This is a genomic window from Actibacterium sp. 188UL27-1 (genome assembly GCF_016901225.1).
Classification (GTDB): Bacteria; Pseudomonadota; Alphaproteobacteria; order Rhodobacterales; family Rhodobacteraceae; genus 188UL27-1.
Genome location: NZ_JAFEUL010000017.1, coordinates 55417 through 100916 on the forward strand (window position 1 = coordinate 55417; position 45500 = coordinate 100916).

Consider the following 45500-nt stretch of genomic DNA (forward strand, 5'->3'; position numbering starts at 1 on the left):
CCTGCGCTCCGCAAGTTCTCAACATATGGGTTGATAACGCGATCAAAGGTCTGACTGTCGTTCAGGAATTCAAGGCGAAGTGTCTTTCCATTCTTGCGGCGCAGCCCATCGGCACCAACGTCCCAACCAGCTTCGTCAAGCAACGCGCTGGCACGGCGCAGGTTGCGACGGTCCAGCTGTCGGTTTCCGGACGTCGGAGCGGACTCGACCTCCTCATCCAGAACGCCGTTTGGCAGCTTGTCAGCAAGTGGCTCCAGCAAGGCCAGTTCCTCAGGGGTCGGCAAACCGGTCGCAGCCAGATCCGAATTCTCCCAAAAGCTATTCACGCGCGCATATAGCCCATAGAACAGTTGCTCATTCGACCATTCAAAATTGAACAGCAGGCTCACCGCCTCCCGGACCCGCGGATCTTTTAAATTCGGACGGCGCATGTTCAACGCAAAACCCTGACCAGTGGCGATGGACCCGTCAGCCAGTTCCGCTTTTATAACATGCCCACGTTCGATGGCAGGAAAATTGTAAGACGTTGCCCAATCCTTGGACGATGCCTCGTTACGGAACAGGTAGTTGCCGCCTTTGAAACCCTCGAATGCAGCGTTGTAGTCGCCATAATATTCGATGCGGAGCGTATCGAAGTTATGACGTCCGATGCTTATCGGAAGATCCTTGCCCCAATAGTCAGGATTGCGCTGGTAAACCGAGGTTTTCTTGAAATCCACCCGCTTTGGGATGTAGGCCCCAGATCCCAGGAGCGGGGTGTTGAAGTTTTCCTCAAGGTTCAGATTGTTTTCTTCGTAATGCGCTTTGGAGAAGACGGGCAGCCCACCGACCATCTGGATGACATCTCGCTTGGGCACATCAGGGTTGAACACATACTTGATTTCATGCGGCCCAAGCACCTCTGCGCTTTCGACGCGCTCATTCAAAACCTTGCGAAACGACGGCAGACCTTTGGTGGCCATGGTCTCGTAGGAAAACAGAACATCCTCCGCCGTCAGGTCCGATCCATCCGAAAACTTGGCTTCGGGCCGCAGGTTGAACACAACGCTTGATCGATCTTCGGGGTAGGTCAGGCTCTCCGCGAGCAAGCCGTAAACTGCGCCGATCTCATCCGCAGTCCCCTCCAACAACGATTCCATCATGATAGAGGCCAGACGATCCGACCGCCCCTTCAACGAATAGGGATTCATGCTGTCATAGTCGCCAAAGGCCCAGACCGACATCTCGCCGCCTTTGGGTGCGTCAGGATTGACATAGCGTAAATGCGTAAAATCAGCAGGCAATTCCAAATCGCCAAAGGTCGAAATCCCGTGGGAAGTGATCATCTTGGGCTCGTCGGCCAGCACGGGCAAAGCGACCACAGCCAGCGACGCAACCAGAGATATGCCCAATCGTCGCCACAGCCCCGATCCCATACGCTGTGTGACAGAACGCTCGGCGCAGCAGGCGGCAACTGGGGTCACTGGGCTGTTCTCCTTCGACACTGGACGCGCGACGATACGCACGATTTTATTGAATATCTATCAATTTAAGCTAAATAGTAGAGTGTCGAGGGGGCAAGTTGAGAATACGTGATCAACTGTTGGGCACCAACATCCGCCACCGACCGCCAAAACACCGATCAGACATGAAAAAGGCGACCCGATGGTCGCCCTTTCAAGCCCGTGTAGACAAAGGTTAGCCGCCGATTGTGTCAAGGTAGGCGATCAAGTTGGCACGATCCTCAGGTTTGGCCAAACCCTTGAAATTCATGGCTGTGCCGGGCGCCCAACCCTTGGGGTCTTCAAGAAAGCCGTTCAGATTTTCCGGCGTCCAAGCCTCCGCCACAGGCTTTAGAGACCCCGAATACTTGAACCCATCGATCACGGCGATCTCACGCCCGACGACGCCGTAAAGATGCGGCCCGGTGCCTTTGCCGCCATCTTCAACTTTGTGACAGGACGCGCATTTGCGGAACACCTTCTCCCCTGCCCCGGCATCGGCAGATGCCATCAGAACCTCGAAATCCGGACCTTCCTCGGCCACTTCCTCGCCGCCATCATCATCCCCTTCGATCTCAATCGAATAGGCCTGGTGATGATCGTCGCCATGCCCCTTGCCGCCGATATGGTACAATTCCTCGGCAGCCCAGCCGCCCAACAGGAACACAAGCAGCGCTCCGCAAAAGGCACCGGAAATTTTGGTCAGGGTCATCGTGTCCATGGCGTCTTCCAAGTCTGATCCTAGGTCGACTGGCTTTTACGCGCTTCCCCTCAGGCGGAGCAAGGTGTAGCAGGCGCGACCAAACGCCCAATGCGGATAAAACGTCACATGACCAATCTCATCGCCTTCCAGGGAGAGCCCGGCGCCTATTCCCACCAGGCCTGTCGCGCGGCCCATCCGGATATGGAGGCATTGCCGTGTCATAGCTTTGCGGATGCCATCGACGCGGTGACCCAAGGCAAGGCGCGCTTGGCCATGCTACCAGTTGAAAATTCAACCTATGGCCGTGTGGCCGACATTCACCGCCTGCTGCCCGCCAGCGGCCTGCATATCATCGACGAAGCGTTTGTGCGGGTTCATATCAACCTGCTGGGTCTGCCAGGCACCAAGTTGGCGGATATCAAACGCGCACGATCCATGTCAGTATTGCTGGGTCAGTGCGGCACATTCCTGCGTGACCACAAGATCGAAACCATGGACTGGACCGACAATGCTGGCGCCGCCCGCGATGTTGCCGCTCTTGGTGACCGGTCCGAGGCGGCACTGGCCTCCGAACTCGCCGGGGAGATCTACGGGCTCGACCTGCTGGCCCGCAATATCGAGGATAACGACGACAACACCACACGCTTCCTGATCATGGCGCCTGACGCGGACCTGCGCCGTCGGGGGACAGCCGGCATGATGACCAGCTTTGTCTTTCGTGTCCGCAACATCCCTGCGGCCCTTTACAAGGCCATGGGGGGGTTCGCGACGAACGGCGTCAACATGACCAAGCTGGAAAGCTACATGGTGGGCGGCCATTTCACCGCCACTCAGTTCTATGCCGACATCGAAGGCCACCCGGAGGATGCCGCCGTCGCCCGCGCGCTGGAAGAGCTGGCCTATTTCACGACCGAGTTAAGCATTCTGGGCACCTATCCCGCCGATCCAAGACGACAGGAGCAGGTCAAGCCAGCCAACTGACAAACCGGCTTTAGCGCGCTAAGCGCAGGATCTACACTGCTCCGATATCCTGCTCCACCTCCCGAAGGAACGCACCGACCCGCCGGTCGAACCGCTCCTCAATGGAGGCCTGGCCCATTGAGATCGGCTTCAGCAGGACCCGGGCCGCCAGCGTCTTGGGGCTCAACTCCACCGAAACGGTCACCCTGCTTCGTCCCGATGCAAGTGTCGCACAGGTAACTTTGATCACGATCTGCACGCCGGAACTGAGACCGCGGGTAACATAACCTCGCGGTGGCTCCATCCGGTCAACCGTCCCCTCAAACCGCCAGACCCGTCCGCCAAAGGTCACGTCACCGGCCCAACGGCTGCCCGCCGCGGGTGCGCCAGCTGGATCGGTCCGCTCCACCGTGCCGCCGGCATTGCGGATCATCCCTTCGAACCGATCAAAGTCGCAAAGACGTGGAAAAACAGCCTCCGTATCCGCAGCCACTTGGTGTGATGACTGAACTTTCACCACACGCCCGCCAGCCAGTCGGATAGCAATGCATGGGCAATCGCCCCCTTGCGCGCTGGCTTCATTCTGTCGGACCGACCTAAGAAGACGTCGGCCATATCCTCACGGCTGACCCAGGACGCAGTTTCGATTTCCACCGGATCGATGGTCATGTCCTCGTCCAGCGCCACGCCGTGGCAGCCGATCATCAGAGATGCCGGGAACGGCCAGGGTTGCGATGCCAGATAACCGACGGCACCCACGGATATGCCGACTTCCTCGAACACTTCGCGCCGCACCGCAGCCTCGATCGTCTCACCCGGTTCAACAAAGCCCGCAAGCAGGGAATACATGCCATCAGGCCAGCCCGGCGACCGCCCGACCAGCACCTTGTTGCCGCGCGTGATCAGCATGATTACGACAGGATCGGTGCGCGGAAAATGTTTGCTGCCGCAATTGGGACAGTCGCGTTGCCATCCTGCCTGCCCCGGTTCGCTTAGATGCCCGCAACGGCTGCAAAACCGGTGCGTCGCATGCCATCCGGTCACCGCCTTCGCCGTGGCGGCCAATTCCGCCCCCCGCGCATCCAGCCGCGTCATGATCGCCCGCAATTCGGCAAACCGGTGATCGTTGGGCAAGGCCGGATGGCGCTGTTCGGACGGGTCCAGGAACTGGTTCAGCGCCGCTGTGTCGATATCCTCCGGCTCATACCCAGAGACATCGACGGCAAACCAAGGCACCGCACCGGACCTGCCCAAAAAGATCGGCGGCTCCGCCTGGTGCTCCAAAACCGGCGATCCCGGCGCAACCGTAGCCAATTGCATCTGGTCACCGTCCCCGGCGATCAACGGCTTGCCCCGCCACAGGGGCAGGATCCGCGTCTGCGGCTCGGTCAATAAACTGGCCAATGCCCGCGCATTGCCGCGCAATTCCGCGGCGCGGTCCAGGTTTGACCCACCAAAGGTGATTAGCGCTGCGCCATCCATATTCTGTCCCCGTTGTGTTGTTTTGATTCATCCCACAGCCGAAACCGGGTCGGAAGGGGCGTTTTTAGCGGATCATTCACGGAATCGACAGGTCAACCGATAGACCGGTCTAACGCGCTTTGCCATTGGTATGGGGTCGGTTGCCATGTTAGGCCTGCCGCAACGTCACACTCGGCAAGTGGTAGGTATTCATGACAACGACACGCAAAAATCTGAATCGCCGATCCTTTATGATGGGCACCGTTGCAGGAACTTCGTTGATCGCGCTACATCCCTTCACGGCACGCGCAGCGGCCAACCAGGCACATCTCCGCATTTTGGAGACGACGGATCTGCACGTCCACGTCTATCCCTATGATTACTACTCCGACCAGCCGCGGGACACGGTGGGGCTCGCCCGCACGGCCTCCATCATCGACGGCATCCGGTCAGAGGCCGCCAATAGCCTTGTGATCGACAATGGCGATTTCCTGCAGGGCAATCCCATGGGGGACTACATCGCCTATGAACGTGGCATGAAAGAAGGGGACATGCACCCGATCATCACCGCGATGAACGCTGTGGGTTTTGATGCCGCCACCTTGGGCAATCACGAATTCAACTATGGCCTCGATTTTCTGATGAAATCCCTGGCCGGGGCCGATTTCCCCGTTGTGTCCGCCAATGTTGTCAAGGAACAGGGTAGCACCCCCACCGACGATACGACCCTGATCAAGCCCTATGTGATCCTGGATAGAACGGTCACCGATGGCGCGGGCGAGGACCATCCGATCAAAGTGGGCCTCATCGGTTTTGTCCCGCCGCAGATCATGAACTGGGATCGCCGCCACCTCGACGGCAATGTCACCGCCCGCGACATCCTGGAAACGGCGCGGGCCTACATTCCCCAGATCCGCGAAGAAGGCGCCGATATCGTCATCGCCCTCAGCCATTCGGGCATCGGTGCGGCCAACGCCACCGATGGTATGGAAAATGCCAGCGTCCCCCTGGCAGAGATTGACGGGATCGATGCCCTGTTGACCGGTCACAGCCACCTCGTTTTCCCCAGCCCGGATTATGAAGGGGTCGCAGCCGTCGATACATCCGCTGGCACCATCCATGGCAAACCGGCTGTGATGGGGGGCTTTTGGGGGTCGCATCTGGGTCTGATCGATCTGATGCTCGAACGGTCCGGCAATGAATGGCGCGTCGTTACCGCTGAAACCTCCGCACGCCCCATCGCCCAGCGCAACGAGGACCGCACGGTAACCCCACTGGTCGAAAGTGACGACAGCGTGCTGGCCTCGGTCGCACAGGACCATGACGAAACGCTGGCCTATATCCGGCGCCCGGTGGGCCGAACCGACGCGCCCTTGCACAGCTATTTCGCCTTGGTCGCCGATGATCCCTCTGTCCAGATCGTGGCCATCGCCCAAAAATGGTATGTCAGGCAGTTGCTGGCCGATACCGAATATGCCGATATGCCACTTCTGTCCGCGGCTGCCCCGTTCAAGGCTGGCGGACGCGGCGGGCCCGACTACTTCACCGACGTGGCCATCGGCGATGTCGCGATCAAAAACGTGGCCGACCTCTACCTCTATCCCAACACGGTCCGCGCGGTGAAGGTCACCGGCGCCCAGGTCAAGGACTGGCTGGAACGATCCGCGGGCATGTTTAACCAGATCACCCCGGGTGATGCTGACCAGCCCCTCCTGAACCCGGAATTCCCCAGCTACAATTTCGATGTGATCGACGGGGTGACCTACCAGATCGATGTCAGCCAGCCCTCGAAATTCACACCTAAGGGTGAAGTGCTGAACGCAGATGCCAGCCGGATCATCAACCTGATGCATGACGGCCAGCCCGTCACGCCAGACATGGAATTCGTCATCGCCACCAACAACTACCGCGCCGGCGGCGGCGGCGATTTCCCAGGCGCGACGCCCGAGACCACCATCCTGGAAGCGCCCGATACCAACCGCGACGTTCTGGTCCGCTACATCGTCGAACAGGGCACGATCAACCCCGCCGCCGACGGCAACTGGACCTTCGCTCCCTTGGATGGCACCTCAGTGCTGTTTGAAACCGGTCCCAAGGCCCAAGCCTACATGGGCGATGTCAAAGGCGTCACCATCGAACCTGCTGGTGAAGCGGCGGACGGCTTTTTTAGCTATCGTATCTCACTCTAAACAGAGATAAATCCCACCGCAGATGGCCCGGAAATGTCCGGGCCGTTTTGCTGTGCAAGGGAAGTGAACATGTTCGACGCAGTCCTCTTCGATCTCGACGGTCTTCTGGTGGATACCGAACGTATGGGGATGGGCGTCGCAAAGCAGGTCCTGGCCCAATTCGGCTTTGACGCCACGGATGATCTGCTGATCGGCATGATCGGCCATAGTGAGGTGGAAAGCCTGCGGCGACTGCGCGCCGCCACGGGCCCCGATTTCGACATCACCGGTTATGAAGCCGCGCGCCAAAGCGCGTTTCGCGCCCGGGCCGAACAGGGCATTCCCCTCAAACCCGGGGCACGCGAACTGCTCCAGCACCTCTATGATATCGACATGCCCCGGGCCGTCGGCACCAACAGCCGCACCGATGCAGGCCTGCGCAAGCTCCGCCAAAGCGGGCTAGATGACCTGATCCACGTTGTCGTGGGTTTTGATGCGGTGCCCGCCGCCAAACCCGCGCCAGACGTATTTATCGAAGCAGCCCGGCAACTGGGCGTCGATCCCAAGACCTGCATCGCCTTTGAAGACAGCGAGGCTGGCGCGACCGCAGCCCGCGCCGCCGGTGCCCATGTGGTCCAGATCCCCGATATCCTGCCCACAGGTGGGGACCATGCCGATCTGGTGGCAGACACCCTTATCGACGGCGCGCGCCGGGCGGGTCTGATCTGAAGGGGCGCATAGGTTGGTGGGTGGGCCGCTGGGGCCGCAGGGCCCAGTCGGGGCGGCCATCAGCCCGCGCCCCAGAGATCACGTGACACCACGAATGAGATCAGCCTAAAATTTCAGCAGTCCGCCGCACTACCGGGCATTTGCGCAGGACTTGGACGAAACGCCGCCAAAAATAGCGGCAGCTGACTGCCATTCCCGACCCACTCGCGCACCCTGCGCGGCGACATGAGAAAACGAAAAAGGTAACGCTTGTGCTGAAACGTCTCCTGACCACTCTCGCCTTCACCGCCGCGGCCACGACCAGCCTGGCCGAAACCAAACTCCCCTTCGCATTGGATTGGAAATTCGAAGGCCCAGCCGCCGCCTATTTCGCCGCTATCGACAATGGTCACTTCACCGAAGCCGGTCTGGATGTGGAAATCAGCGCCGGCCAGGGCTCGCTGGACGCCATCCCAAAGGTCGCCACTGGTGCCTTCCCTGTGGGCTTTGCCGACATCAATTCCCTGATCAAATTCCTGGACCAGAACCCCGGCGCGCCCGTCACCGCCGTCATGATGGTCTATGACAAACCACCCTTCGCCGTCGTGGGCCGCAAATCCCAGGGCGTCGAAGCGCCCGCCGATCTGGAAGGCAAAATCCTCGGTGCCCCACCCCCCGATGGCGCCTGGGCGCAATTCCCGGCCTTCGCCAACGCCGCCGGGATCGACGCCAGCAAAATCACGGTAGAGCCCGTGGGCTTCCCCACCCGCGAACCGATGCTGGCCGAAGGTAAGGTCGACGCCGTCACCGGCTTTTCCTTTTCCAGCTATCTCAACCTCGTCCGTCTCGGCGTGCCAGAGGATGACATCTCGACCATCCTCATGGCCGATCATGGTCTGGCGCTCTACGGCAATGCGGTGATCGTGAATACCGAATTTGCCTCAGCCAATTCCGACCTGATCAAGGGCTTTCTGGCAGCCATCGCCAAAGGTTGGAGGGATGTGATTGCCGACCCCGCTATGGGAGCCAAGGCCGTCGCCGCTCGCAACCCCGCCGCAGATGTGGCCCTCGAACAGCGCCGCCTGGAACTGGCCATCGCGGCCAATGTCATTACCGATTACACCACCGCAAATGGTATGGGCGGCATTGACCCCGACCGCATGACCAAAGCGCTGGAACAAATCGCCGAGAATTACGAGTTCCAGACCACACCTGACGCAGCCCTCTATTTCGATGCCAGCTACCTGCCAGATGGCAATTTTCCACTGAACTGACCGTTGCAGGCGCGCGCATCGCTGCGCGCGCCATGCTGCACGGCGGTATGTATGGAATACATACGCTATGTGCATGCGTTCTGTATCCCCAAATTCAGGCCCCAATGACCGACACGCCCCTGATCGAGATCCGCGACGTCTCGCATACCTTCCACACCGAAAGCGGTCCGCTGCCAGTGCTCGACAACCTGTCGCTATCGGTCGCGGATGGCGGGTTCTGTGCCGTCGTCGGACCCTCGGGATGCGGTAAATCCACCCTCACCCGACTGGTCGCGGGGCTGATGAAACCGGATACAGGTTCGGTCTGGCTCCATGGCGAACAGGTCCGCTCGCCTCGCGCGACCGTGGGCATGGCCTTCCAGAACCCGGTGCTGCTCGAATGGCGTTCGATCCTGCGTAATGTTCTGCTTCCATTGGAAATTGTCCCAACGAAACTCACCCGCAAACAACAGGAAGACCGTGCGCGCCACCTGCTCACCCTCGTCGGCCTCGACGGTTTTGAGGATAAGAAACCATCCGAGTTATCAGGCGGCATGCGCCAGCGCGCCTCCCTCTGCCGCGCCTTGATCCACCAACCCGAGGTTTTGATCCTGGATGAACCCTTCGGCGCACTGGATGCCTTCACCCGCGAAGATCTGTGGCAGACGATGCACCAGGTGAAAGCCCAGGAACCCTTTACCAGCCTTTTGATCACCCATGACCTACGGGAGGCGATTTTCCTTGCAGATCAAGTTGTTGTTCTCTCCGGCCGCCCCGCCACATCGCAATACGTCATGAACGTCCCCAGCACCGGCCCCCGCGATCTTGAGGCGCTCTATACGCCCGATGCCGCCGACCGCCTCGCCATCCTCCGCCACCAGATCCAGGTCGCCCAAGGCCGCAAACCCGCCCGCCGGGAGGCCGCGCAATGAGCCTGCAAAAGATTGGTGTCCCGCTTGCGGCAATCGTTATCTTTCTGATTTTGTGGGAGCTTCTGGTCTGGGCCAATGGCTGGCCCAATTACAAGATGGCCTCTCCGTCCGATCTTGGCCCGGCCTTCACCCGCTATTGGGAACTGTTCTTCATCTATGGCTGGCAGACGCTCTGGCGCACCGTGGCGGGCCTGCTACTGGCCATCATATTTGGCACCGGCCTTGGCATGACTATGGGCTTCAGCCGCACCCTGCGCGATGGCCTCTACCCCCTTTTGGTCGGCTTCAACGCCATTCCCAAAGCCACCGTCGTCCCCATCATCGCGCTGATGTTCGTGGGCGCCCATGACTTCAATACCGTGTTGATTGCATTCATGATTTCGTTCTTTCCGATCGCGGTTTCGGTCTCCATCGGCCTTTCGACGCTGGAGCCTGAATACCGCGACATCCTCCGCTCGCTCGGTGCCTCGAACCTCACGATTTTCTGGAAAATCGCCCTGCCCAAAACCCTGCCCGAATTCTTTGGCGCCCTGAAGATCGCGGTCACACTTGCCTTCATCGGCACAAACTTGATGGAGATCGTCAGCCCCCATGGTCGTGGTTTGGGCGCGCTGTTTGACAGCGGCAAGACCAATTCCGACTATCCGCTGATGTTTGCAGTCCTCATCGCATTGGCCGTTCTGGGCATTATTCTGTACTATATTGTTGTCGTGCTTGAGAAAATCTTTGCCGGCTGGGCTGAACGCAGCCCAAGTTGACGCACCCACATGGCGTTCCCCGCCCCCTTGTGCGAGAGTTCATCCGCCGACGCAGTCCTGAGCTAACGAGTGCTGGAGTAAAGAATTTGCAAATCCGTCTTTGCGGCCTGTTCACTGCGATGTGTCTCTTTCCGCTGACTGTTGCCACTGTCGAGGCCCGGTTTGCGCCAAAGGCAATGCACGATCGCGCCGCTTATCATCCCGGTTTCACAATGCAACCCCCTGATTTTTTGCACAATATCAATGAAGGTGGTGAAGAGAAACCTGACGATAAGGGTGATGATTCAGCCCCTGACCCAGCCCCCAGCGCCAGCGCCGATAGCCAAGGTGACGACGGCGGAGCGTCTCGATCCCGCGGTGGTCAGCCTTTGTCCCAGACGCGTACGCGGCGGATCATCACCCTGTTGGACGACGCGTCCGAGACCTGCAAACGCGCCCCCGACACCTATCAACTGGATTGCATACGCGCAGAATATGAACGGATTGCCCGCAAGCTGCCGAAACGCGGCGACTACGCCCCGGTTCAAAGGGCGATCAACAGGGCCGCACAGGCGCTTGATCAGCTGTCACGGGCCAATCTTGACGACACAGAACCACCAGCAACGGTGCGATTGACAGCGCCGTCCCCCACCGGACGCACACGGTCTGCCAGCTTTCGGGCGATTAAACCCGCGGCCGTCGCCACCACCAACGCCGCAGCCGCGCGTATCATCGGCCAAGCACAAACCGTTTTACTGCGATCCACGTCCAACTCCAAACGACGGCAGGCGCATTTTCAGGATGTGGCCAACGCGTTGGAAAACGGAAAACTTTTGCTGCGGAGCTGACACGCAGTTCCGACATGCAGATCCTTGGCAATTCAGGAAATATGGGCCAGCAGCCATTCCCGTAAATCCTGATCCTCCAAAGCATATACACCCCGCGACGGGCGCCAGATCAGGCTTTTGTCGCGCAGGTCATCAAGCGCATTCTGGATTTGCGACTGCCCTACATCATGGTCAGTCATGCGTTTCACCGCCGCATAGGTGACCGGTGTGAACGGCGCAAAGTCGCTGCCCCGGTCGATCAGCACGCGAAGAACGGCACGCTGCACATCGGTCAGTCGTCCGAAATCGCTTTCATGCTGTTGCCAGACCAGCGCCCGCAAGGCATCGGCGCGGTCACGGATCGTCTGGCGCAAACCGGCACTTCCGGCGGTGCCCAATGCGTGATCCCGGATGACCTGGGTCAGCTTTTCGGGCCGGTATCCCAGCAACTTGAATGCGGCCTCCACATCGTCGCGGTCCAACTTGTTATCATCCGCCAGCTTTGGGTTGATATGGTCCACCAAGGCATCCACATAGCTCCGGTCGAGCCGTGGAAAATCTGCAACTTGCGCGCCAAAGAACGGCGCCTTGCTGGTCAGCGTCAGCCCGGCCAGCTTGTCCCGATGGGACCCCGTGAACACCAGATAAAGCCGTGTGCTGTCAGGCGTTTGGTTCATGGCGTCGCGGGCCGCTTTCAAGGCGAACATCGCATGCATCCCAGTGGGGGATGACAGGGCATGTTGCGCCTCATCGACGATGAAAACCACATCCGCGGCGGCCCGTTTTCCGATCTCTGCCAGAGCATCGGCCAAGGTGGCTGACCGCGCGCCATCCGCCTGTTTCAGGTCAATGCGGAACCCGGCAACGGTCAGCGTCTTGAACGGTAAGGCCCCGAGCAACCTGGTGCGGCGATCACCGAGGGCGTCAAGCTCCTGGGCTAAAACATTCGCGATCAACTCCCCAGGATCCGCTTGTGGATCTGCCCACAGATCCACATAAATGGGGTACAGGCCGCGGTCCCGCAGATGGGGCATCAGATCGCCGCGCAGGAAACTGCTTTTACCGGTGCGCCGGGGTGCAGCAAGAAACAGGCCAGCAGGCGTGCCCATGATGGGATCAGGGGACAGCCGGTCCGCCATGGTTTGCGCCAATGCATCGCGCGGGGCATAGAAAATATCCATTATCCCAAATTATTGCAGCTGCGATAAATTATTCAAGGCAAAATAATTGAAGGTAAATCCCATATCTGGGATCTTGCAAATCCGATATCGAGTCTTTAAATGAGGTCAGGAGAGGTTGGCGCGGGCGAGCACCTCGCCAACCCGGTCAGGTCCGGAAGGAAGCAGCCGTAACGAGCCCCGCTTGGGTCGTTGTCCAGCCTCTCACCTATTCTCTTTGCCATACGTAGTCCGGTAGTCGTCGTCGATTTGACAATCACCGCACGCGACCTTGCAAAAAACTGCAAATCTAACCCGCACAATACGGTTAGGATCAAAGCGGCCCACCCAAAACCTGTCTAACTGCTTCCCGAAAATAACCCGGGAGGTTCTCCATGTTTGATCCGGATCACACGCTGCGCGATACCAAACAGACCGAAACGAATACGATACCGGTCATTTCGGTACGACATCTCAACCTGTGGTATGGTGACAAACAGGCGCTGAAAGACGTGTCGTTCGACGTCCGACCCCGCGAAATCCTAGCCTTGATCGGGCCGTCGGGATGCGGCAAGACAACTGCACTGAAATGTCTGAACCGTATGCATGACGACACACGCGGTGCCCGGATCACCGGGCAGATCATGATGGATGGGGTCGATATCAACGGGCGCGGAATCGATCCACCGATCCATCGCCGCCGGTTTGGCTGGGTGGCGCAAAAGCCAAACCCCTTTGTCGGCAGCGTCTATGGAAACACAGCATACGGCGCGCGCATCCGCGGCATCGTCCAAGGCAAGACAGCGATGGATGCGCATGTGGAAAACTGCCTGCGCCGCGCGGAATTATGGAATGAGGTGAAAGACATATTACACACAAAAAGTGGGACAGATCTGTCCGGCGGGCAGCAGCAACGACTTTGCATTGCGCGCGCCTTATCGACCGAACCGGATGTCCTTTTGATGGATGAGCCGACGGGCTCGATCGATCCGATCGCCACCGCACATGTCGAAGACCTGATGCTAGACCTGGCGCGGGACCATACCGTGATCGTCATCACCCATTCGATGATGCAGGCCAGGCGCATCGCCGACCGGGTGGCCTACTTCCACCTGGGAGAGTTGCTGGAAGTTGGGCCTACGGAACAGATTTTTAAGGCCGCTAAAACAAGCCAGACGCAACAGTTCATCGCGGGGCGCACGGGGTAAAACCCCGCGCAGCAAACCGTCATTAACCGTCCATTAATCCTGCACTTACAAAGAGTTAAGTTAACCTTACATAAGGATATTTGAGCGGGAATTTGCCAGTTTCAGTAGTATACCCGACCTGACGCTGACGTCATTCAGACTTTGATAACCACGACCGGCGACCTTGTCCGTGCAACCAATTGAGGAGGCAGCCACCACTCACAGTGTTCTCTCTCAACGGGCGTCCTGTCCGACCGGCTCACACTGGACAGGACGCCCGGCTTTCACTGTACCCGTGAGCTACATCAGCCCTGCATTGGCAAAGAGCGCCTTGAGGTCGGCCTCGGGTCGCGGGCCGATATGGCCGATCACCTCTGCCGCAGCGACACATCCCATCCGACCGCATGACGCCATGTCGCGCCCATGGGAAAAGCCATAAAGGAACCCAGCCGCAAACTGATCACCGGCCCCGGTGGCATCAACGGGCGTCACCCGGTGCACCGGGACAGTCATGCGGTCCCCGTCCGACAGCAGGATGACATCGTCACCCGACCGCGTGCAGACCACCGTCTGGCAGACGGCAGAGGCCTGTTTTAGCGCATCATCCAGATCGTCGGTTTCATACATCGACAGCCATTCCGCCTCGTTCCCGATGACGTAATCCATGACATCCGTGACCAAGCGCCGGAAATCGGCTCGGTGCCTGTCGACGCAAAACGGGTCGCTCAACGTGATCCCAGCACGCCCGCCGGATTGCTTGCAAAGGTTCGATGCCGTCTCGAACGCAGCCTTCCCCTTGTCCTTGTCGAACAGATACCCTTCGAGGAAGACGATGTCGGTATCGCCTGCCACCTCACTCGGTACATCATCGGGGCTGACATCCGACGAGATCCCCAGATAGGTGTTCATCGACCGCTCCCCATCGGGGGAGACAAAGATCATGCTCCGCGATGTCGGCAGATCAGCGCCCGCAACCGGCGGGTTCACAAAGGCGGTGCCGTCCGCCTCCATGCTTTCGGCGTAGAACTTGCCCAACGCATCGTCGCGGACCCGACCAATGAAACCGGTGCGTAGGCCCAGATTGCCCAGGCCCGCCAGGGTATTGGCCACAGATCCGCCGGGAAGCTGGCTGCGGCTCTCCATGGCTGCATACAGCGTTTCGGCACGATCCCGTTCGACCAGTTGCATGATGCCCTTCTCGATCCCCATCAAATCCAGAAAGCTGTCATCGGAGGGGCTGATCACATCGACAACGGCATTGCCGATCCCAACGACCTGAAACTTTTTCATAGGGTCTTTTCCTCAAATGCGCACAGATCTCGGATCAGGCAGGTGGAACACATCGGTTTGCGGGCCTTGCAATGGTAGCGGCCATGCAGGATCAACCAGTGATGGGCGTGGTGTTGGAAATCAGCCGGAATGTGATCTTCAATGGCGCGCTCAACCGCGACCACATCCTTGCCGATGGCAATCCCGGTTCGGTTGCCAACGCGGAAGATATGCGTATCGACCGCCTGGGTCGGCATGCCCCACCACATATTTAGCACAACATTGGCCGTCTTGCGTCCGACTCCCGGCAGGCTTTCGAGCGCCGCACGGGAATTAGGGACCTCGCCACCGTAATTCTCAACCAGAATGCGGCTCAGCTTGATGACGTTCTTGGCCTTGTTGCGGTACAGGCCGATGGTTTTGATATGACCGATCAAGGCCTCTTCGCCCAGATCCAGCATCTTTTGCGGAGTATCGGCAATCGCAAACAGGGCGCGGGTGGCTTTATTGACGCCTTTGTCCGTCGCCTGCGCCGACAACGCCACAGCCACGACAAGCGTGTAGGCATTCACATGTTCCAGCTCGCCCTGGGGTTCGGCATCCGCGGTCTGGAACCGGGTAAAAATCTCCCGCAGGGTCCCGTATGGCAATTGCTTTGGCATCTGGCGCGGTATGACCTTTGACGCCTCAACGGGCAAGCCCGGATTTCAGCACGAACCGGGTCGCAACAGCCGAGTACACCGCATAGGTTGGACGGCGAAGGGAGAGCCCCCATGACAAAGATGCAAGATATCGAGACGGATTATCATTACGGGGTCATGCGCCGTGCTTTGGATGTGATCGACGCTGCTGACGGCGAGGTGTCGCTGGAAACGCTGGCAGCCCAGATGCAGATGAGCCCCGCCCATTTCCAACGGCTGTTCAGTCAATGGGTTGGCGTCTCGCCCAAGCGTTACCAGCAATACCTGACGATTGGCCATGCCAAAGCGTTGCTGCGCGACCGCTACACAATGCTGGAGGCCGCAGATGAGGTTGGCCTTTCGGGCAGCGGTCGTCTGCATGACCTGTTTCTGCGGTGGGAAGCAATGAGCCCCGGTGCCTTCGCCCAGAAAGGTACAGGCCTGACGATCCACTATGGATGGTTCGACAGCCCCTTTGGCGAGGCGCTCGCCATGGGCACCGATCAGGGCCTGTGCGGCCTGGCCTTCAGCGCGGAATACGGGCGGGCGGCGACGATGGCCGACATGCAATCCCGCTGGCCCAACGCAACCTATGCCCAGGCCGCGGACCGGATCAAACCCTGGGTCGAAGCAACCTTTGCCCTGCGTGGCGAGGCACAGTTGCACATGATCGGCGCGCCGTTTCAAATCAAGGTGTGGGAGGCGCTGTTATCCATCCCCTCGGGTCAGGTCACCACTTATTCCGAGATCGCAGGCGCCATCGGCCACCCGAAAGCCGTGCGCGCCGTGGGCACCGCCGTGGGACGCAACCCCGTCAGCTTCCTGATCCCCTGCCACCGCGCCATGCGTAAATCCGGCGGGCTAGGTGGCTATCATTGGGGTCTGCCCGTCAAACGCGCCATGTTGGCCTATGAATCTGCCCGTGCCGAGGCTGTCTGACAGCTCGGCGATATACCCCACCCGTGGCAGGAACTCGCCGACATTTGGACTGTTGATATTGGATAGCGGAGCGCTTTCGGGTCTATCTTGCGCCAAATCGCATAAACCAAGAGGCAGTCTCATGCGTTCACGTTTACCAATTTTCGCCACCCTGGCTGGGGCCGTTATCTTGGCCGGGTGCACGGATCCTGCAACCATCGGCAATGGCCAAAACAAGACACGTGATGGGGCCTTGCTAGGCGGCGCCATCGGTGCGGTCACCGGGATCATCGCGGGTGATGATGCTGAATCGCGTCGCAGAGGCGCGGCGATCGGGGGTGCGTTAGGGGCGGGTGTCGGCGCCGCCATCGGCAACCAGTTGGACAAGCAGGCCGCCGAGCTGGAACAGAACCTACAAGGCGACGGCGTGCGGATCGTGAATACCGGCGAACGCCTGATCGTGACGATGCCGCAAGATATCCTTTTTGCCACGGACAGTGCCCAGTTGCAGCCTGCCCTAAGGTCCGATTTGCTGATCTTGGCGCGTAGTCTGAACGATTATCCCAACACGTCGGTCGATATCGTGGGCCATACCGACAATACGGGCGAGGCTGGCTATAACCAGCAATTGTCTGCGCGGCGTGCGCAATCCGTATCATCCGTGTTGGTCAGCGGTGGCGTGAACGGCGGTCGCCTGCGCACCTATGGTCGGGGGGAAGATGCACCGATTGCCTCTAACCTGACCCCGGAGGGGCGCGCCCAGAACCGCCGGGTTGAGATCATCATCATCCCAAACAGCTAATAGGTTTGGACGGACCTTGGTCTTCCTTCGCTGAAACGAGGTCAGCCCGGACTTGAAAGTCCTCGCGCGAAGTGGTCAGATTAAGTGACCAATTCGCGCGGGTGACCATGCCTTTCCAAAAGATCGAGTCCGAAAAGCTGAGCGACGCTGTTGTGCGCCAGATCGAGGAACTGATTTTACGGGGTATCCTGCGCCCTGGTGAACGCTTGCCCGCCGAGCGGGAACTGGCGGAGCGTCTGGGCGTCTCTCGCCCTTCCCTGCGCGAAGCGATCTCAAACCTGCAAGAAATTGGCTTGCTGTCAACCAAGGCCGGATCCGGCGTGTTTGTGGCTGACGTTCTGGGGTCAGCTTTTGCACCTGCCTTGGTCAAGCTGTTCGCGACCCATGATGAAGCGGTTTTCGACTACCTTGATTTTCGCCGCGACATGGAAGGGCTGGCCGCCGCCCGCGCTGCGCGGTTGGGCAGCGACACCGACCTGAAACTGGTCGATGCGCTGTTTGAGCAGATGAAGGCGGCGCATCAAAAACGCAAACCAGATCATGAGGCGCAGCTGGATGCCGAGTTTCACATGGCTATCATTGAGGCCAGTCATAACGTGGTGATGCTGCACATGATGCGGTCGATCTATGATCTGCTGCGCGAAGGTGTGTTCTACAACCGGCAGGTTATGTTCAAACAGCGCACGACCCGGGACGCCTTGTTGGACCAGCACGGGCGGATCAACACGGCCTTGCAATCCCGGGACCCGGATGCTGCTCGTGCCGCGGTCGAGGCTCATTTGGATTTTGTCGAGATCGCGCTCAAGGATCAGATCAAAGCCGACCGCAACGAGGTGATCGCCCGACAGCGGCTCAGCAAGGTCGATGAACGTATTTGAGTTTCAGGTGCTTGGGATCCGTTAAGCAAGTTCGACAGGTTGGGGGCCAGCCCCCAAAAAAAACCCGGGATATTTTAGAACATATAATGGAGTGCCTGGCCAAAGCCACCGTCGGGCGGATTTCTACGCAAAAGCCCGACCAAATTGGCCGGGCTTTCAGAATTCCCATTGCAAAATGATGTTAGTGGAGCTTGGCACCGACATCTTTGATAGCCGCGTCTATTAAGGCGTTGCCATCGGTCTTGGACATATCCTTGGCCACGATATCCCCGGCAGCGGCGACCGCAACCGAAATGGCAGTGTCGCGCACCTCACGAATGGCCGAAGCTTCGGCAGAGGCAATTTGGTCTTCGGCGGCTTGCATCCGGCGGGCAATGGACGTTTCCAGGTCAACCTTAGCCTGATCCGCGGCCAGCTGCGCCTCTTCACGGGCCTGTGCCACGATGCGCTCTGATTGCTCCGCCACATCTTTTTGCTTGCGCTCGAAATCGGCAACGACCGTTTGGGCCTCTTCACGTAGCGCGCGCGCCTCGTCGAGATCCCGGCGGATATCGTCGGCACGTTTGTCGAGCAGGCCCGTCAGCATAGCCGGAACGTTGAAATAGACCAACACGCCAATGAACAGCAGGAACGCGATCAGCACCACGAAATCAGTATTGCCGAGGGAGAAGAAAGGACCCGATGCAGCCAAAGCCGGGCTGGCTGTCAAACCCAGTGCAATTGCGATCAGACGGGTCAATACGCACCACCTTTCAAACGGGCATCCACTGCCTTGGCAACTGCGGCGCTGTCCGCCTTGCCGCCTAAGGTTGCCACGATTTCCGCTGCGGTATCTTTGGCAACTTCGGCCACGCTGGACAGGGCGCTTTCGCGGATCTCGTTGATATGGGCCTCGCTTTCGCTGGACCGCGCCGCAATCTCGGCATCCGCCTTGGCGATTGCGTCGTTCAGATCAGCCTGGATCTCGGCCTTGGTCTCTGTCGCGATCTTCTGCGCCTCTGCCCGGGCATCAGCCAAGGCTTTCTTATAAGCATCCTCCGCCGCGACAGCCTTCAACTTTAACTCTTCAGCGGCGGCAATATCATTTGTTATCGTCCCGCTTCGCTCGGCCAGAACCGCCGCAATGCGAGGCAAGGCGGTGCGCGACAGAATGTAATAAATCGCCCCAAGAGAAACGATCAACCAGAAGATCTGGTTGGGAAAGGTCGAGAAATCCAGCTGCGGCATGCCCGCGCCGCTGGCCTCTGCTACGCTGTTTGCGTCGTCCGCCATTGCGTCCTCCTGAAACCTTTAAAATCACTGGACGGACCGCAAAGCCCGCCCAGCCGTAAGGATCAGCGTCTGTCTTAAACGGCAAACATCAGCAGCAAAGCGACGAGGAACGAGAAGATCCCCAAAGCTTCGGCAAATGCGATACCGATGAACAGCGTAGCGGTTTGCGCAGCGGCAGCCGACGGATTGCGCAGGGCACCCGCCAGGAAGTTACCGGCAACGTGGCCCACACCGATGGCAGCAGCGCCCGACCCGATTGCGGCCAGACCAGCACCGATGAATTGACCCATGTTTGCAATATCGCCTTCCATTGAGATGTCTCCTTACGGTTGGAAGTTTGTATGAGGTGGGTTTGCCGCCCACCGATCATTTAGTGATGCGGATGCAGCGCGTCCTTCAGGTACACGCATGTCAGGATGGTGAAGACGTACGCCTGGATGAAGGCCACCAGCACCTCAAGCGCGTAGAACGCGGTGATGCCCAGGATAGCCACGGGCGCAATCACAGCGCTGGCAGCAAAACCTGCAAACACCTTGATCACCGCGTGGCCCGCCATGATGTTGCCCGCCAAACGAATGGAATGACTAACGGGACGCACGAAATAGCTGATCACCTCAATGATCGCCAGAACAGGCCGCAACGGCAGCGGTGCGGAGGCAACCCAGAAAAGGCTCAAGAAACCTGCGCCGTTCCGAGCAAAGCCAACAACCGTCACGGTGATGAACACGGCCAGGGCCAATACTACGGTCACCGCGAAGTGGGAGGTTGTGGTAAAACTCATCGGGATCAGGCCCAGAAAATTGGCCAGCACGATAAACATGAACAATGTCATAATGTAGGGGAAGAATTTGACCGCATCCTTGCCCGCCACATCAACGACCATCTTATAGACGAAGCCATAGGCCAGTTCGGCAATGGATTGCCCACGTGTCGGGATTATCGCGCGCCCCTTCGTGGACATGACCAGCAACAAGAACACACATACAACCGCCAAGGCCATCCAAAGTGTTACGTTGGTGATAGAATACCACGCAACAGGACCGTCATTGAACAGGTTCTTGACCTCGAACTGGTCAAAGGGATGGATCTCGAAACCGCCTTCAGCTTTCTCTTCGTTCGCCATCTCTAATCCTTTTCGCCCTCGGTCGCATCTTTGTCCGTGATGGCACGATCCACCGCGTCCGACTGTATCTCCTGTGCCGTGCGCAGCATGACCCGCACCCCAGCCGCAAATCCCAGAAGCGTGAACAGCACCAGCAAGATCGGCAGCGTGCCAAACAGCACATCCAGTCCGTAGCCAATACTGAAACCGATCAAAAGACCGGCCACCAGTTCCGTCACCATCCGCCAGCCGGCTTGCGCCTGGGAATAATGCTCATCTGCCCTCGGTTGCGGAGCCTGTGTCTCTTTTAGCGCGTCAATGCGATCTTCCAGTTTCCTCAACCGGTCAGCATCGTGCGGATCAGACATAGGCCACCCCCATGGACGGACGACGCGTACATTATGCAGCGGTAGCGTGGGTGTCAACGACCCTCTCTGCCAGTCAAGCCATTGATAGCATTGAAATTTATTTCTCACCCGTTCAGGTCTCGCCGTCGCAGATGCCAAGAGGCAAATTCAACCAACTGGTTGACGATTACTGTAGCTCGACGCTAAGCCGCCGCATGCCAACTACACTCGACACAGTTTTTGCCGCTTTGGCCGACCCGACCCGTCGTGCGATCCTGGGGATGCTGTTGGAAGATGACATGGCCGTCACAGATGTGGCCGACCCGTTTGAGATGTCACTGGCTGCCATCTCAAAGCATCTGAGCATTCTCACCCGCGCAGGACTGATCACGCAGGAAAAGCGAGGTCGCGTCAAATGGTGCAAGCTAGAGCCCGATGCGATGCGGGACGCCTCGATCTGGATGCAGGGTTTTGGCCAGTTCGAGGCGGTAAATCTCGACGCTTTCGAACGTTTCTTGGAAACCGAGTTGGAGCCGCTCACCACTCCCGCGCCTGCTCCTTCAAATACTTGACCAATGTCTGGACCTTCGCCGTCCGGTGCAAATCGACATGGGTGACCAGCCAAACCTGGACCGACCATTCAGGCCGGGGTTCGATCATCTGAACAATTTCGGGGCGGATATCAGCCTCATAGCAAGGTAAAAACCCGATCCCGGCCCCGTGAAGCACAGCATCCTCGGCCGCCCGCAATTGCGAGGCGCGAAAGACGATCCGTTCCTGCGGGATCGTTCGCTCAAGCCATTGGAAAAACGGCGCGCGGCTCATCCGATCCTCTGACCCGATAAACCGGTGTTTGGACCATTGCCCTTCGACAAGGCTGCCTTGCTGCTGGACGTAGTTTTGCGTGGCGCAAAGCGTAAAATGCTGCGTGAAGAAAGACTGAACCACGTTGTCGGGTTCCTGGGGTTGGTTGCCGGCGCGGATCGCCACGTGCGCTTCACCATATTCCAGCCGCAAGACGCGCTCGTCGGTGACAAACCGGATCCGCACTTCGGGGTGGGCTTCCTGAAACGCCACCAGGATGGGCGTCAAACGCGGGGACATGATCGGCAGGCTGGTGATGATCAATTCACCGGTGACATCCGACCCAAGCCCTTTGATCCGACCCGCCAATTGGGAAAACTGATCATCTGTGGCTTGGGCGACCAGCAAAAGATCGTCGCCCGCTTCGGTTGGGGTATAGCCGCGCGCATGCCGCTGGAACAGTTTCGTTCCCAGCCGCCCCTCTAACGCATCGATATGGCGGATCACGGTTGCGTGATGGACACCCAGAACCTCAGCCGCGCCTGAAACTGTTCCAAGCCTGGCCACGTGGTACGCCGTTCTCACTTCGTCCCATGCATCCAAAGACATGGCTGTATTCCTTTTAATTCTCTTGCCCGAATGTCCGCCTTAGGTAAGCATGCGCCTCGCAGATTAAATGGCACGGTGTCACGCAAAGTTCAGAGGTCGTGATAAGTGCGCCAGTGCACACGTTCTGTAAATCTATGCGTGTTTTGTTTTTTTATGCCTTGGCTAGCTTAAGGTCAATAAGTGTTACTTTCAGCAGCCAAGGAGCATATGATGGCCACCAAAACCGTCCTTCGCCTGGACGCCTCTGCCCGCACGACCGGATCGGTCACACGGGACCTCACAGACCGGATTATCGATCGGCTGAACCCGGATTGCGTGATCCCGCGCGACCTGGCACATCCGCTTCCCCATATCGACGGCGATTGGATCGCCGCCAATTTCACCCCCTTCGCCGATCGCAGCCCGGCCCAGGTGGAAAAGCTGGCCCTGTCCGACTGTCTGGTCAAAGAGATCACCCACGCTGACACGCTTGTCATCGGTGCGCCCGTCTACAATTTCGGGGTGCCTGCCGCGCTGAAAGCCTGGATTGACTTGATCGCGCGCCCCGGCGTCACGTTCGAGTATTCTGATGCCGGGCCCGTCGGCCTCCTGCAGAACAAGCGCGCCATTATCGCCATGGCCTCTGGCGGCACCGCCATCGGCTCAAAGGCGGACTATGCCAGCGCCTATTTACACCATGTCATGGGCTTCATCGGCATCACAGACGTCGAACTTGTCACCGCCGATCAGGTGATGGTCGATGCAGACCGCGCCCTGGCACAGGCCAGCGATCAGGTGCAGCGACTGGCCGCCTAACCGCCGCGCGGCAGGATCGCACCCAATGAATGCCCGCCCACCAGGTGCATGTGCATATGCGGCACTTCCTGGTTGGCGGCCGGACCGGCATTCGACAGGAGCCGGTAACCTTCATGACCGTCGACAGGGCAGACATTCTCCGTCTGACAAATCCTGCCCAGAGCGCGAGTGAAATCAACGATTTCCACCGGATCCGCCTCGGCTGCAAAGTGGTCAAAACTGACATATGCTCCCTTCGGGATCACGAGCACATGGACCGGGGCATGCGGTTGAATATCGCGAAAGGCCAAGCTGTGCTCCGTCTCCAGCACCGTATCATTCGGGATCTCGCCCCGCAGGATCTTGGCGAAGATATTCTGATCGTCATAGTCATAAGACATGGGCGGAGCCTTCCCAATCGCTCAATTGCCAACGGCCCCTTACCGGCCCTCCCTCTTATGAGCGCGATCTCCACAAGTTCGCAAGGGGCATACGTGGCATGGATCAACCTGTCTGTGCCAAGTCGGCTGCCGTGTGATCTGCCATCACAGCCTGCTGCTGGGTCATCACGTCCAAACCAGTCAAAAGGTGTGGCGGCCCCTTGCGGTAAAGATCCAGCAACCCCGGCCGTAACGCGACCGCAGCACTTTCCGCCTCACTGACAAAGAATTCCGGACGTTTCATCAACATGGCATGGTCCAGCGCCCGGGCCTCCGTGGCCGTCACGGTGAAAGTCGGCGATTTCGGCACGACTTGAAACCCTGGCACCAGATGCCGTGTCAGGGTCTGAAAAACGGTCTCGGCTGGGTATGCGGTTGTGCGAAAAAATCGCTTTATATCGGGCCGGACCGCCATGAAATCCAAAATCCTCATCACACTGGCCCGCCGCAGACACCACCACGGGCTGCCCGCCATCATCTGCAAATCCGCTGGTGCAGTCCGCGTCAGGCCAAGCTTGCGCTGCCAGCCGACGCTGGATTGATAAAGCCTGGGCCACCGGAGCGGACTGATCACATGACGATACCGCAACCAATCCCCCTCTGACCCCAGAAGTGGACGACTTTCAACGAAATCGCGATCATCCGTGGCCAAAGCGGCACGGATATGTGCCGCCGGTTTGATCGGCACACAGGTCTCCGACATCAGGTAAAAATGGCTGGCATCGGGGAACTGCGCCAAACCGACCCGTGCGGCGTGGATCGTCGCCCGAACCATCGACCAGTCCCGGCGGTCACCGATCATCCGGCGGGTCGACACGACCACGTTGGGGTAATCACCCAAGGTCTCTGCGATCCGCTTATGGTTGGAACGCGGCGCCGCACCATCATACTGCACTACGACACCATCGCCGGTGCCGGCCAGCGTCTTGGCCTGCGCAACCACCACATTCGTTGCTCCACCAGACACCAAAAGATAGGCGATCTGTGTCATGTGGGCCCCCTTCATATCCACACAATGATTTATGTCGCCAGGCGTAAACAGGATCTTAATTTTTCACCTATGCAGCCCAGCTTTGTCTTATGCGGCGCAACGGTTACCTAACAACGCATCACAACCGCTTCGATGCACTCACAGGACAATCAATATCCCTACTGTATCTCAGTTACGCTGCAGGGTGGTATTTGTTCCCACAAGTTTAGTAAATTAGAAAAGAATATTAAAAATGGTCTGTGTAATTCGAGATGACAATACCACAAAGCCGCGCCCTTTGACGAGAGTCAATTATTAAAGTACTTAAAAATAGCATAACAGGTCCATGGCATCTTTTATGCCTCACTTTTCGATGCTTATTGCGCAAATATGCGAGCAATCACCGCAATATCAAACCTTCAATTGACAAAAATCTGCACAACAAACGGCTCTCGATATTAGGCAGCAGGTCGCCACAAGGCACCCGCGCGGCTTCGTCCGGGGGATGAATGTCGGTCATATTTTGACCTTGTTCCCGCCCCCGCAGGTGGGTTGGTGCCGGACGGCCCAATACAGCTCATCTCGGGATGCAACTTTTCCTTTCATCACATTGGAATACCGCGCAAATCAGAAATCATGGGGCAAAGCCTGCAACGCAAAAACAAAGATTTTTGGGGCAAATTGGGCCGAAATCAACCCAAAGCGCCCCACATCTCTAGGTTGTTCGATCAACAGTCTATCCACGTTGGTTTTCGCGAATCCAGCAAATGACACCCCAACCTCACCAGCGAAGACCTGCCAGCCCCACGGAAGGGTCCGTCGCCTAATTGGAGACAATCAAACGCTCATATATGAATTAGCCATCTTTAAGAAATTCGGCCTTCTTTTCGCCCCAAACCAACCTGAATTATGCCCGCCAAAGGCAGAAATGTGCCCACCATACCAGCAGCCAGTTGACAGATTAGTGATCAATTGGCCCATGGATAACAGACGTAAGGGAAACGGTGTGACAGCAATACAATCGATGGTGGAATTAATTTCCAAACACACGTCAATTGTGGGTTAACACCAGCTAAATTAATTTTGCGATAATGTGCATCGTTCTCAACGAGGGGCACATCGATCTGGAGAAGACTGCGATGGATAACTCACCAAGCAACTTTGAACCCGGCGTCGTTGATACGCCAGACGGCATGACAACCAGCGTTGGTCTCAATGGCCTTAATGGCGTTCCGGCCAAGGGGACGGGTCTCTCCGGTGCAGTGTTCCAAGCAGCTGACGGGTTGCGCCGCATTTCCGATGTCGATGACCTGATTGCAAACAACCAGGCGGATGCCACCTTTACAGCAAGCCAGATCTACTATGGCAGTCACAAATCGTCCTCAACCGTTGCAGATTTCCTCAATCGCGACGCAGGCAGCATTGATGGCAGCGGCGATGCAGAATTCGGGCCGACCGGTATGCTCTTGTCCGGGTACATTTACATCCCCGCCGGTGTTCATGAAATCTCTGTGATCTCCGACGATGGGTTCCGGCTCGAACTGGGCGGTGTGACATTTTCCGAATTCGCGTCAAACCGTGCGACTGCCGAAACGGCACGCACGGCTGAATTCGACGGGGGCCTCTACGAAATTGACCTGACCTACTACGATCAAGGCGGTGGCAAATCCTTGCGGGTTCTGATTGATGGGCTGCCCGTCGACCAAAGCGCGTATTATCAAACGGAAGCAGACTTCACCAACCCGCCAGCGGGTGTCGGCTCCGTCCCGGTGACCGACTATCACCCCGGGACCTTTGCCGGCGAGATCAGCGTCGATGGCGCGGCGGAGGGCAGCACCACGTCAGGCCGTGATCTGATCGAAGGCAAAGGCGGCGATGACGATCTCTCTGGCGGCGCAGGTGATGATGAGATCATCGGCAATTACGGGGATGACAAGCTGAATGGCGGTGACGGAAACGATGTAATCGATGGAGGTTACGGCTCTGACCTGCTTATCGGCGGCAAAGGCGACGACCTTCTGATCTCCCGCTCCGATGCCGGGGAGCAGCGGATTGGCCAGTTGGCCATCGGCAAGCCGACCCGCCAGGACCCCGACAACGAGGTTGATAACGATCTGCAAAAGCTCAAGGCCTATGCCGATCAGCCGCTGACCGGGGATGACATCATGGTGGGTGGTGAAGGCCGCGACACCTTCCTGATCCTTCCGCAGCTCAACGCCAAGCTCGACATCATCCAAAAGCATGTCCGGGTGGACGGCACCATCAACTGGGCCGGTGTCGCGGGCGAAAATAACGAACTGCACGATCACTGGGTCGACAGTTTCGGCATCGACGTGATCGCGGACTACAATGCCGAAGAGGATCACATCGCCGTCATCGGCCACACAGCCAATGTCACCGATGTGACCTATCGCGATGTCGATGGCGATGGGGATGAGGAAAGCATCGTCACTATCCTGTCGCTCCAGCATGGCGGCGGCGGCGCCCACACGATGGACCTGATCGGCCAGATCATCGTCCACGGTGACCGGGTCGAGGCAGACGACATCGAAACCGATAACGGCGTCACCTACGGCGTGGTCGAGAACTACGCCGATGTGGCCGAAGCGCTTTATCAGCCCGGCGACGAAAAGACCTCCATGGTGAACGGACAAGAGGTCAAGGGTTACGACACCCGCGACGCAAATGGCAATCTGGGCGGCGTCACCGGCGCTCCCGAGGATCATGTCGACAACCCCTATGCCGACCAGGTCACTTATGCCGATCCGTCGCAACCCGACCCTGTCGAGCTGACCCGCGAAGGGTTCGAACCGCTGGAAATGACCGAGGCGGAGGGCCGCACCTATCGCGGCGCCAACGGCAATGACATGATGGCCCAGAATGACGGCCCCGCCCCTGCGGGTCTGCCCGGCGCCTTGGGCTTTTGGTCTTTCGCTCAGGACCAGGACGGCCGCTTTGCCGATGGCCGCGGCGGCAATGACGCGATCGCCTACAGCCGCTACGAAAATCAGGCCCGCCTGAATACCGATGCCGATAGCGACGCCGCCCCCACGGGCCGCAATGGCTCTATCACTTTCGACGGCAAGAACGACTTTGCCTTCATCCACCACGACCCCGCCTTTGAGATCAGCCAAGGCACCATCGCCGTCTGGGTGCGCCCCGAAGATCCGACAGACAAGAGCATGTTCATCTCAAAGGATCAGTCCGGCAACGGCGATGGCGGTCACTTCCGCCTGGGCCAGCACAAGGATGGTGGCATCGTCCTGCGCATGGCCGAAGGTGACGGCGGCAGCAACCATACCTGGACCTCCACGCCCGGCGATCTGAAAGCCGGTGAATGGACCCATCTCGCGGTCAGCTTCACCGAAGATGGCGTGACCGTCTATGCTGATGGCAAGCCCATCCCCGCCTCGTCCTGGACCGTGCATGAAGGCGATGTCGCCTCCCCCAATGTCTACACCGAAGCCTTCCTCACCCAAAACGAAGAGCCCTGGGTCATCGGCGCCGACCAGCGCACGACCAAGAACAATGACAGCGCCCAGGAATTTGCCACCGATGCCCGCAACCTCGACAGCCCCTTCAAGGGTGAGATCGCGGATTTCGGCATCTGGGGGGGATCCGAAAAAGGCGACGCGCTCACCCAGGCTGAGATCAACGGCCTGATCAAGGATGGCCCAGGCGCGGCGCTGACCAACCCGTCTGGCCCGCAGGACATGCAGGCGGCCGATGACACCTTCTTTGGCGGACGCGGCAATGACACGATCGACGGTGGCGCAGGTGACGATGTCATCCACGGCCAATGGGGCAACGACAAGCTCTATGGCGGCTACGGCGACGACGAACTGCGCGGTGCGGGGGGCAACGACATCCTCGATGGCGGTCGCGGCTCTGACCTGCTGCTCGGCGGCAAGGGTGATGATACGCTGATCTCCCGCTCGGATGCGGGCGAACAGCGTATCGGCCAACTGGTTATCGGGGAGCCGTCCCGCGACTTCCCCGATCCGTCGGTCGACAACAAATATCTGAAATTGGTCGACTGGATCGACCAGCCGCTCGTGGCCGACGACGTTCTGGTCGGTGGCGAGGGCCGCGACCACTTCAAGTTCGAGACGTTGATCAACGGCAAGAAAGACATCCTGATCGACAACCTCAAAGATGACGGCCGCACCATCAATTGGCACAAGGTCGCCGGTGAAAACGCCCGCCTGCACGACCACTGGGTGGATGCGTTCGGGATCGATATCATCGCCGACTACAATGCCAAGGACGACAAGATTAGCGTCATTGGCCACACGACCCAGGTCAAAGTCGACTATCACAGCATCGACACGGACGGGAACGGCTTTGCCGACGACATGGTCTCGGTCATCACCGCCTATTCCCAGCAGGGTAATAACGGCGGCGCCCATGATGAGGACTACCTGGGCTACATCGTTGTCTATGGTGATCTCGTCGCAGAGGAAGACATCATTGTCGACGCCGGTGCTCATTATGGCATCGTCGAAAGCATCGATGACCTGCAAGAAGCCGTCGCACCCTCCGGCGACCTGCGCGAAGGTGAGCATTACGGCTATGACACCCGCGATGTCGATGGTGATCCGATCGGATCCCGGCCCGAGGATTTCACCTCCAACAAGTGGTTCAAGGAGGGCAAGGTCAACTTGGCCTCAGCCAATGATAAGGGCCTGAAAGCGCCGGACATCGTCGAATACGAAACCAACGGCTCGTTCGACGGCACCGCCGCAACCAAGATCGCCCATAGCAGCGACATGGCCTTGCGGGCAGGCACCTTCGCTTTCTCCTTCACGGCAGACGAGATCGTGAAAGGAGAGCCACAGGCGCTCCTCTCCAAAGACCATTCCGGCTACAAGGATGGCGGCCACCTCAACATCTATATCGACTGGGGCAGCAAGCTGGTGGTCCGCTACCAAAGCAAGGATGAAGATCGCTACCTCAAGTCCGATGAAAAGATCGAGGCGGGTGAACAGGTCAATGTCAGCTTCAGCTTCTCGCCCCAGGGCACCGTTCTCTACATCAACGGCAAGGCCCACGACATGGGTGAAGGCTTCCCACGCGGTATGCTCGACAATTCCGAGGATATGCTGGTCGGCGCGTCTTCCCACCGCCGATGGAAAGACGACGACAAGGCGGAATGGTTCTTCAAAGGCGATATCTCTGATCTCGTCGTCCTGGACCGCGCTGTCACCACGGTCGAAGCGTTGGTCCTGGCCGAGAATGACAATGACACGGCCGCCATGGTGGATCTTTTCCCCGACACGACGTTTGAACCACAGGTCATCAATGGCACCTCCAAGGCGGACACCCTGCGCGGTGGCGATGGCAATGACCGGATCAGCGGCAATAACGGCGATGATGACTTGGCCGGGCTCGGCGGGAACGACAAGGTCTACGGTGGCAACGGCAACGACGATGTCCGCGGCAATGACGGCGACGACATGGTCTATGGCGGCCGCGGCACGGATACCGTACGCGGTGGCGCCGGCAATGACCTGACCCGCGGCGGTGACGGCAACGACACCGTCTTCGGCGATGCGGGCAATGACCGCATCTACGGCGAAAAAGGCGATGACAAGCTCTTTGGCGGCGATGGCGATGACTGGCTCGCCGGTGCCTTCGGTATGGATGAATTGGAAGGCGGCGCCGGTTCCGATATCTTCCAGTTTGGCCGGATGGGCGATGCCCATGCCGATAAGGTGCTCGACTTCGTCAGCGGTGAAGACACGATTGCCCTCCGCTCTGCTGGCTTCGGTCAGACCGGTGATGTGGATTTGACCTTTGGCAAGCGCGCCGAAGGCACGGAGGCCCAGTTCATCTACACCGCCGAATGGGGCCGGCTGGTCTTTGACGCAGACGGCACCGGGGCGGGCAAATCCACCTTGGTCGCCACGTTCGAGCGCGGTTTGGAATTGACGGTAGACGATTTCGCCTTCGTCTGATCAACGAAACGACCCTTCAACTCAGAAGACATGGGCGGCTCCTCTGGCCGCCCATTTTCTTTGGTCGCCCTTATTCTCGTGGGTTTCACAGATCTCGGTCCAGCGCGGCTCTCCCGGGATGGACCATCCCAAACAAAAGCTTAACCAACCGCCCGGCGCGTATGCATGGTTTGTGCATGGGATGTGTATCGATTGTGTATCCCGTCCGCATGCCCGAAAAGGGGTTCAGACCGTCGCGTCCTGACATGCGCAGACCGGTCTGACCAACGACGCTCTGCAGGGTAATCCAAGGCGACACCCCATGTTCCTGTCCGTATTCGAGATCTTCAAACCCGGCATCGGCCCCTCCTCCTCCCACACGATCGGGCCCATGGTGGCCGCTGCCCGGTTCCTTGATCGGCTTCGCAAATCTCCGTTTACGGCCAATGGGTTGCGGGCTTCCCTCCACGGCTCTTTGGCCTTCACCGGTGTAGGCCACGCGACGGACCGCGCTGTCATCTTGGGCCTGGCCGGGTTTCGACCCGACGACTATGACCCTGAAAAGGCCGAAGAAACCCTGGCGCAGATCCGAAAGACACAGACGGTCGAGGTGCCCGATCTACCGCCCCTGCAGTTCAGCCCTGACACCGATCTGATCTTCGACTACGGCGACCCGCTCCCCGGCCACGCTAATGGTTTGATTTTAATGGCAATTGATGGCCAAGGGGATGTGATCGACCGGCAAACCTACTACTCCATTGGCGGTGGCTTCGTCCTGACGGCCGAGGAATTGCAGCATGGTGCTGATACGGCTGATCCCTGTGGTCCAGTCTCCCCCTACCCTTTTGAAAACGCGGACGAAATGCTGCAAATGGCACGCGATAGCGGCCTGTCCATCGCAGAAATGAAACGCGCCAATGAGCGCGCCCGCACAAGCGAGGCCAGCCTGACCGCTGGTATCGACAAGATCTGGCACGTCATGTCCACCTGCATCGACAATGGCCTTACGGCACCCGATGGTGTTTTGCCCGGCGGACTAGAGGTCCGCCGCCGCGCCCCCGACATCCACCGTCGTTTGCTGGCAGAGCGAGGGCAAAACCTCACCGCGCCCCATACAATCAACGACTGGATCAGTGTCTATGCCATGGCGGTAAACGAAGAAAACGCCGCCGGCGGCCGCGTTGTCACCGCGCCAACCAACGGTGCTGCCGGTGTCGTACCAGCCGTCCTGCGCTATTGGCTGGATCATGTGCCAGGTGCCACAAGATCCAATATCGACACCTTCCTTCTCACCGCGGCGGCCATCGGCGGGCTGATCAAACACAACGCCTCGATCAGCGGCGCCGAGGCCGGATGCCAAGCAGAAGTCGGCAGCGCCGCCGCCATGGCCGCTGCCGGCCTCGCAGCCGTCTTGGGCGCCACACCTGAACAGATTGAAAATGCCGCAGAAATTGCGCTGGAACATCACCTCGGTATGACCTGCGACCCCGTCAAAGGCTTGGTCCAGGTCCCATGTATCGAACGCAACGGTCTGGGCGCGGTCAAGGCAGTCGCAGCGGCCTCACTCGCCTTGCGCGGGGATGGCACGCACCTGGTCCCACTGGATGCTTGCATCGAAACCATGCGCCAAACCGGCGCCGATATGAGCAGCAAATACAAGGAAACCTCGTTGGGGGGGCTCGCGGTCAACATCCCAAATTGTTGAGATCCGCCTCCATCATGTGTCTAAAAATATCCCGGGGGTGAATGCCCGCCTGCGGGCAGAGGGGGCTGGCCCCCTCACCGGTCGGACGGACCGGATCCCTCACTGCAGCGCCAGAACCTCACCTGCCAAATAAAGCGATCCGCAGATGAGCACCCGTGCCCCTGGCGCCTTGGCTGCGATTGCGATCAAGGCATCTGTGACGGAACCACTTACCTCAACCGATAAACCCACGGATCGAGCCGCGCCCGCCACATCCTCCGGGGCCGCCCCACCCGGTGCATCGGTGACGGGAACCGCCATCACACCTTGTACAACATCCCCGAAAGGCGCCAGAAACCCTGCCCAGTCCTTGCGGGCCATCATCCCCGTGATCATCCACAATGGCCGCCCCGGCATCGCTTCCATGGCGCGCGCCAAGGCTCGCCCAGCAGCAGGGTTATGCCCACCATCAAGCCACAGTTCCATGCCCGGAGCGAGCGCCACCAAGGGACCATTGGTTAACCGCTGGATCCGTGCGGGCCAGGCCGCGTCGCGCAAAGCGGCCTCGCAGGCGGCCTCGCCATGGCCCAATTGGCGCAAGACAGCGAGGGCAATCCCCGCATTCTCAACCTGATGCAGACCGGGCAAGGCTGGAAGGGGCAGATCAAGCAGGCCGGTTTCATCTTGGAAAACCAGCCGACCATGTTCGGTGGTCACATGCCATTGCTGTCCGAAGGCGGAAATCGGTGCGCCGAGCGGTGTAGCACGCGCCTCAATCACATCGAGCGCTTCATCGGGCTGCCGACCAATGATACACGGAACGCCCCGCTTGAGAATGCCCGCCTTTTCCCCGGCGATCTTGGCAAGCGTATCCCCCAGAAATTCCTGATGGTCGATGTCTACCGGTGTGATCACGGTACACAGGGGACAGTCGATGACATTGGTGGCATCCAACCGCCCGCCCAGCCCGACTTCCAACAACAGCATATCGGCCGGATTTTCGGCAAAGGCAAGGAAGGCAGCGCAGGTCGTCGCTTCGAAATACGTGATCGGATGCCCGTCATTGGCCATCAACGTGCGGTGCAACACATCGATCAACGCAGGTTCGTCAATCTCTGCCCCGTTCAAGACGATCCGCTCCGAAAAGCGCACGAGATGTGGCGACGTATAGGCATGGACCCGTTGGCCGGCCGCCGCCAAACCGGCTCGGACCATGGCCAGGGTCGAGCCCTTTCCGTTGGTCCCGGCAATATGGATCACCGGCGGCAGCTTGCGTTCGGGATGGTCAAGCGCCGTTAACAGCCGGGTCATCCGACCCAGCGACAGTTCGATCTCAACCGGATGCAAGGCCAGCATCTGCGCCAAAAGCTCGGCGCTGGTCTTCGGTATCAAGGGGTCGGGTCCACCGGGCCCGCCGCGGCGACCTCATCGGGCGCAGCCGCATCGACCTGCGCCATGTCAGCCTCCCGGTCCGGCGGGGGCAGATCGCCTTTGACGGGCGGTGTCAGGCCCATCAGCATGCGGGTGATCCCGATCAATTCATCCCGCATGTGTTCCCGCCGGGTGACGCGGTCGAGCATGCCATGCTCCAACAGATATTCGGCGCGTTGAAACCCCTCGGGCAGCTTTTCACGGATCGTCTGCTCGATCACTCTGGGACCGGCAAAACAGATCAGCGCCCCGGGTTCGGCGATCTGGACATCCCCCAACATCGCATAACTGGCAGTCACGCCGCCGGTAGTCGGATGGGTCAGCACCACAATGTAGGGCAGGCCAGCTTCGCGCAGCATCTGCACGCCGATGGTGGTCCGCGGCATCTGCATGAGGCTCAGGATGCCTTCCTGCATACGGGCACCACCTGCAGCAGAGAAAACAATGAAGGGGCGGCCTAATTCCAGGGCGCGCTCTGCGCCTGCCAAAAAAGCATTGCCCACATACATGCCCATGGAGCCAAGGATGAAGTTCGCATCCTGACAGGCGGCCACGATGGGCGTACGGCCCATTTCGCCTTCAGCAATCAGCATCGCCTCCATCTCACCCGTGTCACGCTGGGCAATCCGCATGCGTTCAGGGTAGCGTTTCTGGTCGCGAAAATGTAGCGGATCGGCAACGGGCTCGGGTACCGAAACCTCAGAATAGATGCCACCATCGAACAGATTGGCAAACCGCTCTCGCGGGCTGAGGGCCATGTGGTGGTTGCACGTCGTGCAGACGTTCAGATTGTCCTTGAGTTCCCGGTGGAACAGCATTGTTCCGCATTCCGGGCATTTCGACCACAGGTTGTCCGGAACTTCGCGGCGTGAAAACAGCGAATTGATCTTTGGCCGAACGTAGTTGGAGATCCAGTTCATAAAGGGCCCTTATGCCACGACGCCGATGACCGGGAAATAAGCCCCGCTCCACGGAATTGCAATTGCATAGGATTGTAGAGCAGTCGGAACCCCGACTGATCACGCGCAGCTCACAAGCCACAACACTCAGATCGCGCGGATCAGCCGGGACGATTGATCGGAACTGGCACGTTACCCTTCAGACTCAGAAAAAGTGACCAACCGTACTTAGTAGATTGGATAATTTAGTTGTCATTGCAAGTGGCAGCCGGAAAAAATCGCGCACTCTCCAAGCACGGGCGGCTCAACCCACCAGGATCCGGCGCGTCACCCACCAGACCAACAGCAGAACCAATATACCGAAAGCCATGCCAACGCTTTGAAACCCAACGGTTTCTACCGGCGCTTCGGTGACGTAAAGGGCAAGTCCAGTGATTGTCCCCTTAAACGAAACAATGAAAAGGCCCAGAAAATTATTGGCAAAGTGCAATCCCATCGCGGCACCGAGGCTGCCGGTCCGCTCTGTCAGGTCAGCGGCGATCAGGGCGAAGGTCAAAGTCGACAGCAGGACAAGTGCAACATTGGGCCCCATCGACGGATCGAAATGCGCAAAGGCAAACAGAACCGACGGGATCCAGAACCAGATCCAGCGCGCATGAAACCGCGCCGCGAGTTGTTGTTGCAGGTAGCCGCGAAACAGCAATTCCTCTGCGCCGATCTGCAAAAACAAAAGCGGCAAGGCCAGGGGCAGCCAGCGCAGGAAATTCTGGAAGGGCAGGTTTGGTTCTGGCGGATCAAAGAGGATACCGATCATCAGAACCGCACCGAAGATGACCCACAGCACAAGGAGCCCGGTGAAAAAGCCACGGATCCATTCGCTGAACGTCCCGAACAGGCTGCCAGGCCCGCGGAAATGCAAGGCAGCAGCGGCAAGGATCACGCCAAGGAACATGCCAAAAAAGGTCAGCAAAAGCACAATGACCTCAACGGGATCATCTGGTTCGGCCAGACCATTGAAAAACGGCATGATCCCGAACGGATTGGTCTGTGCGATGGCGGCAGCGGTTACGCCAAAGATCAAGGCGGTGGACGCGGCGTAGATGAACACGATCAAAAGCAGGCCTAGCAGGATCCGCCAGAATTCGGGGTAGAGTTTCGCCTCGGCGATGGAGGCTTCGAATTCCGGATTGCGCATCTGTGGCTCCGTGATTGTTGATGTGGCTCAGGGGTATCGGATTGCCCGAGGGTCAGCAACGCCGGTTACGCGCGCACGGCCACACGCGCAGCCAGCCATCCGCACAGAACCCAAACCGCCTCCACCACGAAAAGCGAGAGCGGTTGCGGCACCGACCAATCCAGATCGAAGACATAGAGAGCCAGGCCACCCCAATCATCGTTCACCGAAACCACTGCAATAGCGAAGAAGTTATTGACAAGGTGCAGCGCCCAAGCCGCGCCCATCGTCCCGGTGCGTGCGGTCAAATCGGCATAGCTGAGCCCCGAAAGCGTCACCAGAACAACAATGAACCACGCATTCGGGCCCGGCTCGTTGAACCAGTGCAGCAGGCCGAATGCCAGTGACGGTGCAACCAACCACAGCCAAGGCGAGCGGAACCGCGCACCAAGTTGCTGTTGGAGGTAGCCGCGAAACACCACCTCTTCGGTACCAGTCTGGATCAACAGGGCGACGGAGGTCAGTGGCAGCAGCAGGACCCAAGTGACCGCCGTGACGGAATTGCGCTGCAGCGTCAGGTCTCCGGTTGGGCTAAGTATCCCGACCACCAGATAGACCGCACCGGCCCAGATCAGAACGGCCCGAAAATCAATCCAGGCTTGCTCCAACGGACCGAGCATCGAAAGCAAGCTGCGCAGATGCAGCAACCGGGTTATGAACCCGAAACTAACCGCAAACACCATGAACATCGCCAGATTGGCCAAGGTGAATGCGGGGCTTGGCGTCACCTGGACATCGGCAACGGCCATTGCGTTGTAAAGATCAGGTGCCAAGGGGAGCAGAAGTGCATCCAAGACCAAGCGCGCGAAAAAGATACCGCCCAGGAAGGTCACGATCAGGACCACCGGGATCCGCCAAAGCTCCCCTTTTTCCGCGGCGGGTCGGACGAATTGCTGATGCGGGCCATAGGACATGGAAAAATCCTTTCCCTGCCCTGCTATGCCGCATTGCACAAAGACGCAATTCAGCTTGTCGTTGTCAACGTCGGTGGCTATGCGCATGATCCAAAGAAATCCGGGGAGGGATAAGATGCTGAAGAAACCGTTTGATAAATCTGCATTGCCCAGCCGCCATGTGACCGAAGGACCTTCGCGGGCGCCGCACCGGTCTTACTACTATGCAATGGGGCTGAGCGAGGACGAGATCGCGCAGCCGTTCATTGGCGTCGCCACTTGTTGGAACGAAGCCGCCCCCTGCAACATCGCATTGAACCGCCAAGCCCAGGCCGTGAAGCTGGGTGTGAAGGCGGCCAGCGGCACCCCCCGGGAGTTTACCACCATCACCGTGACCGACGGCATCGCGATGGGGCATGAGGGCATGCGGTCATCGCTGGCCTCCCGCGAGGCCATTGCCGACACTGTTGAGCTTACGATGCGTGGCCATTGCTATGACGCCATTGTCGGCCTTGCCGGTTGCGACAAGTCCCTGCCGGGCATGATGATGGCCATGGTGCGGCTGAACGTGCCCAGCGTGTTCATCTATGGTGGATCGATCCTGCCCGGTCGATTGAACGGCAAGGATGTCACCGTACAGGACGTGTTCGAGGCGGTGGGACAGCACCAGGCAGGCAATTATTCGGACGAGGAGCTGGCCATTCTGGAGCGGGTCGCCTGCCCCTCTGCCGGCGCATGTGGCGGGCAGTTCACGGCCAACACCATGGCCTGCGTGTCCGAGGCGATTGGCCTGGCACTGCCGAACTCCTCCGGCGCGCCTGCGCCTTACGAAAACCGCGATCAGTATGGCAAAGCCAGCGGCGAGGCTGTGATGCTCCTGTTGGAAAAGAACATCCGCGCCCGCGATGTCGTCACCCGCAAGAGCCTGGAAAACGCAGCCCGCGTCGTGGCCTGCACAGGCGGATCCACCAATGCCGGGCTGCACCTGCCCGCGATTGCCCATGAGGCGGGGATCGATTTCGACCTTGGCGACGTCTGCGACATTTTCCGCGATACACCGTACTTCGTCGATCTCAAGCCCGGCGGCCAATATGTGGCCAAGGACCTTTATGAGGTGGGCGGCGTGCCTGTCGTCATGAAGGAGCTTCGCAAGGCGGGATTGGTCCATGAGGATTGCGTCACCGCGACCGGCGCCACCATGGGCGAAGAATTGGATAAGGTGGCTTTGGAGGCCGATGGCCGCGTGATCTACCCCGTTGCGACACCGATCACGCCCACCGGCGGTGTGGTGGGGTTGACAGGAAACCTCGCCCCGGAAGGCGCCATCGTCAAAGTCGCCGGAATGGCGGCGGAGGACCAAGTCTTTACCGGCCCGGCCCGTGTGTTTGAATGCGAGGAAGACGCGTTTGAGGCCGTCAAGGCCCGCGGCTATGCCGAAGGCGAGATCCTGGTGATCCGCAATGAAGGTCCGGCCGGGGGCCCCGGTATGCGGGAAATGCTGGCGACAACGGCGGCTTTGTCTGGCCAAGGCATGGGCAAAAAGGTCGCGCTGATCACCGATGGCCGGTTTTCCGGGGCGACACGCGGCTTTTGCGTTGGCCATGTCGGGCCAGAGGCGGCCCATGGCGGCCCCATCGCCCTGTTGGAAGACGGCGACATGATCACGATTGATGCGATCAAGGGTGAAATTTCTGTCGCGCTGAGCGATGACGACTTGGCAAGCCGCAGGGCCAAGTGGAGCGGCGCGCGCGAGACGATCTATGCCAGCGGTGCGTTGTGGAAATATGCGCAGCTGGTGGGTGGGGCCAACAAAGGCGCCGTGACCCATCCCGGTGCCAAGGATGAACGACACATTTATATGGATCTTTAAGGTGTGGCGGTCCCTATTCGCAGCCAGCCTGGCCCTGGCATTGACCGGTTGCCTGGGCGACGGATCACAGGCCAATCGCGGCTTTGGCGCAGCAATATTCTCTCGCGCGGCACCAACCCAGGTGTCGGTTCGTGAGGGAGCGGTCACAGTTGCCGGACCGGCGGGATATTGCGTCGACACGCGCTCAAGCCGTTTGAACGATTCAACCGCATTCGTCTTGCTGGGCAGTTGTGCCGGTCTGTCGGGGCGCGCGGCGACGCCCGAGAACCGGACGCTAGATGCGCTTTTGACCGCCACCGTAGCCCCTGGCGGTACGGCCCCGGTTGAAGCGTTTGAGCGCTTTTTCACGACAGATGCCGGGCGGGCAGCCTTGGCCCAGGATGGCGACCCCGCCAAGGTTGACGTGTTCGAGACCGAGATTCAGGGCGATGTCTTCCTGATGCATTTGCAAGATAGCGGCTTGTCGGACCTGCCTGACCTGGCGGCGGATCGTTGGCGGGCCGTCTTTACCATGAATGGCGCGGTCGTGTCCGCCACGGTCATCGGGTTGCGCGGCCACAACATGGGCAGCGAACGTGGAATGTCCCTGGCCATGCGGTTTGCCCAACGGATCCAGCAGGCCAGCGGCGGTGTACAGACCGCCGCGGCGCAATAGCTATCCGCGCTGGACCTCTGCAGCGATGCGGGTGGACTCTTCGACCGACAGACGTGGCGGGTGCCAGTCGCGCCCTGGAGCTGCATCCAGCAGCATCTTTGTGTACGCGTGCTGGGGATTGTCAAAGACATCCTCCGCCGACCCGAACTCAACCATGACCCCCTTCTGCATCACCGTGATGTAGTCAGAGATTTGGGCCGCCACGCGCAGGTCATGGGTGATGAAGATAATCGCGACCTGCAGCCGTTCCTGCAGATCATTCATCAACCGGAGCACTTGCTTTTGCACGGACAGGTCGAGCGCCGAAACGCTTTCATCGGCGATCACCACATCTGGCTCCATCGACAGGGCGCGGGCCACCCCGATCCGCTGCCGTTGCCCGCCCGAGAAATTGCGAGGTGTCCGGAAATATGCCTCCGGCTGCAGGCCGACCATCTCCAGCAATTCCATGGCGCGCGCCTTGGCCTCGGATGCGGAGACCCCGCGCAGGATGGGGCCGCGCGTGATGATGTCCCCCACCGTCTTGGTCGGATTCAGCGATCCGTAAGGGTCCTGAAAGATCATTTGGATCAGGCGGCGGCTGTCTTGCAACGTCGCGCCTTGCAGGGCCAGAAAGTCCTGTTCGTTGATGATGATCGACCCAGAGGTGGGTTCGATCAACCGGATCAGCGCCTTGGCGAGGGTTGACTTGCCCGATCCACTTTCGCCGACGACGCCCAATGTCTCGCCCGACCGCAAGACAAAGCTGGCATCGTTCAGGGCGTGGACCTGCTTGTCGCCTGCCCCATAGATCTTATGCAGCGACTTGGCCTCAACCTTGGGCGCGTCGTTGCGGGTGCGGTCGGGGCTGCGGGTGGTTTCAAGCGCAGGCATCGCGTCGACCAGTAGCTTTGTGTAGTCTTTCTGGGGGTTCATCAGGATCTGTTCTGCCGGGCCTTGCTCGATCACCTCGCCCCAGCACATGACGGCGACCCGGTCAGCAATATCGGCCACCACGCCGAAATCATGGGTGATAAAGATCGTGGCGTTGTCGTAGACATCCTTCAGGTCGTTGATAAGGCGCAGGATCTCCGCCTGTGTCGTCACGTCCAGCGCCGTGGTCGGTTCATCGGCAATCAGCACGTCGGGTTTGCAGGCCAGTGCCATGGCGATGACAACACGTTGGCATTGCCCACCGGAGACCTGGTGCGGGTAGCTGTCATAGATCCGCGGCGGGTTGGGCAGGCGCATCTGTTCCAACAGTTTCAACGTCTCCGCCTTGCGGTCGGTCTTGCTGATTTCCGGGCGGTGGAGGGCAAAAACCTCGTCTACCTGCTTGCCGATCTTCATCGCCGGATTCAGCGCCGCCATGGGCTCCTGGTAGATCATGGAAATCCGCGCACCGCGCATTTCACAGAGCTCGGCATCACTGAATTTCAGCACATCCCGCCCGTCAAATAACACCTCGCCCTGGGTCACGGTCAGACGCGGCGGCACGTCATTCATGATCGCGCTGGTCAAAACCGATTTGCCAGAGCCGCTTTCACCGACGATGCAAAGGATCTCCCCGCGCCGCAACTCAAGGTTCACATCCTTCACCGCATGTGTTCGATCCGCGCCCTTAGGCAACTCGATCGATATGTTGTTCATTTCAAGGATGATCTCGCCGCGCTGGCTACCGTCGGTCATGCGCTCTCCCATCTAGATGATGTCGGAGCTTACATCCCCCAACCTTGGCCCCCTAGGCTAGGCAGGGCCGAATGACCCGTCAACCGGGTCCGCAGGCATGCGGCGGTTGCGATAGCGCGCAATGCGCAGCCCCACAGCCACACAAAACGGCACAACGATGGTGAAGCTCAGCACGCCGCCGATACCGACAGCGAAGATAGGCAAAAAGATCTGTTGCAGAGCAGCGCCATCCATCGGGCGCAACTGGCTGAAGACACCCAAGGTCAGCGCACTGATCCAACAGCACAGCGACACACCGGCAATCACGCCCATTTTCAAGCGTGTGGCAAAGCGGATATCGCCGAACCTGAACCCCTCGTGGATGGCGTATTGGGGAATGGCAAAATAAGCGATGAAGCAGCCGTTGACCGTCAGCAGGGTCACAACACCGAGTTTCAGCATCAGCTTGGGGCTGAAATTGGCCAAATCAAACCCCGTGCGGGCATAAAGCAGAAACAGCCCGCTGGCCCACAGCACCAGGACCCCGGCCATGATCGTATTGTGCAAGCGATGCATCATACGGATATCGGCATCCGTCACCGGTTTGAAAAAGCATTTCAGGGCCGACACATCCGCCCAAAGGGCCAGGCCAAACCCCATGGCAAGGCCAAGCAAGTGGACCATCCGCGCAACATCAAGGGCAAGTGTGCTGTCTAATGAAATCATGCGCCATTCTCGTCAGAAACCGTGTATTTTTGAATTAAGCCGCGACTCCCCGTGGGACCGGGCTGTGATGAACAGGTCTGGCTGAACCATGTCATGGGAACGGTCTAAAGATGGAGGAACTGTGGCAGTGCATCCGAACAGCAAAAAACCCCGGTATTGCCACCGAGGTCTCATTTTTCCGTAGTTAAAATGCCGACTTATTCGGCGTTTTCTTCTTCGACCGCCTCTTCGCCGGTCTCTTGGTTCACGACCTTCATCGACAGGCGAACCTTGCCACGATCGTCAAAGCCCAAGAGTTTGACCCAAACCTCCTGACCTTCTTTCAGGACGTCAGAGGGGTGGTTCAGGCGGCGGTTCTCGATCTGGCTGACATGGACCAGACCGTCGCGCTTCCCAAAGAAGTTCACGAAGGCACCAAAGTCCACGATCTTGACCACAGTGCCTTTGTAAACCTTGCCTTCCTCGGGCTCAGCCACGATCGAGTAGATCATGTCGTAGGCTTTTTGTATGCTCTCACCATTGGGCGAAGCGATCTTGATCACACCGTCATCGTTGATGTCGACCTTCGCACCGGAGGTTTCCACGATCTCGCGGATGACCTTGCCGCCGGATCCGATGACTTCACGGATCTTGTCGGTAGGCACCTGCATTGTCTCGATCCGGGGTGCATGGACGCTGAATTCAGCGGCACCGGTCAGGGCCTTAGCCATCTCACCCAGGATATGCATCCGGCCGTCCTTGGCCTGGGCCAGGGCTTTTTCCATGATCTCAGGTGTGATGCCCGCAACCTTGATGTCCATCTGCAGGGAGGTGATGCCGTTCTCCGTCCCGGCGACCTTGAAGTCCATATCGCCAAGATGATCTTCGTCGCCCAGGATGTCGGTCAGGATCGCGTAGGATCCGTCTTCTTCCAGGATCAAGCCCATGGCCACACCGGCCACGGCCGATTTCAAGGGCACTCCCGCATCCATCATGGCCAAGGAACCACCACAGACGGTCGCCATTGAGGACGATCCGTTGGACTCGGTGATCTCTGACACCAGCCGCACCGTGTAGGGGAAATCCGTCGCCGCAGGCAGAACCGCCTGTAACGCGCGCCAGGCCAGCTTACCATGGCCGATCTCGCGACGACCCGGAGGGCCAAAGCGGCCAACCTCACCCACCGAATAGGGCGGGAAGTTGTAATGCAGCATGAAGTTCGAGCGGCTGTTGGAATGGAGGGCGTCGATGATCTGCTCATCCTCGCCGGTGCCCAACGTGGTGATGACCAGACCTTGGGTCTCACCCCGTGTGAATAGGGCCGAACCATGGGTCCGCGGCAACAGACCGGTCTCAGACACGATGGGGCGCACGGTGGTCGTATCGCGGCCATCGATACGGGTGCCGTTCTTGACAACGTCGCCGCGCAGGATGCTGCTTTCCAGCTTTTTCAGGGCCGAACCCAGATTGCTGTCTTCGCGCTGCTCTTCGGTGAGCGCATCCAGGATCTTGGCACGTGCGTCCGAGATTGCGGTGGTCCGTTCCTGCTTATCCGTAATGGCGAAAGCGGCGCGCATGTCGGCCTCACCCGCGGCCTTCACGGCGTCATAAAGTGCGCTGTAATCGGGCGGCTGGTAGTCGAACGGTTCTTTCGCAGCATCTTCGGCCAGATCGATGATCAGATCGATCACGGGCTGGATCTGCTCATGGGCGAAGTTGACAGCACCCAGCATCTCGGCTTCCGACAGCTCATAAGCTTCGGATTCGACCATCATGACGGCGTCCTTGGTGCCCGCCACGACCAGGTCCAGCCGCTGTTCGGGCTTGGAGCGCAGATCGTCCATGTCGGTGACTTCGGGGTTGAGGATGTATTCGCCATCCACAAAACCAACGCGGGCCGCCGCGATCGGACCCATGAACGGTGCGCCCGAAATGGTCAGGGCAGCAGAGGCCGCGATCATCGCCACGATGTCGGGATCGTTGACCAAATCGTGTGACAGCACCGTGCAGATCACCAGCACTTCATGCTTGAAGCCGGGAACGAAAAGTGGCCGGATCGGACGGTCAATAAGGCGCGAGGTCAGCGTCTCTTTCTCAGTCGGGCGACCTTCACGCTTGAAAAAACCGCCGGGGATTTTACCGGCGGCATAGTATTTTTCGTTGTAATGCACGGTCAGTGGAAAGAAATCCTGACCGGGCTTGGGTGCTTTTGCAAACGTCACGTTTGCCATCACGCTGGTCTCACCCAACGTGGCAATCACGGTGCCGTCGGCCTGACGGGCAACCTTGCCCGTTTCCAGCGTCAGGGTTTCCTCGCCCCATTCCAGTGTCTTTGTCGATACGTCGAACATCTTGTTTTCCTATTCTGGCCGCCGGGGCGTATCCCCTGTCACGGCCTATTGCGTACGACGGCGTGTCCGTCGCGGCCCTTGATGCATCCCTGATCCGGTCGGGCCCGGCCATTTCAGGAAGCCCCAAGAGAGCCTTGGGGCGGGTGTTCGGGTCCCACGACCGGAACAAAAAACCGCGCCCCCGGGGGGACGCGGTTTTGGTGTCTTAGCGGCGCAGACCCAGGCGTTTGATGAGATCCTGATACCGGCTCTCTTCTTTGGCGCGCAGATAATCCAAAAGTTTGCGGCGCTGTGCGACCATCTTCAAAAGACCACGGCGGGAATGGTTATCCTTTTTGTGGGTCTTGAAGTGTTCGGTCAGCGTGGCGATGCGTGAACTGAGAACGGCAACCTGAACTTCGGGCGAGCCAGTGTCGCCTTCCTTGGTTGCGTATTCCTTCATCACGCGATTTTTCTCTTCAACAGTGATCGACATCGGGGTCTCCTTGCGATTGGTAGGTGAATGGCACAAGCCGGGATGTCGTCCAGCAAGGCCCTTGGAGATCTCGGTACCGCCACGGCGGCACGGATGCGCGCGTATAGGGGATATCCCCCTAAAAGAAAAGCCTTCATTAAAGTGGGACTTGGCGCAGCCAAATGGCCTGCGCGTATCAGCGATCAATATCGATTTGACGTGCGAGTTCGGTCGCCCACTCCCCGATAATCGGAATGAAATCGACCCAAGATAGTAGATAAACGAGGATTGAGACCAAGATACTCGCGCCCATTACCGTCCCAAGCCCAAACGACAATCCGCGCAAAAACTGAAAGAACATCAGCCGCCAGGTGCTATTATGGATTCGAACAAATCGGTGGTTGTTCAGACGCGCCAGTTCGGCCCGCAAACCGGCGACTTCGGATTGTGTATCAGGTATGTCTGCTTTCATATCGTTGATTTAGCTCTTTATGGCAGGTGTCACGCAACGGCGTTGCTTGAAACTTTGCCATCTACGGCGTATCTGCCCCTAACACACTAGGGAAATGACAATGGCCAATCCGCTGCAATTTGTTCAACAGGTCCGGTCCGAAGTGGCAAAGGTCGTCTGGCCAACCCGCCGGGAGGTGTTGTTGACCACCGTCATGGTGTTCATCCTCGCCACGATCGCAGCTGTGTTTTTCTTTGTGGTGGATCTCATCATCAAAACCGGCCTGACCTCCGTCTTGGGATTGTTCGGCTAGTTTTGGTCTTGGCAGGGGCTGAGGGACTCGAACCCACGACCCTCGGTTTTGGAGACCGATGCTCTACCAACTGAGCTAAACCCCTACGACCACAATGGCGTCTACCGGCTATCGCCGCATCGTTCAAGGGTGATCTGCGCATCACCGATGAATGTGGCGGGGATGCAAGTTAGGTTGATCAGGGACAAGCATGTGCAAGACAATTCGATAATGCAGTGGAAACGAAAAAGAACCAGTCGGGTCTACCAGACTGGTTCTTTTGATTTGGATGGCGCACCATCCAACAGGCCGAGTTGTTGCCCCGGCCTGCTATCTGCAACACACCGACTTATTTCGCGATGGACTGCAGACGACGGACGATCTCGGCTTGGCTGTCGCCGGAGCTCAGAACGATGTTCACACGGGCCAGTTCAGACTTGCTGAGGTCATTGACGTTGATTTCAACGGGATAAGAGGCCAGGCGGCTTTCCAGGGCAGTTGGTGCCGTCATTGCGGATGCCGTGCCGGCCAGAGCAGCGAAAGCGACGAGGGCGGGTTG

At 59.0% G+C, this 45500-nt stretch carries 43 protein-coding genes, 1 tRNA gene and 1 other RNA gene (1 of these 45 running past the window's edge); 19 read left to right on the forward strand and 26 right to left on the reverse strand.

Annotation, left to right across the window (positions count from 1 at the left end; all coding sequences use genetic code 11):
- On the reverse strand, positions 1-1415 hold the 5' portion of the coding sequence (locus IU397_RS18120) for an extracellular solute-binding protein (RefSeq protein WP_204416568.1). The gene continues 448 nt to the left of window position 1, outside the view; the window shows 1415 of its 1863 coding nt (coding positions 1-1415); the start codon lies at positions 1413-1415; its stop codon lies beyond the left edge, outside the window.
- 262 nt (positions 1416-1677) lie between these two features.
- Positions 1678-2202 carry a cytochrome c family protein gene (locus tag IU397_RS18125; RefSeq protein WP_204416481.1) on the reverse strand — a complete coding sequence of 175 codons (525 nt, stop codon included), beginning with the start codon at positions 2200-2202 and terminating at the stop codon, positions 1678-1680.
- A gap of 108 nt (positions 2203-2310) precedes the next feature.
- Between IU397_RS18125 and IU397_RS18130 the strand changes: the two genes are divergently transcribed.
- Positions 2311-3165, forward strand: a complete 855-nt coding sequence (locus IU397_RS18130; protein WP_204416483.1) for a prephenate dehydratase — start codon at positions 2311-2313, stop codon at positions 3163-3165.
- A 31-nt stretch (positions 3166-3196) separates the two neighbouring features.
- Here the strand turns inward: IU397_RS18130 and IU397_RS18135 are convergent, their stop codons facing one another.
- Both IU397_RS18135 and nudC read right to left on the reverse strand, forming a co-directional pair.
- On the reverse strand, positions 3197-3637 hold the full coding sequence (locus tag IU397_RS18135; RefSeq protein ID WP_204416485.1) for an SRPBCC family protein: 441 nt from the start codon (positions 3635-3637) through the stop codon (positions 3197-3199).
- 20 nt (positions 3638-3657) lie between these two features.
- On the reverse strand, positions 3658-4626 hold the full coding sequence (nudC, locus tag IU397_RS18140; RefSeq protein ID WP_204416487.1) for an NAD(+) diphosphatase: 969 nt from the start codon (positions 4624-4626) through the stop codon (positions 3658-3660).
- 191 nt (positions 4627-4817) lie between these two features.
- Between nudC and IU397_RS18145 the strand changes: the two genes are divergently transcribed.
- From IU397_RS18145 to IU397_RS18170, 6 genes are all read left to right on the forward strand, one after another.
- Entirely contained in the window at positions 4818-6794 is a 1977-nt protein-coding gene (locus tag IU397_RS18145) for a bifunctional 2',3'-cyclic-nucleotide 2'-phosphodiesterase/3'-nucleotidase (RefSeq protein ID WP_204416489.1), read from the forward strand.
- Between the two features lie 69 nt (positions 6795-6863).
- Complete coding sequence (locus IU397_RS18150) at positions 6864-7502, forward strand: HAD family phosphatase (protein WP_204416491.1); 639 nt, start codon at positions 6864-6866, stop codon at positions 7500-7502.
- 254 nt (positions 7503-7756) lie between these two features.
- Complete coding sequence (locus IU397_RS18155) at positions 7757-8755, forward strand: ABC transporter substrate-binding protein (RefSeq protein ID WP_239479915.1); 999 nt, start codon at positions 7757-7759, stop codon at positions 8753-8755.
- Between the two features lie 104 nt (positions 8756-8859).
- Positions 8860-9666: an ABC transporter ATP-binding protein gene (locus IU397_RS18160; protein ID WP_204416495.1), complete on the forward strand. Its 807-nt coding sequence runs from the start codon at positions 8860-8862 to the stop codon at positions 9664-9666.
- Positions 9663-10424, forward strand: coding sequence for an ABC transporter permease (locus IU397_RS18165; RefSeq protein ID WP_204416497.1), 762 nt, complete (start codon positions 9663-9665; stop codon positions 10422-10424). The genes IU397_RS18160 and IU397_RS18165 overlap by 4 nt, the downstream gene beginning before the upstream one ends.
- A 368-nt stretch (positions 10425-10792) precedes the next feature.
- Entirely contained in the window at positions 10793-11251 is a 459-nt protein-coding gene (locus IU397_RS18170) for a hypothetical protein (RefSeq protein ID WP_204416499.1), read from the forward strand.
- Between the two features lie 32 nt (positions 11252-11283).
- On the opposite strand, the gene IU397_RS18175 is transcribed toward IU397_RS18170, so the two are convergent.
- Complete coding sequence (locus IU397_RS18175) at positions 11284-12411, reverse strand: ATP-binding protein (RefSeq protein ID WP_204416501.1); 1128 nt, start codon at positions 12409-12411, stop codon at positions 11284-11286.
- A gap of 108 nt (positions 12412-12519) precedes the next feature.
- Here IU397_RS18175 and ffs point away from each other — a divergent pair.
- Together ffs and IU397_RS18185 are read left to right on the forward strand one after the other, a co-directional pair.
- An RNA gene (ffs, locus tag IU397_RS18180) (signal recognition particle sRNA small type) lies at positions 12520-12618 on the forward strand.
- Between the two features lie 164 nt (positions 12619-12782).
- On the forward strand, positions 12783-13595 hold the full coding sequence (locus IU397_RS18185; RefSeq protein ID WP_204416503.1) for a phosphate ABC transporter ATP-binding protein: 813 nt from the start codon (positions 12783-12785) through the stop codon (positions 13593-13595).
- A gap of 279 nt (positions 13596-13874) precedes the next feature.
- On the opposite strand, the gene IU397_RS18190 is transcribed toward IU397_RS18185, so the two are convergent.
- Entirely contained in the window at positions 13875-14864 is a 990-nt protein-coding gene (locus IU397_RS18190; protein WP_204416504.1) for an adenosine kinase, read from the reverse strand.
- The gene (gene nth, locus IU397_RS18195; protein ID WP_204416506.1) at positions 14861-15505 is read right to left on the reverse strand and encodes an endonuclease III; all 645 of its coding nucleotides are present in this window, start codon (positions 15503-15505) and stop codon (positions 14861-14863) included. Before nth ends, IU397_RS18190 begins: the two co-directional genes overlap by 4 nt.
- Positions 15506-15616: 111 nt before the next feature.
- Here nth and IU397_RS18200 point away from each other — a divergent pair, with 111 nt between their 5' ends.
- From IU397_RS18200 to IU397_RS18210, 3 genes are all read left to right on the forward strand, one after another.
- Positions 15617-16462 (forward strand): bifunctional helix-turn-helix domain-containing protein/methylated-DNA--[protein]-cysteine S-methyltransferase, encoded by an 846-nt coding sequence (locus IU397_RS18200; RefSeq protein WP_239479909.1) that lies wholly within the window; start codon positions 15617-15619, stop codon positions 16460-16462.
- Positions 16463-16583: 121 nt separating this feature from the next.
- On the forward strand, positions 16584-17243 hold the full coding sequence (locus IU397_RS18205; RefSeq protein WP_204416508.1) for an OmpA family protein: 660 nt from the start codon (positions 16584-16586) through the stop codon (positions 17241-17243).
- Between the two features lie 107 nt (positions 17244-17350).
- A complete protein-coding gene (locus IU397_RS18210) occupies positions 17351-18121 on the forward strand; it encodes a FadR/GntR family transcriptional regulator (RefSeq protein WP_204416510.1) in 771 nt (256 codons plus the stop codon).
- 181 nt (positions 18122-18302) lie between these two features.
- On the opposite strand, the gene IU397_RS18215 is transcribed toward IU397_RS18210, so the two are convergent.
- The 5 genes from IU397_RS18215 to IU397_RS18235 all read right to left on the reverse strand — a co-directional run bounded on the left by IU397_RS18215 (position 18303) and on the right by IU397_RS18235 (position 20863).
- On the reverse strand, positions 18303-18860 hold the full coding sequence (locus tag IU397_RS18215) for a F0F1 ATP synthase subunit B (RefSeq protein ID WP_204416512.1): 558 nt from the start codon (positions 18858-18860) through the stop codon (positions 18303-18305).
- On the reverse strand, positions 18857-19393 hold the full coding sequence (locus IU397_RS18220; RefSeq protein WP_204416514.1) for a F0F1 ATP synthase subunit B': 537 nt from the start codon (positions 19391-19393) through the stop codon (positions 18857-18859). The genes IU397_RS18215 and IU397_RS18220 overlap by 4 nt, the downstream gene beginning before the upstream one ends.
- Before the next feature lie 74 nt (positions 19394-19467).
- Positions 19468-19704, reverse strand: coding sequence for a F0F1 ATP synthase subunit C (locus IU397_RS18225; RefSeq protein WP_204416516.1), 237 nt, complete (start codon positions 19702-19704; stop codon positions 19468-19470).
- A 59-nt stretch (positions 19705-19763) separates the two neighbouring features.
- The gene (locus IU397_RS18230) at positions 19764-20516 is read right to left on the reverse strand and encodes a F0F1 ATP synthase subunit A (RefSeq protein WP_204416518.1); all 753 of its coding nucleotides are present in this window, start codon (positions 20514-20516) and stop codon (positions 19764-19766) included.
- Between the two features lie 2 nt (positions 20517-20518).
- The gene (locus IU397_RS18235; RefSeq protein WP_204416520.1) at positions 20519-20863 is read right to left on the reverse strand and encodes an AtpZ/AtpI family protein; all 345 of its coding nucleotides are present in this window, start codon (positions 20861-20863) and stop codon (positions 20519-20521) included.
- Positions 20864-21057: 194 nt separating this feature from the next.
- On the opposite strand from IU397_RS18235, the gene IU397_RS18240 reads away from it, so the two are divergent.
- A complete protein-coding gene (locus tag IU397_RS18240) occupies positions 21058-21414 on the forward strand; it encodes a metalloregulator ArsR/SmtB family transcription factor (protein ID WP_204416521.1) in 357 nt (118 codons plus the stop codon).
- Here the strand turns inward: IU397_RS18240 and IU397_RS18245 are convergent.
- Positions 21380-22249 carry a LysR family transcriptional regulator gene (locus IU397_RS18245; RefSeq protein ID WP_204416572.1) on the reverse strand — a complete coding sequence of 290 codons (870 nt, stop codon included), beginning with the start codon at positions 22247-22249 and terminating at the stop codon, positions 21380-21382. The genes IU397_RS18240 and IU397_RS18245 overlap by 35 nt on opposite strands.
- A 213-nt stretch (positions 22250-22462) precedes the next feature.
- Here IU397_RS18245 and IU397_RS18250 point away from each other — a divergent pair, with 213 nt between their 5' ends.
- Positions 22463-23050: an FMN-dependent NADH-azoreductase gene (locus tag IU397_RS18250; RefSeq protein WP_370541723.1), complete on the forward strand. Its 588-nt coding sequence runs from the start codon at positions 22463-22465 to the stop codon at positions 23048-23050.
- On the opposite strand, the gene IU397_RS18255 is transcribed toward IU397_RS18250, so the two are convergent.
- Together IU397_RS18255 and IU397_RS18260 are read right to left on the reverse strand one after the other, a co-directional pair.
- Complete coding sequence (locus tag IU397_RS18255) at positions 23047-23430, reverse strand: HIT domain-containing protein (RefSeq protein WP_204416524.1); 384 nt, start codon at positions 23428-23430, stop codon at positions 23047-23049. The genes IU397_RS18250 and IU397_RS18255 overlap by 4 nt on opposite strands.
- Before the next feature lie 103 nt (positions 23431-23533).
- Positions 23534-24460 (reverse strand): beta-1,6-N-acetylglucosaminyltransferase, encoded by a 927-nt coding sequence (locus IU397_RS18260; protein WP_204416526.1) that lies wholly within the window; start codon positions 24458-24460, stop codon positions 23534-23536.
- A gap of 1118 nt (positions 24461-25578) precedes the next feature.
- On the opposite strand from IU397_RS18260, the gene IU397_RS18265 reads away from it, so the two are divergent.
- Entirely contained in the window at positions 25579-30396 is a 4818-nt protein-coding gene (locus IU397_RS18265; protein ID WP_239479910.1) for a LamG-like jellyroll fold domain-containing protein, read from the forward strand.
- Positions 30397-30697: 301 nt separating this feature from the next.
- The gene (locus tag IU397_RS18270) at positions 30698-32080 is read left to right on the forward strand and encodes an L-serine ammonia-lyase (protein WP_204416530.1); all 1383 of its coding nucleotides are present in this window, start codon (positions 30698-30700) and stop codon (positions 32078-32080) included.
- Between the two features lie 99 nt (positions 32081-32179).
- On the opposite strand, the gene IU397_RS18275 is transcribed toward IU397_RS18270, so the two are convergent.
- From IU397_RS18275 to IU397_RS18290, 4 genes are all read right to left on the reverse strand, one after another.
- Positions 32180-33448, reverse strand: a complete 1269-nt coding sequence (locus IU397_RS18275; protein ID WP_370541724.1) for a folylpolyglutamate synthase/dihydrofolate synthase family protein — start codon at positions 33446-33448, stop codon at positions 32180-32182.
- On the reverse strand, positions 33448-34410 hold the full coding sequence (accD, locus tag IU397_RS18280; protein WP_204416532.1) for an acetyl-CoA carboxylase, carboxyltransferase subunit beta: 963 nt from the start codon (positions 34408-34410) through the stop codon (positions 33448-33450). Before accD ends, IU397_RS18275 begins: the two co-directional genes overlap by 1 nt.
- A gap of 283 nt (positions 34411-34693) precedes the next feature.
- Positions 34694-35584: a CPBP family intramembrane glutamic endopeptidase gene (locus tag IU397_RS18285; protein WP_204416534.1), complete on the reverse strand. Its 891-nt coding sequence runs from the start codon at positions 35582-35584 to the stop codon at positions 34694-34696.
- 65 nt (positions 35585-35649) lie between these two features.
- The gene (locus IU397_RS18290; RefSeq protein WP_204416536.1) at positions 35650-36537 is read right to left on the reverse strand and encodes a CPBP family intramembrane glutamic endopeptidase; all 888 of its coding nucleotides are present in this window, start codon (positions 36535-36537) and stop codon (positions 35650-35652) included.
- A 115-nt stretch (positions 36538-36652) separates the two neighbouring features.
- Between IU397_RS18290 and ilvD the strand changes: the two genes are divergently transcribed.
- Both ilvD and IU397_RS18300 read left to right on the forward strand, forming a co-directional pair.
- Entirely contained in the window at positions 36653-38386 is a 1734-nt protein-coding gene (gene ilvD, locus IU397_RS18295) for a dihydroxy-acid dehydratase (protein ID WP_204416538.1), read from the forward strand.
- A 1-nt stretch (position 38387) separates the two neighbouring features.
- Complete coding sequence (locus IU397_RS18300; RefSeq protein ID WP_204416540.1) at positions 38388-39041, forward strand: hypothetical protein; 654 nt, start codon at positions 38388-38390, stop codon at positions 39039-39041.
- On the opposite strand, the gene IU397_RS18305 is transcribed toward IU397_RS18300, so the two are convergent.
- The 5 genes from IU397_RS18305 to IU397_RS18325 form a co-directional block, all read right to left on the reverse strand.
- Positions 39042-40709, reverse strand: a complete 1668-nt coding sequence (locus IU397_RS18305; protein WP_204416542.1) for an ABC transporter ATP-binding protein — start codon at positions 40707-40709, stop codon at positions 39042-39044.
- A gap of 57 nt (positions 40710-40766) precedes the next feature.
- On the reverse strand, positions 40767-41414 hold the full coding sequence (locus IU397_RS18310; RefSeq protein WP_204416544.1) for a hypothetical protein: 648 nt from the start codon (positions 41412-41414) through the stop codon (positions 40767-40769).
- Positions 41415-41611: 197 nt separating this feature from the next.
- Complete coding sequence (gene pnp / locus IU397_RS18315) at positions 41612-43744, reverse strand: polyribonucleotide nucleotidyltransferase (RefSeq protein ID WP_204416546.1); 2133 nt, start codon at positions 43742-43744, stop codon at positions 41612-41614.
- Between the two features lie 205 nt (positions 43745-43949).
- Complete coding sequence (gene rpsO / locus IU397_RS18320) at positions 43950-44219, reverse strand: 30S ribosomal protein S15 (RefSeq protein WP_204416548.1); 270 nt, start codon at positions 44217-44219, stop codon at positions 43950-43952.
- A 175-nt stretch (positions 44220-44394) separates the two neighbouring features.
- Positions 44395-44670 (reverse strand): DUF5665 domain-containing protein, encoded by a 276-nt coding sequence (locus tag IU397_RS18325; RefSeq protein ID WP_204416550.1) that lies wholly within the window; start codon positions 44668-44670, stop codon positions 44395-44397.
- A gap of 94 nt (positions 44671-44764) precedes the next feature.
- Here IU397_RS18325 and secE point away from each other — a divergent pair, with 94 nt between their 5' ends.
- Positions 44765-44962, forward strand: a complete 198-nt coding sequence (gene secE / locus IU397_RS18330; protein ID WP_204416552.1) for a preprotein translocase subunit SecE — start codon at positions 44765-44767, stop codon at positions 44960-44962.
- Between the two features lie 9 nt (positions 44963-44971).
- Here secE and IU397_RS18335 read toward each other — a convergent pair.
- Positions 44972-45047, reverse strand: a tRNA-Trp gene (locus IU397_RS18335).
- A 243-nt stretch (positions 45048-45290) separates the two neighbouring features.
- A partial coding sequence (locus tag IU397_RS18340; protein WP_204416554.1) for a hypothetical protein occupies positions 45291-45500 on the reverse strand: 210 nt, incomplete at its 5' end.

Excerpts from the sequence above, each read along its gene's own strand:
- IU397_RS18240 (WP_204416521.1), top strand. The coding sequence starts at position 21,058 with ATGCCAACTACACTCGACACAGTTTTTGCCGCTTTGGCCGACCCGACC.
- IU397_RS18145 (WP_204416489.1), top strand. The coding sequence starts at position 4,818 with ATGACAACGACACGCAAAAATCTGAATCGCCGATCCTTTATGATGGGC.
- IU397_RS18230 (WP_204416518.1), bottom strand. The coding sequence starts at position 20,516 with ATGGCGAACGAAGAGAAAGCTGAAGGCGGTTTCGAGATCCATCCCTTT.
- secE (WP_204416552.1), top strand. The coding sequence starts at position 44,765 with ATGACAATGGCCAATCCGCTGCAATTTGTTCAACAGGTCCGGTCCGAA.
- IU397_RS18205 (WP_204416508.1), top strand. The coding sequence starts at position 16,584 with ATGCGTTCACGTTTACCAATTTTCGCCACCCTGGCTGGGGCCGTTATC.
- pnp (WP_204416546.1), bottom strand. The coding sequence starts at position 43,744 with ATGTTCGACGTATCGACAAAGACACTGGAATGGGGCGAGGAAACCCTG.
- IU397_RS18130 (WP_204416483.1), top strand. The coding sequence starts at position 2,311 with ATGACCAATCTCATCGCCTTCCAGGGAGAGCCCGGCGCCTATTCCCAC.
- IU397_RS18305 (WP_204416542.1), bottom strand. The coding sequence starts at position 40,709 with ATGACCGACGGTAGCCAGCGCGGCGAGATCATCCTTGAAATGAACAAC.
- IU397_RS18190 (WP_204416504.1), bottom strand. The coding sequence starts at position 14,864 with ATGAAAAAGTTTCAGGTCGTTGGGATCGGCAATGCCGTTGTCGATGTG.
- IU397_RS18175 (WP_204416501.1), bottom strand. The coding sequence starts at position 12,411 with ATGGATATTTTCTATGCCCCGCGCGATGCATTGGCGCAAACCATGGCG.
- IU397_RS18260 (WP_204416526.1), bottom strand. The coding sequence starts at position 24,460 with ATGACACAGATCGCCTATCTTTTGGTGTCTGGTGGAGCAACGAATGTG.
- IU397_RS18210 (WP_204416510.1), top strand. The coding sequence starts at position 17,351 with ATGCCTTTCCAAAAGATCGAGTCCGAAAAGCTGAGCGACGCTGTTGTG.
- IU397_RS18165 (WP_204416497.1), top strand. The coding sequence starts at position 9,663 with ATGAGCCTGCAAAAGATTGGTGTCCCGCTTGCGGCAATCGTTATCTTT.
- IU397_RS18235 (WP_204416520.1), bottom strand. The coding sequence starts at position 20,863 with ATGTCTGATCCGCACGATGCTGACCGGTTGAGGAAACTGGAAGATCGC.
- IU397_RS18185 (WP_204416503.1), top strand. The coding sequence starts at position 12,783 with ATGTTTGATCCGGATCACACGCTGCGCGATACCAAACAGACCGAAACG.
- IU397_RS18125 (WP_204416481.1), bottom strand. The coding sequence starts at position 2,202 with ATGGACACGATGACCCTGACCAAAATTTCCGGTGCCTTTTGCGGAGCG.
- IU397_RS18150 (WP_204416491.1), top strand. The coding sequence starts at position 6,864 with ATGTTCGACGCAGTCCTCTTCGATCTCGACGGTCTTCTGGTGGATACC.
- IU397_RS18285 (WP_204416534.1), bottom strand. The coding sequence starts at position 35,584 with ATGCGCAATCCGGAATTCGAAGCCTCCATCGCCGAGGCGAAACTCTAC.
- nudC (WP_204416487.1), bottom strand. The coding sequence starts at position 4,626 with ATGGATGGCGCAGCGCTAATCACCTTTGGTGGGTCAAACCTGGACCGC.
- IU397_RS18310 (WP_204416544.1), bottom strand. The coding sequence starts at position 41,414 with ATGATTTCATTAGACAGCACACTTGCCCTTGATGTTGCGCGGATGGTC.
- IU397_RS18265 (WP_239479910.1), top strand. The coding sequence starts at position 25,579 with ATGGATAACTCACCAAGCAACTTTGAACCCGGCGTCGTTGATACGCCA.
- rpsO (WP_204416548.1), bottom strand. The coding sequence starts at position 44,219 with ATGTCGATCACTGTTGAAGAGAAAAATCGCGTGATGAAGGAATACGCA.
- ilvD (WP_204416538.1), top strand. The coding sequence starts at position 36,653 with ATGCTGAAGAAACCGTTTGATAAATCTGCATTGCCCAGCCGCCATGTG.
- IU397_RS18220 (WP_204416514.1), bottom strand. The coding sequence starts at position 19,393 with ATGGCGGACGACGCAAACAGCGTAGCAGAGGCCAGCGGCGCGGGCATG.
- IU397_RS18290 (WP_204416536.1), bottom strand. The coding sequence starts at position 36,537 with ATGTCCTATGGCCCGCATCAGCAATTCGTCCGACCCGCCGCGGAAAAA.
- nth (WP_204416506.1), bottom strand. The coding sequence starts at position 15,505 with ATGCCAAAGCAATTGCCATACGGGACCCTGCGGGAGATTTTTACCCGG.
- IU397_RS18255 (WP_204416524.1), bottom strand. The coding sequence starts at position 23,430 with ATGTCTTATGACTATGACGATCAGAATATCTTCGCCAAGATCCTGCGG.
- IU397_RS18270 (WP_204416530.1), top strand. The coding sequence starts at position 30,698 with ATGTTCCTGTCCGTATTCGAGATCTTCAAACCCGGCATCGGCCCCTCC.
- IU397_RS18225 (WP_204416516.1), bottom strand. The coding sequence starts at position 19,704 with ATGGAAGGCGATATTGCAAACATGGGTCAATTCATCGGTGCTGGTCTG.
- accD (WP_204416532.1), bottom strand. The coding sequence starts at position 34,410 with ATGAACTGGATCTCCAACTACGTTCGGCCAAAGATCAATTCGCTGTTT.
- IU397_RS18200 (WP_239479909.1), top strand. The coding sequence starts at position 15,617 with ATGACAAAGATGCAAGATATCGAGACGGATTATCATTACGGGGTCATG.
- IU397_RS18250 (WP_370541723.1), top strand. The coding sequence starts at position 22,463 with ATGATGGCCACCAAAACCGTCCTTCGCCTGGACGCCTCTGCCCGCACG.
- IU397_RS18325 (WP_204416550.1), bottom strand. The coding sequence starts at position 44,670 with ATGAAAGCAGACATACCTGATACACAATCCGAAGTCGCCGGTTTGCGG.
- IU397_RS18160 (WP_204416495.1), top strand. The coding sequence starts at position 8,860 with ATGACCGACACGCCCCTGATCGAGATCCGCGACGTCTCGCATACCTTC.